Annotated in this window: 51 protein-coding genes (1 of these 51 cut by a window edge); 15 read left to right on the forward strand and 36 right to left on the reverse strand. The window is 67.9% G+C overall.

Features of this window, described 5'->3' with window-relative positions; translation table 11 throughout:
* Positions 1 to 172: 172 nt before the first annotated feature.
* Positions 173 to 2,044 carry an ABCB family ABC transporter ATP-binding protein/permease gene (locus VK92_RS32040; protein ID WP_048026141.1) on the reverse strand — a complete coding sequence of 624 codons (1,872 nt, stop codon included), beginning with the start codon at positions 2,042 to 2,044 and terminating at the stop codon, positions 173 to 175.
* 174 nt (positions 2,045 to 2,218) lie between these two features.
* Here VK92_RS32040 and VK92_RS32045 point away from each other — a divergent pair, with 174 nt between their 5' ends.
* On the forward strand, positions 2,219 to 2,614 hold the full coding sequence (locus VK92_RS32045) for an acyl-CoA thioesterase (protein ID WP_048026143.1): 396 nt from the start codon (positions 2,219 to 2,221) through the stop codon (positions 2,612 to 2,614).
* A 36-nt stretch (positions 2,615 to 2,650) separates the two neighbouring features.
* Here the strand turns inward: VK92_RS32045 and VK92_RS32050 are convergent, their stop codons facing one another.
* The gene (locus tag VK92_RS32050; protein WP_021158425.1) at positions 2,651 to 3,133 is read right to left on the reverse strand and encodes a nitrate reductase associated protein; all 483 of its coding nucleotides are present in this window, start codon (positions 3,131 to 3,133) and stop codon (positions 2,651 to 2,653) included.
* A gap of 115 nt (positions 3,134 to 3,248) precedes the next feature.
* Here VK92_RS32050 and fdhD point away from each other — a divergent pair, with 115 nt between their 5' ends.
* Entirely contained in the window at positions 3,249 to 4,091 is an 843-nt protein-coding gene (gene fdhD / locus VK92_RS32055) for a formate dehydrogenase accessory sulfurtransferase FdhD (RefSeq protein ID WP_375141169.1), read from the forward strand.
* Between the two features lie 51 nt (positions 4,092 to 4,142).
* Here fdhD and VK92_RS32060 read toward each other — a convergent pair whose 3' ends face one another.
* The 18 genes from VK92_RS32060 to VK92_RS32145 form a co-directional block, all read right to left on the reverse strand.
* Complete coding sequence (locus tag VK92_RS32060) at positions 4,143 to 4,910, reverse strand: enoyl-CoA hydratase (protein WP_021158423.1); 768 nt, start codon at positions 4,908 to 4,910, stop codon at positions 4,143 to 4,145.
* Between the two features lie 91 nt (positions 4,911 to 5,001).
* A complete protein-coding gene (locus tag VK92_RS32065; RefSeq protein WP_048026145.1) occupies positions 5,002 to 6,201 on the reverse strand; it encodes an acetyl-CoA C-acyltransferase in 1,200 nt (399 codons plus the stop codon).
* A gap of 26 nt (positions 6,202 to 6,227) precedes the next feature.
* Positions 6,228 to 8,663, reverse strand: a complete 2,436-nt coding sequence (locus tag VK92_RS32070; protein ID WP_021158421.1) for a 3-hydroxyacyl-CoA dehydrogenase/enoyl-CoA hydratase family protein — start codon at positions 8,661 to 8,663, stop codon at positions 6,228 to 6,230.
* Between the two features lie 112 nt (positions 8,664 to 8,775).
* Entirely contained in the window at positions 8,776 to 10,563 is a 1,788-nt protein-coding gene (locus tag VK92_RS32075) for an acyl-CoA dehydrogenase C-terminal domain-containing protein (protein WP_021158420.1), read from the reverse strand.
* A 58-nt stretch (positions 10,564 to 10,621) separates the two neighbouring features.
* The gene (locus tag VK92_RS32080; protein ID WP_006751498.1) at positions 10,622 to 11,221 is read right to left on the reverse strand and encodes a TetR/AcrR family transcriptional regulator; all 600 of its coding nucleotides are present in this window, start codon (positions 11,219 to 11,221) and stop codon (positions 10,622 to 10,624) included.
* A gap of 200 nt (positions 11,222 to 11,421) precedes the next feature.
* The gene (clsB, locus tag VK92_RS32085) at positions 11,422 to 12,696 is read right to left on the reverse strand and encodes a cardiolipin synthase ClsB (RefSeq protein ID WP_048026147.1); all 1,275 of its coding nucleotides are present in this window, start codon (positions 12,694 to 12,696) and stop codon (positions 11,422 to 11,424) included.
* Entirely contained in the window at positions 12,693 to 13,187 is a 495-nt protein-coding gene (gene nudB, locus VK92_RS32090; protein ID WP_021158417.1) for a dihydroneopterin triphosphate diphosphatase, read from the reverse strand. The genes clsB and nudB overlap by 4 nt, the downstream gene beginning before the upstream one ends.
* 159 nt (positions 13,188 to 13,346) lie before the next feature.
* On the reverse strand, positions 13,347 to 15,149 hold the full coding sequence (aspS, locus tag VK92_RS32095) for an aspartate--tRNA ligase (protein WP_021158416.1): 1,803 nt from the start codon (positions 15,147 to 15,149) through the stop codon (positions 13,347 to 13,349).
* 67 nt (positions 15,150 to 15,216) lie between these two features.
* Positions 15,217 to 15,867 (reverse strand): DUF502 domain-containing protein, encoded by a 651-nt coding sequence (locus tag VK92_RS32100; RefSeq protein WP_021158415.1) that lies wholly within the window; start codon positions 15,865 to 15,867, stop codon positions 15,217 to 15,219.
* A gap of 61 nt (positions 15,868 to 15,928) precedes the next feature.
* Positions 15,929 to 16,276 (reverse strand): FmdB family zinc ribbon protein, encoded by a 348-nt coding sequence (locus tag VK92_RS32105; protein WP_027789154.1) that lies wholly within the window; start codon positions 16,274 to 16,276, stop codon positions 15,929 to 15,931.
* Between the two features lie 95 nt (positions 16,277 to 16,371).
* A complete protein-coding gene (locus VK92_RS32110) occupies positions 16,372 to 16,998 on the reverse strand; it encodes a methyltransferase domain-containing protein (RefSeq protein WP_048026148.1) in 627 nt (208 codons plus the stop codon).
* Positions 16,999 to 17,015: 17 nt separating this feature from the next.
* Positions 17,016 to 18,593 (reverse strand): ubiquinone biosynthesis regulatory protein kinase UbiB, encoded by a 1,578-nt coding sequence (gene ubiB / locus VK92_RS32115; protein WP_048026149.1) that lies wholly within the window; start codon positions 18,591 to 18,593, stop codon positions 17,016 to 17,018.
* A 12-nt stretch (positions 18,594 to 18,605) separates the two neighbouring features.
* Complete coding sequence (locus tag VK92_RS32120; RefSeq protein WP_006487883.1) at positions 18,606 to 19,232, reverse strand: ubiquinone biosynthesis accessory factor UbiJ; 627 nt, start codon at positions 19,230 to 19,232, stop codon at positions 18,606 to 18,608.
* A 163-nt stretch (positions 19,233 to 19,395) separates the two neighbouring features.
* Complete coding sequence (locus VK92_RS32125) at positions 19,396 to 20,427, reverse strand: Tim44 domain-containing protein (RefSeq protein ID WP_021161321.1); 1,032 nt, start codon at positions 20,425 to 20,427, stop codon at positions 19,396 to 19,398.
* Between the two features lie 41 nt (positions 20,428 to 20,468).
* Entirely contained in the window at positions 20,469 to 21,200 is a 732-nt protein-coding gene (ubiE, locus tag VK92_RS32130) for a bifunctional demethylmenaquinone methyltransferase/2-methoxy-6-polyprenyl-1,4-benzoquinol methylase UbiE (RefSeq protein ID WP_048026150.1), read from the reverse strand.
* 53 nt (positions 21,201 to 21,253) lie between these two features.
* Positions 21,254 to 21,667, reverse strand: coding sequence for a gamma-butyrobetaine hydroxylase-like domain-containing protein (locus VK92_RS32135; RefSeq protein ID WP_021161323.1), 414 nt, complete (start codon positions 21,665 to 21,667; stop codon positions 21,254 to 21,256).
* On the reverse strand, positions 21,664 to 22,107 hold the full coding sequence (locus VK92_RS32140; protein WP_021161324.1) for an HIT family protein: 444 nt from the start codon (positions 22,105 to 22,107) through the stop codon (positions 21,664 to 21,666). Before VK92_RS32140 ends, VK92_RS32135 begins: the two co-directional genes overlap by 4 nt.
* A gap of 85 nt (positions 22,108 to 22,192) precedes the next feature.
* A complete protein-coding gene (locus tag VK92_RS32145; RefSeq protein ID WP_048026151.1) occupies positions 22,193 to 26,218 on the reverse strand; it encodes a DUF3683 domain-containing protein in 4,026 nt (1,341 codons plus the stop codon).
* Positions 26,219 to 26,794: 576 nt separating this feature from the next.
* On the opposite strand from VK92_RS32145, the gene ilvA reads away from it, so the two are divergent.
* Both ilvA and queF read left to right on the forward strand, forming a co-directional pair.
* Positions 26,795 to 28,318, forward strand: coding sequence for a threonine ammonia-lyase, biosynthetic (gene ilvA, locus VK92_RS32150; protein WP_048026152.1), 1,524 nt, complete (start codon positions 26,795 to 26,797; stop codon positions 28,316 to 28,318).
* A gap of 11 nt (positions 28,319 to 28,329) precedes the next feature.
* Entirely contained in the window at positions 28,330 to 29,154 is an 825-nt protein-coding gene (queF, locus tag VK92_RS32155) for an NADPH-dependent 7-cyano-7-deazaguanine reductase QueF (protein WP_048028989.1), read from the forward strand.
* A gap of 156 nt (positions 29,155 to 29,310) precedes the next feature.
* Here queF and VK92_RS32160 read toward each other — a convergent pair whose 3' ends face one another.
* The 4 genes from VK92_RS32160 to VK92_RS32175 form a co-directional block, all read right to left on the reverse strand.
* Positions 29,311 to 29,730: a bleomycin resistance protein gene (locus VK92_RS32160; protein ID WP_048023200.1), complete on the reverse strand. Its 420-nt coding sequence runs from the start codon at positions 29,728 to 29,730 to the stop codon at positions 29,311 to 29,313.
* 174 nt (positions 29,731 to 29,904) lie between these two features.
* Positions 29,905 to 30,291, reverse strand: a complete 387-nt coding sequence (locus tag VK92_RS32165; protein ID WP_006751946.1) for a RidA family protein — start codon at positions 30,289 to 30,291, stop codon at positions 29,905 to 29,907.
* Between the two features lie 124 nt (positions 30,292 to 30,415).
* Positions 30,416 to 31,897 carry an N-acyl-D-amino-acid deacylase family protein gene (locus VK92_RS32170; protein WP_048023198.1) on the reverse strand — a complete coding sequence of 494 codons (1,482 nt, stop codon included), beginning with the start codon at positions 31,895 to 31,897 and terminating at the stop codon, positions 30,416 to 30,418.
* Between the two features lie 2 nt (positions 31,898 to 31,899).
* Complete coding sequence (locus VK92_RS32175) at positions 31,900 to 32,838, reverse strand: MurR/RpiR family transcriptional regulator (protein WP_048023196.1); 939 nt, start codon at positions 32,836 to 32,838, stop codon at positions 31,900 to 31,902.
* A 119-nt stretch (positions 32,839 to 32,957) separates the two neighbouring features.
* Here VK92_RS32175 and VK92_RS32180 point away from each other — a divergent pair, with 119 nt between their 5' ends.
* Positions 32,958 to 34,238 carry an amino acid deaminase gene (locus tag VK92_RS32180; protein WP_048023194.1) on the forward strand — a complete coding sequence of 427 codons (1,281 nt, stop codon included), beginning with the start codon at positions 32,958 to 32,960 and terminating at the stop codon, positions 34,236 to 34,238.
* 156 nt (positions 34,239 to 34,394) lie between these two features.
* On the forward strand, positions 34,395 to 34,976 hold the full coding sequence (locus VK92_RS32185) for a DJ-1/PfpI family protein (protein WP_021161332.1): 582 nt from the start codon (positions 34,395 to 34,397) through the stop codon (positions 34,974 to 34,976).
* 63 nt (positions 34,977 to 35,039) lie between these two features.
* Here the strand turns inward: VK92_RS32185 and VK92_RS32190 are convergent, their stop codons facing one another.
* Both VK92_RS32190 and VK92_RS32195 read right to left on the reverse strand, forming a co-directional pair.
* Positions 35,040 to 35,486, reverse strand: a complete 447-nt coding sequence (locus VK92_RS32190; protein WP_021161333.1) for a MarR family winged helix-turn-helix transcriptional regulator — start codon at positions 35,484 to 35,486, stop codon at positions 35,040 to 35,042.
* Between the two features lie 26 nt (positions 35,487 to 35,512).
* Positions 35,513 to 37,108, reverse strand: coding sequence for an MDR family MFS transporter (locus VK92_RS32195; RefSeq protein WP_021161334.1), 1,596 nt, complete (start codon positions 37,106 to 37,108; stop codon positions 35,513 to 35,515).
* Between the two features lie 107 nt (positions 37,109 to 37,215).
* Here VK92_RS32195 and VK92_RS32200 point away from each other — a divergent pair, with 107 nt between their 5' ends.
* Entirely contained in the window at positions 37,216 to 38,058 is an 843-nt protein-coding gene (locus VK92_RS32200) for an EcsC family protein (protein WP_021161335.1), read from the forward strand.
* Here VK92_RS32200 and VK92_RS32205 read toward each other — a convergent pair.
* The 5 genes from VK92_RS32205 to VK92_RS32225 form a co-directional block, all read right to left on the reverse strand.
* Complete coding sequence (locus VK92_RS32205) at positions 38,028 to 38,990, reverse strand: alpha/beta hydrolase (RefSeq protein ID WP_048023193.1); 963 nt, start codon at positions 38,988 to 38,990, stop codon at positions 38,028 to 38,030. The two genes, VK92_RS32200 and VK92_RS32205, sit on opposite strands and share 31 nt — an antisense overlap.
* 89 nt (positions 38,991 to 39,079) lie before the next feature.
* The gene (locus VK92_RS32210) at positions 39,080 to 39,514 is read right to left on the reverse strand and encodes a CHRD domain-containing protein (protein WP_048023191.1); all 435 of its coding nucleotides are present in this window, start codon (positions 39,512 to 39,514) and stop codon (positions 39,080 to 39,082) included.
* 338 nt (positions 39,515 to 39,852) lie between these two features.
* Positions 39,853 to 40,626, reverse strand: coding sequence for a class II aldolase/adducin family protein (locus VK92_RS32215; RefSeq protein ID WP_021161338.1), 774 nt, complete (start codon positions 40,624 to 40,626; stop codon positions 39,853 to 39,855).
* 138 nt (positions 40,627 to 40,764) lie between these two features.
* Positions 40,765 to 42,387, reverse strand: a complete 1,623-nt coding sequence (locus VK92_RS32220) for a phospholipase D family protein (RefSeq protein WP_048023189.1) — start codon at positions 42,385 to 42,387, stop codon at positions 40,765 to 40,767.
* Between the two features lie 223 nt (positions 42,388 to 42,610).
* The gene (locus VK92_RS32225; RefSeq protein ID WP_027789137.1) at positions 42,611 to 43,327 is read right to left on the reverse strand and encodes a FadR/GntR family transcriptional regulator; all 717 of its coding nucleotides are present in this window, start codon (positions 43,325 to 43,327) and stop codon (positions 42,611 to 42,613) included.
* 134 nt (positions 43,328 to 43,461) lie between these two features.
* Between VK92_RS32225 and VK92_RS32230 the strand changes: the two genes are divergently transcribed.
* Genes VK92_RS32230 through VK92_RS32245 form a run of 4 tightly spaced genes read left to right on the forward strand, consistent with a single transcriptional unit; the run spans position 43,462 to position 48,202 of the window.
* Positions 43,462 to 44,262: a (Fe-S)-binding protein gene (locus VK92_RS32230; protein WP_048023188.1), complete on the forward strand. Its 801-nt coding sequence runs from the start codon at positions 43,462 to 43,464 to the stop codon at positions 44,260 to 44,262.
* Complete coding sequence (locus VK92_RS32235) at positions 44,259 to 44,990, forward strand: LutC/YkgG family protein (protein WP_048023204.1); 732 nt, start codon at positions 44,259 to 44,261, stop codon at positions 44,988 to 44,990. The genes VK92_RS32230 and VK92_RS32235 overlap by 4 nt, the downstream gene beginning before the upstream one ends.
* On the forward strand, positions 44,987 to 46,432 hold the full coding sequence (locus VK92_RS32240; RefSeq protein WP_048023186.1) for a LutB/LldF family L-lactate oxidation iron-sulfur protein: 1,446 nt from the start codon (positions 44,987 to 44,989) through the stop codon (positions 46,430 to 46,432). Before VK92_RS32235 ends, VK92_RS32240 begins: the two co-directional genes overlap by 4 nt.
* 57 nt (positions 46,433 to 46,489) lie before the next feature.
* Positions 46,490 to 48,202, forward strand: coding sequence for a lactate permease LctP family transporter (locus tag VK92_RS32245; RefSeq protein ID WP_048023184.1), 1,713 nt, complete (start codon positions 46,490 to 46,492; stop codon positions 48,200 to 48,202).
* Between the two features lie 110 nt (positions 48,203 to 48,312).
* Here the strand turns inward: VK92_RS32245 and VK92_RS32250 are convergent, their stop codons facing one another.
* From VK92_RS32250 to VK92_RS32270, 5 genes are all read right to left on the reverse strand, one after another.
* Positions 48,313 to 49,074, reverse strand: coding sequence for a M48 family metalloprotease (locus tag VK92_RS32250; RefSeq protein ID WP_021160648.1), 762 nt, complete (start codon positions 49,072 to 49,074; stop codon positions 48,313 to 48,315).
* Between the two features lie 195 nt (positions 49,075 to 49,269).
* Complete coding sequence (locus VK92_RS32255) at positions 49,270 to 50,052, reverse strand: glycosyltransferase family 2 protein (protein ID WP_042975723.1); 783 nt, start codon at positions 50,050 to 50,052, stop codon at positions 49,270 to 49,272.
* A gap of 128 nt (positions 50,053 to 50,180) precedes the next feature.
* Entirely contained in the window at positions 50,181 to 51,482 is a 1,302-nt protein-coding gene (locus VK92_RS32260) for a chorismate transformation enzyme, FkbO/Hyg5 family (protein WP_048023183.1), read from the reverse strand.
* Between the two features lie 107 nt (positions 51,483 to 51,589).
* Positions 51,590 to 52,306, reverse strand: coding sequence for a 3-oxoacyl-ACP reductase FabG (fabG, locus tag VK92_RS32265; protein WP_021160651.1), 717 nt, complete (start codon positions 52,304 to 52,306; stop codon positions 51,590 to 51,592).
* 110 nt (positions 52,307 to 52,416) lie between these two features.
* On the reverse strand, positions 52,417 to 52,677 hold the full coding sequence (locus VK92_RS32270; protein ID WP_042975727.1) for a phosphopantetheine-binding protein: 261 nt from the start codon (positions 52,675 to 52,677) through the stop codon (positions 52,417 to 52,419).
* A 569-nt stretch (positions 52,678 to 53,246) separates the two neighbouring features.
* Between VK92_RS32270 and VK92_RS32275 the strand changes: the two genes are divergently transcribed.
* From VK92_RS32275 to VK92_RS32290, 4 genes are all read left to right on the forward strand, one after another.
* The gene (locus tag VK92_RS32275) at positions 53,247 to 53,900 is read left to right on the forward strand and encodes a membrane protein (protein WP_048023182.1); all 654 of its coding nucleotides are present in this window, start codon (positions 53,247 to 53,249) and stop codon (positions 53,898 to 53,900) included.
* Between the two features lie 64 nt (positions 53,901 to 53,964).
* Positions 53,965 to 55,707, forward strand: a complete 1,743-nt coding sequence (locus tag VK92_RS32280; protein WP_048023180.1) for an acyl-CoA synthetase family protein — start codon at positions 53,965 to 53,967, stop codon at positions 55,705 to 55,707.
* Entirely contained in the window at positions 55,704 to 56,687 is a 984-nt protein-coding gene (locus VK92_RS32285; RefSeq protein ID WP_048023179.1) for an LpxL/LpxP family acyltransferase, read from the forward strand. Before VK92_RS32280 ends, VK92_RS32285 begins: the two co-directional genes overlap by 4 nt.
* A protein-coding gene (locus VK92_RS32290) for an outer membrane lipoprotein carrier protein LolA (RefSeq protein WP_048023177.1) crosses the window boundary here: on the forward strand, positions 56,684 to 57,271 show its 5' portion. 66 nt of this gene lie beyond the right edge of the window; only the first 588 of its 654 coding nucleotides appear in the window; the start codon lies at positions 56,684 to 56,686; the stop codon falls past the right edge of the window. The genes VK92_RS32285 and VK92_RS32290 overlap by 4 nt, the downstream gene beginning before the upstream one ends.

Below are 57,271 nucleotides of genomic sequence, written 5' to 3' on the forward strand. Positions count from 1 at the left end.
GGTTCGGCGGTTCGGCGGTTCGGCAGTCGATACCCCGACTTGTCACCGACTGCGCGACCGATCGGCACCGGACCAAGCTCCAGGATCCGATGTCGCCGACGCTCCGCCAAGTCCCCCGGCCCTGACGGCACCACACCGCCCGTTCCTGCCGCGCACCGCGCAATACCCGCGCCTACGCGGCCTCGGCCTCTTCCCCGCCCGCCGCCGCGCGCTGCTGCTGCAGCGCCCACATCTGCGCATACAACCCGTCGGCGCGCACGAGTTCGTCGTGCGTGCCGCGCTCGACGATCCGCCCGTGATCCATCACGAGGATCTGCTGCGCGTGCACGACCGTCGACAGCCGGTGTGCGATCACGAGCGTCGTGCGATGCCGCGCGATCTGGTCGAGCTCGTGCTGGATCGCCCGCTCCGAGCGCGAATCGAGCGCCGAAGTCGCCTCGTCGAACAGCAGCACCGGCGGATCCTTCAACAGCGTGCGCGCGATCGCGACGCGCTGCTTCTCGCCGCCCGACAGCTTCAGCCCGCGCTCGCCGACCGGCGTGTCATAACCCTTCGGCAAGCTTTCGATGAAATCGTGGATGTGCGCGGCGCGCGCGGCCGCGATCACCTCGTCGCGGGTCGCGCTCGGCCGGCCGTACGCGATGTTGTAGTAGATCGAGTCGTTGAACAGCACGGTGTCCTGCGGCACGATCCCGATCGACGCACGCAGCGAATCCTGCGTGACGTCGCGGATGTCCTGGCCGTCGATCCGGATCGCGCCGCCCGCCTGCCGGTCGAGATCGTAGAAACGGAACAGCAGCCGCGACAGCGTCGACTTCCCGGAGCCGCTGTGGCCGACCACCGCGGTCGTCGTGCCCGCATCGATCGTGAAGGAGACGTCGTGCAGGATCGGCCGCGCCGGCTCGTACGCGAAATTCACGTGCTCGAAGCGCACCTGCGCGCCGGCGACCGCGAGCGGCCGCGCATCGGGCAGGTCGGCCACTTCCTTCGCGGCCGACAGCAACCCGAACATCCGGTCCATGTCGGTGAGGCTCTGCTTCAGCTCGCGATAGACGACGCCGAGAAAGTTCAGCGGAATGTACAGCTGCAGCATGAACGTGTTGATCAGCACGAGATCGCCGAGCGTCAGCTTGCCCGCGAGCACGCCCTGCGTCGCACGCCACAGGATGAACACGAGCCCCGTGCCGATGATCGCCTGCTGGCCGAAGTTCAGCACCGACAGCGAATTCTGCGAACGGATCGCGGCCTTCCGGTAGCGCTTCAGGTTCTCGTCGTAGCGCTGCGCTTCCCACTCCTCGTTGCCGAAGTACTTCACCGTCTCGTAGTTGATCAGCGAATCGATCGCCCGTGAGTTCGCGCGCGAATCGAGTTCGTTCATCGTGCGGCGGAAATGCGTGCGCCAGTTGGTGACTTTCACCGTGAACACGATGTACGTGACCAGCGCCGCGAACGTGACGTACGCGTAATAGGCCTCGTACTTGACCACGAAGAAGCCGAGCACGAGCCCGACTTCGACGAGCGTCGGCAGGATGCTGTACAGCGAATACGAGATCAGTTGCTGGATGCCGCGCGTGCCGCGCTCGATGTCGCGCGACATGCCGCCCGTCTGGCGTTCGAGATGGAACCGCAGCGACAGCCCGTGCAGGTGCCGGAACACCTGCAGCGCGAGCTGGCGCACCGCGCTTTCGGTGACCTTCGAGAACAGGATTTCGCGCAGCTCGGTGAACAGCGAGGTCGACAGCCGCACGAACGCATACGCGACGACCAGCAGCCCGACGCCGCCCGCGAGCACGATGCCGGCCGATTGCTCCGCGCGGCCGATCGCGGTGATCTGCTGCACGTAGGACAGGTGGTCGACGATGCGCTTCATCACGACCGGCACGCCGAGGTTCGCGACTTTCGCGCCGATCAGGCAGGCGAGCGCGAGCGCGACGCGCCATTTGTAGGTGGTCAGGTACGGCAGCAGCGACCGGATGGTCTGCCAGTCGTTACGGGGCCCGGTCGAAGCCGGCGCGGGCTCGCCGGAAGCAGGAAATCGGCGCATGGGGGAAGTCTCGGTGGCGGGGCACGACGCGTGTATCGACGGCCGGCTCGCGCGCTTTCTCGTACAATTTGCGAACGTTGTATTGTCGCAGAAGCCGCTTCGCGCCGCTGCCGGCGGCCTCGCCGGCCAGCCTGCGCGCGGCGGCCCATTTATTACAGGATGAAAGCCCCCGCCATGACCGATTCGACCCTCGAACTCCCGCAGATGCAGCCCGCGCTGCGCGTCGTCCCGCAGCCGCACGACGCGAACGTCCACGGCGACGTGTTCGGCGGCTGGATCATGTCGCAGGTCGACATCGCCGGCTCGATCCCCGCGAGCCAGCGCGCGAACGGCCGCGTCGCGACGGTCGCGGTCAACTCGTTCGTGTTCAAGCAGCCGGTATTCGTCGGCGATCTGCTGAGCTTCTACGCGACCATCACGCGCACCGGCAACACGTCGATCACGGTCGACGTCGTGGTGTATGCGCAGCGCATGCGCCTGATGGGCGAAATCGTGAAGGTCACCGAAGCGACGCTCACCTATGTCGCAACCGGCCCCGACCGCAAGCCGCGGCAACTGCCGCCGCTCTGACCGGCGAGCGCCGCGACCGTGCGGCGCACGGCCACCTCAGTGCGTGGCCGTCAGCCCGAACTCCCGCATCGCGGGCAGGAAATCATGGTTCAGCTTCGGCTTGCGCGACAGCTTCACCAGCACGTAGCGCTGGAACGGCGCAAGCTGCTGCCACTGCGCGAGCCCGGGCGCCGTCAGCCCGGCCAGCGCGCTCTGCTGCACGAGCGACTCCGGCACGATGTCGGTGGCACGCCAGGCCGGCTGCTCGTCCGGCTGGAACCACGAGGGTTCCAGATCCGCGTGCGTGCGCAGCATTTCGAACAGCGCGTGATCGAAGTTGGGCTCGATCGCGGTGTCGTCGTCGGCCGGAAAGCGTGCGAGCAGCTTGCGGTCCTCGAGCGGCAGCAGTTGCCACTGCTCCAGCGAAATCCGCAGACCGAAACGGTCGAGATTGAAACGCACGATCATCGGAATGTACGTGAAGTTTTCCGACGATTCGTGTTCGAAGGCGAATAACAGTGGAGCGTCGCTGAGTCCCATGGTCGTTACCTGATGTGGCGGATGCCGGCGCGGCCGGCTTGCCTGGGGTATTTTAGAACCTCTGCGCGCGGGCGGCGGATACGAATGCCGCCGCCCGCGCACCGAATCAACGGGAGTGCTCGTGAATCCGACCGAATCCGGTGAAATGCGCGACGAACCGCGCGGCGCGATCGAACTGTCCGTGCGCCGCACGCGCGGCGGCGCCGTCGAAACCGCGCACGACTACGTGGGCCAGGAATGGCCCGTCGCACTCGTCTTCAACGGCATCTCGCACGCGGTGATGATGTGTACGCCGTGCGACCTCGAAGCGTTCGCGGTCGGTTTCGCGATCTCGGAAGGGATCGTCGCGCGCGGCAGCGACATCAAGGACATCGAGGTGATCCTGCACGCCGACGCCCCGCTGCCGCATGCGGAGGTCCACCTGGAGGTCGTCCAGCAGGCGTTCGCCGCGCTGAAGGACCGGCGCCGCGCGCTCGCGGGGCGTACCGGCTGCGGCGTATGCGGGATCGAAAGCATCGACCTGCTCGACCTCGCGCCCGAGCGCGTGCCCGATACGGGCTTTCTCGCGCGCCTCGCCCCCGACGCGCTGACGCGCGCGGCGCAGGCGCTGCCGGCGCATCAGGCGCTCACGCAGCTCACGGGCGGCCTGCACGCGGCCGCGTGGTGCGACGCAACAGGCGCGATCCGGATGGCGTTCGAGGACGTCGGCCGCCACAACGCGCTCGACAAGCTGATCGGCTCGCTCGTGCTGTCGCGCGCCGACCCGGCCGATGGCTTCGTGTTCCTGTCGAGCCGCGCGAGCTACGAGCTCGTACGCAAGGCCGCCCGCGTCGGCATTCCGATGGTCGCGACGATCTCCGCGCCGTCGTCGCTCGCGATCGAAATCGCGAAAGCGGCCGGCCTGCGGCTCGTCAGCTTCTGCCGCGAAACCGGCCACGTCGACTACGGCACGGCCTGATCGCGTTCGCGGCGGCGCGCCGGCGAGCCATCGCCGGCGCGGCCTGCTCCGTCAGTCGAACTGACGGAAATCCGGCTTGCGCTTCTCGAAGAACGCCGTCATTGCCTCGCGCGCTTCGGGCGCGCGCAGCATCGCGGCGAAGTGGCCCGCCTCCTCGGCCATCCGCGCGGACGTCGCCACACCGCCCGTATCCTTCAGCAGCGCCTTCGTCACGCGCAGCGATGCCGCCGGCAGCGCCGCGAGCTTCGCCGCCTGCTTCGCCGCGAACGCGTCGAGCTCGGCCGCCGGCAGCACGCGGTTGACGATGCCGATCCGGTGCGCTTCCAGCGCATCGAACGCCTCGCCGAGCAGCAGCTTCTCGGCGGCGACCTGATGACCGGCCAGGCGCGGCAGCAGCACGCTCGACGCGGCTTCCGGGCACAGGCCGAGCTGCGCGAACGGCAGCGAGAACGTCGCGGTGTCGGCTGCGTACACCAGATCGCAGTGCAGCAGCATCGTCACGCCGACGCCGATCGCCAGACCCGGCACGGCGGCCACGATCGGCTTGCTCGCGGTGCTGATCCGTGCAAGGAACTGGAACACCGGAGCGGTGTCGTCCTTCGGCGGCGCCTTCAGGAAATCCTCGAGATCGTTCCCCGCGGTGAAATTGCCGTCGCTGCCGCGCAGCAGGATCACGCGGATCGCCTTGTCTTCCTGCGCGTCGGCGAGTGCATCGGCCATCGTCTGGTACATCGCCGCCGTCAGCGCGTTCTTCTTCGCCGGGCGTGCGATCGTGATCGTCATCACGCCTTCGGCGCGTTCCACTTGAATTTCGGCCACAACCGTCTCCTTGACTTTCCTCTATCGGAATGAAAAAACGGTGCGCGAGCTTGTGGCCCGCGCACCGTCGTCGCTTTGCGTCGCGTCCTGCTTACAGGCGTTCGATGATGCCCGCGGCACCCATGCCGGTGCCGACGCACATCGTGACCATCCCGTACTTCAGGTTACGGCGGCGCAGGCCGTGCACGACGGTCGCCGCGCGGATCGCGCCGGTCGCGCCGAGCGGGTGGCCGAGTGCGATCGCGCCGCCCATCGGGTTGACCTTCGACGGGTCGAGGCCGAGGTCGCGCATCACCGCCAGCGATTGCGCGGCGAACGCTTCGTTCAGCTCGATCCAGTCGAGATCGTCCTGCTTCAGGCCAGCGGCCTTCAACGCGGCCGGAATCGCTTCCTTCGGGCCGATGCCCATGATTTCCGGCGGCACGCCGCGCACCGCGAAGCTCACGAAGCGCGCGAGCGGCGTCAGGTTGAATTCCTTCAGCACCTTCTCCGACACGACGAGCAGCGCGCCCGCGCCGTCCGACGTCTGCGAGCTGTTGCCGGCCGTGACCGAGCCCTTGTTCGCGAACACCGTGCGCAGCTTCGCGAGGCCTTCGATCGACGTATCCGCGCGCGGACCTTCGTCGAGCTTGATCTCGCGCGTCTTCACGTCGACTTCGCCGGTCGCGAGGTTCGGGAAACGCTCGGTGATCGTGTACGCGGCGATCTCGTCGTTGAACTCGCCGGCCTGCTGCGCGGCAAGCGCCTTGCGGTGCGACTCGACCGAGAACGCGTCCTGGTCTTCGCGGCTCACCTTCCACTGCTCGGCGACGCGCTCGGCCGTCAGGCCCATCCCGTACGCGATGCCGAAGTCTTCATTGCGATCGAAGATGTGCGGCGACATCGACGGCTTGTTGCCCATCATCGGCACCATGCTCATCGATTCGCAGCCGCCCGCGAAAATCGCGTCCGATTCGCCGACGCGGATGCGGTCGGCCGCCATCGCGAGCGCCGTGATGCCCGACGCGCAGAAGCGGTTGACCGTCACGCCGCCGACCGTCTGCGGCAGGCCCGCGAGCAGCGCGCCCATCCGCGCGACGTTCAGGCCCTGTTCGGCTTCCGGAATCGCGCAGCCGATGATCGCGTCCTCGATCAGCTTCGTGTCGAAGCCCGGCACCTGCGCAACCGCCGACTTGATCGCGTGGACCAGCAGCTCGTCCGGGCGCGTGTTCTTGAAGACACCGCGCGGGGCCTTGCCGATCGGCGTGCGGCTGGCGGCGACGATGTATGCGTCTTGCAATTGTTTGCTCATTTGAGACTCCTTGCCTTATCGCTCGCTCAGTTACGCACCGGCTTGCCGGTCTGCAACATACCCATGATCCGTTCCTGCGTCTTCTGCGTGCCGAGCAGCTCGACGAACGCACGGCGCTCGAGTGCGAGCAGCCACTGCTCGTCGACGAGGCTGCCGGCTTCGACGTCGCCGCCGCACACGGCTTCGGCGATGCGGCTCGCGATCAGGTAGTCGTGGTCGCTGATGAAGCGGCCGTCACGCATGTTGACGAGCGATGCCTTGATCGTCGCGATCGCCGAGCGGCCCGCGACCGGCACGTCCTTCGCACGCAGCGGTGCGCGGTAGCCGGTGGCGGCCAGCGCACGCGCTTCCTTCTTCGCGGTGTCGAGCAGTTCGAACACGTTGAAGACGATCGTGTCGGACGGCTTCACGTAGCCCATCGCACGTGCATCGTGCGCGGACGCCGAGACCTTCGCCATCGCCGCGTTCTCGAACGACTTCGTGACGAACTTCAGGATGTCAGTGGTCGCGTTCGCGGCCGTCGCGGCGTCCGCTGCGCGCAGCGCCGCTTCCTTCAGGCCGCCGCCCGCCGGCACGAGGCCGACACCCACTTCGACGAGGCCGATGTAGCTCTCGACGTGCACGACGCGCTTCGCGCTGTGCAGCATCAGCTCGCACCCGCCGCCGAGCGCGATGCCCGACACGGCCGCGACGACCGGCACGTTCGCGTACTTCACGCGCAGCATGCCTTCCTGGAACTTCTTCACGAACGGCTCGATGCCCTTCGCGCCGCCCATCATGAACGCGGGCATCGCCTCTTCGAGGTTCGCGCCGGCCGAGAACGGGCCGCCCGGCGTGCCGAGCTTCAGCGACGTCGGCTGCCAGATCACCACGCCCTTGTAGTCCTTCTCCGCGAGTTCGATCGCCTGCACGAGGCCGTCGATCACGCTCGGTCCGATCGTGTTCATCTTCGACTTGAACGACACGATCACGACGTCGTCTTCACCCGCACGATCGTCGACCCATGCGCGCACCGCGTCGGTCTCGAACAGCGTCTTGCCGTACGTCTTCGGATCGGCGCCCGCTTCGCCGAGCAGCGGCGCGCGGAATACCTGCTTGTCGTAGACCGCGAGGTCCGAACGCGGCACGAAGCGCTTCGCAGCCGGTGCCCACGAGCCTTCGGCCGTGTGCACGCCGCCCTTCTCGGCAACCGCGCCTTCGAGCACCCACGACGGCAGCGGCACGTTCGCGAGCGCCTTGCCGGCCGCGATGTCTTCCTGCACCCACTCGGCGACCTGCTTCCAGCCGGCGGCCTGCCAGCCTTCGAACGGGCCTTCGTTCCAGCCGAAGCCCCAGCGGATCGCGAGGTCGACGTCGCGCGCGTTGTCGGCGATCGACTCGAGATGCACGCCGATGTAGTGGAACACGTCGCGGAAGATCGACCACAGGAACTGCGCGTGCGGATGGTCCGTCTCGCGCAGCAGCTTCAGGCGTTCCGCCGGCGGGCGCTTCAGGATGCGGCCGACCGTTTCGTCAGCCTTCGCGCCCGAGTCGACGTAGGTGCCCGTCTTCGCGTCGAGCACCTTGATCGCCTTGCCTTCCTTCTTGTAGAAACCGCCGCCCGTCTTCTGGCCGAGCGCGCCCTGCTTCACCAGTTCGGCGAGCACGGCGGGCGTCTGGTAGACCGGGAAGAACGGATCGTCGGCGAGGTTGTCCTGCATCGTCTTGATCACGTGCGCCATCGTGTCGAGGCCGACCACGTCCGCGGTGCGGAACGTCGCCGACTTCGCGCGGCCGAGGCGGCTGCCCGTCAGGTCGTCGACTTCGTCGAAGCGCAGGCCGAACTTCGCGGCCTCGGTGATCACCGCGAGGATCGAGAAGATGCCGACGCGGTTCGCGATGAAGTTCGGCGTGTCCTTTGCGCGCACGACGCCCTTGCCGACGATGCTCGTCAGGAAGGTTTCGAGCTGGTCGAGGATCTCCGGGCGCGTATGCGCGGTCGGAATCAGCTCGACGAGGTGCATGTAGCGCGGCGGGTTGAAGAAGTGCACGCCGCAGAAGCGCGACTTCAGCTCGTCCGAGAAACCTTCGGACAGCTTCGTGATCGACAGGCCCGACGTGTTGGTCGCGAAGATCGCGTTCGGCGCGATGTGCGGCGCGACCTTCTTGTACAGGTCGTGCTTCCAGTCCATCCGCTCGGCGATCGCTTCGATCACGACGTCGCACTCGGCGAGTTTCGCGATGTCGTCTTCGTAGTTCGCGGCTTCGAGGTATTTCGCGTCGTCCTTCACGCCGAACGGCGCGGGCGACAGCTTCTTCAGGTTCTCGATCGCCTTCAGCGCGATCGCGTTTTTCGGGCCTTCCTTGGCCGGCAGGTCGAACAGCAGCACCGGCACGCGCGCGTTGATGAGGTGCGCGGCGATCTGCGCGCCCATCACGCCGGCGCCCAGCACGGCGACCTTGCGAATCAGGAAATTGCTCACGGGATGTCTCCGGATAGTGTCGTGCAGCGCGGAGGTTGGGGCTGCACGGAGAAGTGAGTACCAGGAACCGATGCATCCGGGCGGCGCGCCTCGCGCCCCGCCCGGACTCGCGTCAGAACAGCGATTCGTCGACTTCCATCATCGTCTTCGAACCGGCGCGCGCGGCGCGGATCGTCGACGCCGTCTCGGGCAGCAGGCGCGCGAAGTAGAAGCGTGCCGTCGCGAGCTTCGACTTGTAGAACGGATCGCCCGACGCTTCCTTGTCGAGGGCGAGGCGTGCCATGCGCGCCCAGAAGTACGAGAACACCAGATGGCCGACGGTGCGCAGGTACGGCACGGCGGCGGCACCGACTTCGTCGGGGTTCTGCATCGCCTTCATGCCGATTTCCATCGTCAGCTTCTGCACCTTGTCGCCGATGTCGGCGAGCGGGTTGATGAACTCGGCCATCTCCGGCTTCACGCCTTCGGCTTCCGCGAATTCCGTCACGAGCTTGCCGAACTTCTTCAGCTTCGCGCCCATGTCGCCGAGCACCTTGCGGCCCAGCAGGTCGAGCGACTGGATCGAGTTCGTGCCTTCGTAGATCATGTTGATCCGCGCGTCGCGCACGTACTGCTCCATGCCCCACTCGGAGATGAAGCCGTGGCCGCCGTAGATCTGCATCGCGTGGTTGGTCGACTCGAACGCGTTGTCGGTCAGGAACGCCTTGATGATCGGCGTGAGCAGCGCGACGAGATCGGCCGCTTCCTTGCGCACCGCTTCGTCGGCGTGCGACAGCTCCTTGTCGATCTGCAGCGCGGACCAGTACGTGAACGCGCGCGCGCCTTCGGCATAGGCCTTCTGCGTGAGCAGCATGCGACGCACGTCCGGGTGCACGATGATCGGGTCGGCCGGCTTGTCCGGTGCCTTCGGTCCCGTCAGCGAACGCATCTGCAGGCGTTCCTTCGCGTACGTGAGCGAGTTCTGGTACGCGACTTCCGTGAGGCCGAGGCCCTGCATGCCGACGCCGAGACGCGCGGCATTCATCATCACGAACATCGCGTTCAAGCCCTTGTTCGGCTCGCCGACCATCCAGCCCTTCGCGCCGTCGAGGTTCATCACGCACGTCGAGTTGCCGTGGATGCCCATCTTGTGTTCGATCGAGCCGCACTTGATGCCGTTGCGCTCGCCCGGCTCGCCCGACGCGTCCGGAATGAACTTCGGCACGATGAACAGCGAGATCCCCTTCGTGCCCTGCGGCGCGTCCGGCAGGCGCGCGAGCACGAGGTGGATGATGTTCTTCGACATGTCGTGCTCGCCGCTCGAGATGAAGATCTTCGTGCCGCTGATCGAGTACGAGCCGTCACCGTTCGGTTCGGCCTTGGTGCGCAGGATGCCGAGGTCGGTGCCGCAGTGCGGCTCGGTCAGGCACATCGTGCCCGTCCATTCGCCCGACACGAGCTTCGGCAGGTATTGCTTCTGGAGTTCCGGCGCGCCGTGCGCGTGCAGGCATTCGTACGCGCCGTGCGACAGGCCCGGATACATCGTCCATGCCTGGTTCGCCGAGTTCAGCATTTCGTAGAGCGCGTTGTTCACGAACGCGGGCAGGCCCTGGCCGCCGTAGTCCGGATCGCAGCCGAGCGCCGGCCAGCCGGCCTCGACGTATTGCTGGTAGGCCTCCTTGAAGCCGGTCGGGGTCTTCACGACGCCGTCGCCTTCATACGTGCAGCCTTCGCGGTCGCCGACCTGGTTCAGCGGGAACAGTACCTCGGAGCAGAACTTGCCCGCTTCCTCGAGGACCTGGTTGATCGTGTCGGCGTCGAGGTCCGCATGCTTGGGCATTTGCTTGACTTCGGCTTCGACGTTCAGAAGCTCGTGCAACACGAATTGCATGTCGCGCAGCGGCGCGGCGTACTGTCCCATGACTCTCTCCAAAGGTGGGCAAAACGGCTCGAGCTCCTGGCGGGCGGATCACGCGCCGCTAACGGCTCTCGCTCTGATACGAAACAATCGTCTTTTCCAGCGCGGCCCACGTGAGCCGCACGGCATCCGGCGAATGCAGGAAACGTGCGTCGTGATGCAGGCCGAGCGTGAAGCTGTACAACTCGAAGAGCATCAGGTCCGGATCGGTATCCGCACGCAGATGGCCTTCTTCCTTCGCCTGCGAAATGGCCCGCAGCATCGCGGCACGCCAGGCCGTCACGCTCGCAATCAACTGCTCACGCACGGGACTGTCAGGCCGGTCGTCGTACTCGACGGCCCCGCTGATGTAGATGCATCCGGTCGTCACCTCCTGGATGCGCTTCTCCGTCCAGCGGGCTAGCATCGCCCGAAGGCGCGGCAAGCCGCGCGGCTCGCGCAGGCTCGGAAAGAACACCTCGTTTTCGAAACGATGGTGATACTCGCGGACGACCTCGACCTGCAGGTCCTCGCGCGATCCGAAGTGCGCGAACACGCCGCTCTTGCTCATCTGCATGCGCTCGGCCAGCAGGCCGATCGTCAGCCCCTCCAGCCCGTCACGGCTGGCGAGGTCCAAAGCAGCTTCAAGTATCGCGGCACGCGTCTGTTCGCCTTTTCGCATAGCTATTTCTGTAACCGTTCGGGGGTTCGAATAAAATCGAACGGCCGTACTATTATTGAGTGCGGCCGCTCGCGAAACAAGGAAATTATTAGAAACCGGTGTCTAACCGAGCCGCTATTTTGCGCGATTCCGGCGGGACCGGAGCGGCTTTTCCGCACGAACGTGCGGACAGATATTTTGAAGCGAATACTGAGTCTGTGTCAGTCGTAACCGCCGACCGTCAGCGCCTTCATCACGACGCGATACGCCGTATAGGCGAGCCAGTTCAGCATGCGCTCGATGCGCGGGCGCGCAGCGAATCGGGCGGGGTCGATTTCGCGACCGTCGGCGAACGCGGCCGCGATCGCGTCGCGCAGTTCGTTCGTGACAGCATCGTAGCGCACCAGCACGACATTCGCCTCATTGTTCAACATCAGGCTCAGCGCGTCCAGATTCGACGAACCGACCGTCGCCCAGTTGTCGTCGATCACGGCCACCTTGCCGTGCAGCATCGTCCTGTCGTACTCGGCCACGCGCACGCCCGCGCGCAGCAGCGCGTGATACAGGAACGGCACGGCCGTATCGAGTGCCGCGAATTCCTTGCGGCCGATCAGGATCCGCACATCGACGCCGCGCCGCGCGGCGCCCGTCAGCGCTCGGCGCAGCTTGCGCCCCGGCATGAAATACGGATTGGCCAGCAGGATCCGCTGGCGCGCCTGGCCGATCGCCGCGAGGTACGCCTTCTCGATCGCGCGACGGTTCACGACGTTGTCACGCGCGACGAACGCGACGCTCGGCTCAGTCACGACCCGCAGCGCGCCGGCCTTGATCCAGCGATGGCTGCGCATCCAGCGCCGGAACATGTCGGGGAACGCTTCCCCGCCATGCAGCCCGGCTGCGTATTGCGCATAGGGCTTGTGGCCGAACATGATCCGGTGCCACTGCAATTCGAAAGCGGCGCGCACGTCGGACACCGCGGGCCCCGCCATCTCGACCGCGAAATCCCAGCGCGGAAACGGCAGCGTCGTGCCGCCCTGCGCGTAGTCGTCGACGATATTGATGCCGCCGCAGAATGCAACCGCGTGATCGATCACCGCGAGCTTGCGATGCGTGCGCGAGAAACCGAAGCGGCCGAACAGGAAACGGTTGTAGATGCAGTGCTCGACGCCGGCCGCCACCCACGTGTCGAACAGCGGCAGGCGCGCGGTGCCGATGCCGTCGGTGATCACGCGCACGCGCACGCCGCGCTGCGCCGCGCGGATCAGCGCGTCCGACACCGGCCGGCCGGCCGCGTCGTCGCAGAAGATGTAGGTTTCGAGCATCACCTGCTCGCGGGCGGCATCGATCCGCTCGATCAGTGCCCGGAAGAACGCGCCGCCGCTCTCGCACAGCCGCACGGTGTTGCCCGACGTAAAGGCGAGCCGCGACGCGGAACCGCGTTCCTGCAGGAACATCTGCCGCAATTGCGCGAAGCGCTTGCGGGCTTCCGCCGTCATGCGGACGAGCCGTGCGGCGCGCGCGACAGTGCCACGCGCGCGGGCAATTGCAGGATCGCCTCGGCATTCGACGGCGAGAAGCAGCGCGCGGCCGCCTCGCGGAACGGGAGCCACGCATGGTCGACGTGCTCGCGCGGCGACAGCGTCACGTCGACGCGATGCGGCACGCACAGGCCGAACCAGTGCTCGGTGTTGCGCGTGACGCCCGGTGCATAGCGGTGCAGGTATTGCGGATAGATCGTGTACTCGATCCGGTGGCGCCAGTCGACGAGCGCGCTGGCCGGCACATCCGCGGTGCCGATCGCGATGCCGGTTTCCTCGGCCACTTCGCGCGCGGCGGTGACCGCGAGCGGCTCGTCGAGCGCGTCCTTCGAGCCGGTCACCGATTGCCAGAAATCGGGCTGGTCGGCACGCTTGATCACGAGCACATCGAGGTCGGGCGTGTAGATCACGACAAGAACGGATTCGGGGATTTTCGGCGGCTTCGTCATCTTTGTTTCATGCAGCACGGGGCCGCGCGCCGGGCACAGGCTCCGAACGGGCGGCAAGTGCTGCGACTGTACCGCAAAAAACGAAAAAGGCGCATCGCTGCGCCTTTTTCATGAGCGTCGTGTGCGCGCGAACGCACACACGACCGGATGCGAAGCGCGTTACGCCTTCGGCTGTTCCGGCTGACGCAGGCGGATGTGCAGTTCGCGCAGTTGACGCTCGTCGACCGGGCTCGGTGCCTGCGTGAGCAGATCCTGCGCACGTTGCGTCTTCGGGAACGCGATCACGTCGCGGATCGAATCGGCGCCGGCCATCATCGTGACGATGCGGTCGAGACCGAACGCGATACCGCCGTGCGGCGGCGCGCCGTACTGCAGTGCATCCAGCAGGAAGCCGAACTTGAGCTGAGCCTCTTCCGCACCGATCTTCAGCGCACGGAACACCTTGCTCTGCACTTCCTCCTGATAGATACGCACCGAGCCGCCGCCGATTTCCCAGCCGTTCAGCACCATGTCGTAGGCCTTCGCGAGGCAGCGGCCCGGGTCGGTCTCGAGGTACTCGAGGTGCTCGTCCTTCGGGCTCGTGAACGGGTGGTGCGCAGCGACGTAGCGCGCATCTTCGTCGTCGTATTCGAACATCGGGAAGTCGACGACCCACAGCGGCTTCCAGCCGGCCTGGACCAGACCGTTCGCCTTGCCGAATTCCGAATGGCCGATCTTCAGGCGCAGCGCGCCGAGGCTGTCGTTGACGACCTTCGCGCGGTCGGCCGCGAAGAAGATGATGTCGCCGTCTTCGGCGCCGGTGCGCTCGAGGATCGCCGCGATCGACGCGTCGTGCAGGTTCTTGACGATCGGGCTCTGCAGGCCGTCACGGCCCTTCGCCTTCTCGTTGACCTTGATCCATGCGAGGCCCTTCGCGCCGTAGATGCGCACGAATTCGGTGTAGCCGTCGATGTCGCCGCGCGACAGCTCGCCACCCTTCGGCACGCGCAGCGCCGCGACTCGACCGTCCTTCGCGTTGGCCGGCGTGCTGAACACCTTGAAGTCGACGTCCTTCATCGCGTCGGTCAGCTCGGTGAATTCGAGCTGCACACGCAGGTCCGGCTTGTCCGAACCGAAACGCGCCATCGCTTCCGAGTACGGCATCACCGGGAATTTCGCGTCGAGCTCGACGTCGATCGTCGTCTTGAAGATGTGACGGATCATGTCTTCGAACAGGTCACGGATTTCCTGCTCGCCGAGGAACGACGTTTCGCAGTCGATCTGCGTGAATTCCGGCTGACGGTCGGCACGGAGGTCTTCGTCGCGGAAGCACTTGGTGATCTGGTAGTAACGGTCGAAGTTCGCGACCATCAGCAGCTGCTTGAACAGCTGCGGCGACTGCGGCAGCGCAAAGAACTGGCCCGCGTTCACGCGCGACGGCACGAGGTAGTCGCGCGCGCCTTCCGGCGTGCTCTTCGTCAGCATCGGCGTTTCGATGTCGATGAAGCCCTGCTCGTCGAGGTACTTGCGCGCTTCGATCGCGACGCGGTAGCGCAGGCGCAGGTTGTGCTGCATCTGCGGGCGGCGCAGGTCGAGCACGCGGTGCGTGAGGCGCGTCGTTTCCGACAGGTTGTCGTCGTCGAGCTGGAACGGCGGCGTGACCGACGCATTCAGCACGTTCAGTTCGTGACACAGCACTTCGATCTTGCCGCTCTTCAGGCCGGCGTTGACCGTGCCATCCGGACGGTTGCGCACGAGGCCCTTGATCTGCACGCAGAACTCGTTGCGCACGCCTTCGGCGGTCGCGAACATTTCCGCGCGATCCGGGTCGCACACCACCTGCACGAGGCCTTCACGATCGCGCAGGTCGATGAAGATCACACCGCCGTGATCGCGGCGGCGCTGCACCCAGCCGCACAGCGACACGGTTTGGCCCAGCAGGTGTTCGGTCACGAGACCGCAGTATTCAGTACGCATCGACATGATGTTTGCTTTCGTTCGGTTTGATCAACGGGCGCCGCAACGCGCGGCCCGGGCGATGATTCTTTACTTACAGCGGCGGCTCGACGGGGCGGCGCGCAGGCGCCGGAACCGGCGCCGGGGGCGCCACCACGCCCATCGAGACGATGTACTTGAGCGCGGCATCGACCGACATGTCGAGTTCGATGACTTCGCTCTTCGGCAGCATCAGGAAGAAGCCCGACGTCGGGTTCGGCGTCGTCGGAATATAGACGCTCACGTATTCTTCCGTCAGATGATTGAGCACGTCGCCGCCCGGCGTGCCGGTCAGAAACGCGATCGTATACGAGCCGCGACGCGGGTATTCGATCAGCAGCGCCTTGCGGAACGCATTGCCGCTGCTCGACAGCAGCGTGTCCGACACCTGCTTGACGCTCGTGTAGATCGGCCCGACGACCGGGATGTGACGCACCACGGCGTTCCACCACGTGACGAGCTTCTGGCCGATGAAGTTCTGCGTGGCCAGCCCGACGACGAAGATGAACGCGAGCGTCAGCACCGCGCCGATCCCCGGCAAGTGGAAGCCGAGCATCCGCTCGGGTTGCCACGATTCGGGCAGCAGCAGCAGTGTCTGGTCCATCGTGCCGATGATGAGACCGAGCACCCACAGCGTGATCGCGAGCGGGACGAGAACCAGCAGGCCGGTCAGAAACACCGATTTCAGGGTCGTCTTTTTCATCATCTGCCGTCAATGAACCGCGCCGGCGGCGCGGGTTGGTCGCAGCCCGGCCGGGCCGCGACGGTCAACTGCTGGCGGCGGGCGCGGCTGCCGGGGCAGGCGCAGCGCTCGTCGTCGTGCTTTCGGAACTGCTCGATGCAGCCGGCGCGGCCGCGGCGGGCGCGGCTTCCGCCGGTGCGGCCGGCGCTGCGTCGCCCGACGCCGTCGCCGGCGCGCTGGTGCCGCCCGAACCGCCGCGGAAATCGGTGACATACCAACCCGAACCCTTCAGCTGGAAGCCCGCCGCAGTGACCTGCTTGCGGAATGCATCCTTCCCGCATTCAGGGCACTGCGACAGCGGCGCATCGCTCATCTTCTGGAGCACGTCCTTCGCGAAACCACACGCTTCGCATCGATAGGCGTAGATCGGCATGATATTTTTCCCGCGGAAACTGGAAACAGCTTGCAAAACCTTGAATTATAGCCGAAACCCTGCCGCGCTCCGGCAATGGCCGCGACACCTGCGCATCAGCGACGGCGCCACGTAAGCCAGCGCTCGTGACCTTCGAACACGGGCAGCGAATCGGTCACCGGCAAATCCTCGATCAGTTCGAAGTGCGGCGTGAGCAGCGCATCGAGTTCGGCACGCTCGATCCCGAACGGCGGCCCCTTCGGTTTCGCCATCAGGAAAAAATAGCCGGCCAGCAATCCGTCCACGGGCAGCAGCTCGGCCATGCGTGCCGCGTAGCCGGCGCGCATGGCCGGCGGCAGCGCGCACAGGAACGCGCGCTCGTACACCCACTGCACGTCGAACGGCGGCCGGTACGAAAAGAAATCGGCCTGCTCGACGACTTCCGCGTGCACGCCGAGCTGCGCTTTCGCAACGGCCACTGCCTGCGCAGAGAAATCGATCGCACGCACGGGCCAGCCGGCCTGCGCGAGCCACCCGGCCTCCTGCGCACTGCCACAGCCGGGAATCAGCACCGCGCACGGCTCGAGCCGGTGCGCGAACACGCGAAACCCGTCGGGCACGCCACCGAATTCCCACGGCGTCACGCCACGCTCGAAACGTTCGTCCCAGAACGATGCGTTACCGGGATCGCGCGTCGCGAAATCGGCGGCTGCCGGTGTGGACGGTTGCTTCGGATCGGACATCGCCCTGCTCCTTTCGGTCATGTGCCGTACGCGAGCGCGAGCAGCACGCGCGCAACGAGCGCCCCGACGCCGACGGCGAGACCGAAGATCAGCAGCGCCTGCAGCAGCCGGTTCGTCCGCTTCTGCTCGACGAGAATCTGGCGCATCAGGTCCTCGCTCGCCGCGCGCGGCGCGTCGTGGCGCGCCGCCATCGCATGATGGATCAGGCGCGGCAGTTGCGGCAGCGTCTTGCTCCACTGCGGCGCCTCGACCTTGAAGCGCTCGTACCAGCCGCGCAGGCCGATCTGCTCGGTCATCCAGCGCTCGAGGTACGGCTTCGCGGTCTTCCACAGGTCGAGCTCGGGGTCGAGCGATCGGCCGAGCCCCTCGACGTTCAGCATCGTCTTCTGCAGCAGCACGAGCTGCGGCTGGATCTCGACGTTGAAGCGGCGCGACGTCGAGAACAGGCGCATCAGCACCTGGCCGAGCGAGATGTCCTTCAGCGCACGATCGAAATACGGCTCGCACACCGCTCGGATCGCGCTTTCGAGCTCCTCGACGCGCGTCTCGGGCGGCACCCAGCCCGATTCGAGGTGGAGCGTCGCGACGCGGTGGTAGTCGCGCTTGAAGAACGCGAGGAAGTTCTGCGCGAGGTAGTTCTTGTCGAAATCGGACAGCGCGCCGACGATCCCGAAATCGAGCGCGATATAGCGTCCGAACGTGCTCGGATCGAGGCTCACCTGGATGTTGCCCGGGTGCATGTCCGCGTGGAAGAAGCCGTCGCGGAACACCTGCGTGAAGAAGATCTCGACGCCTTCGCGCGCGAGCTTCTTGATGTCGACACCGGCCGAGCGCAGCGTCTCGACCTGGCTGATCGGCACGCCGGTCATGCGCTCCATCACGAGCACCTGCGACGTCGAGAAATCCCAGAACATCTCGGGCACGAGCAGCAGGTCGAGGCCCGCGAAGTTGCGGCGCAGCTGGCTGCCGTTGGCGGCCTCGCGCATCAGGTCGAGCTCGTCGTGCAGGTACTTGTCGAACTCGGCGACGACTTCGCGCGGCTTCAGGCGCCGGCCGTCGGCCCACATGCGCTCGGTCCAGATCGCGATGTCGCGCATCAGCGCGAGGTCGGAATCGATCACGGACAGCATGTTCGGGCGCAGCACCTTGACGGCGACGGCCTTGCCCGCGTGCTGGCCCTGCTTGAGCTTCGCGAAATGCACCTGTGCGATCGACGCGCTCGCGACCGGCTCTCGCTCGAATTCGTCGAACAGCTCGTCGACCGGCGCACCGAGCGACTTCTCGATGATCCCGATCGCGACCGCGGAATCGAACGGCGGCACCTGGTCCTGCAGCTTCGCGAGTTCGTTCGCGAAATCGACCGACAGCAGGTCGCGGCGCGTCGACAGCACCTGGCCGAACTTGACGAAGATCGGGCCGAGGCTTTCGAGCGCATGGCGCAGCCGCACCGCAGGCGGATCGGAATAACGGCGGCCGATCGTCGTGATCCGCAGCAGCAGCTTCACGCGCCGGTCGTCGATCCGGGACAGCATCACTTCGTCGAGACCAAAGCGGATGACGGTGTAGACAATCTTGATGAAACGGAAAATGCGCATGCCCTGCGGCCCTCAGTGCGCGCCGCGCGGGCCGGAACCCGTGCGCGCGCCGATTTTTTGTTCGAGTCGCTCGACCCGCTTTTCGACCCGCGCGAGCGCATCGCGTGCGCGCGCCAGTTCGGCGTCGAAGCCGCCGAGCGACGCGCGGCGGACGACTTGCGGGTTCTCGTCGAGCCAGTATTCGGCGACGGAATCGAGCACGTTGCGGCCGGTACGTCGCGCGCGCGCGCCGGCGTCGCGCACGACCGTCGCGATCCGGTAGGCCGCCGCGTCGCCGACCAGCTTCGCGAGATCTTCTTCAGGTTCCCAGCGCAGGTGCTCGGCCAGCTTCGCGATCTGCGTCGCGAACTCCGCATCGCCCTCGATCTTCACGTGCTTCATCACGGCCGCCTGGCCGCCCTGCAGGAACGCGGCGACCGTGTCACCCGCGAGCGCGATCGACACGTCGACCTGTTGCGCATCGTGCGCGTCGACGGCCGACAGATAGCCGTCGGGCTGCACCAGCAGCGTGAGCGTAACGGGAGGCACGTCGATCCGGGCAGTCTTGCCCGCATACGGAATCAGGCGGTCGCGCGCCCACGATTCGCGGGCGAGCAGGTGATTGACGGCAGCAGCAAAAGGCTTGGCGGCAAAGGTCATCGGGCTGGGAAAGAAAAAACCCGCGCAGGCCGGGCGCCCACGCGGGTTTCTATTGTAACGTCGGATCGTCGGCAGGCCGTGCCTGACCGCACACCCGGGCGGCAAGCGGTCGCAGTGCGACGGCCGTTGCCCGGATGTCCGGCGGCGTGGCCGCCGGACACGCTCAGTGCGTGTTGATCTGCTGGATGCCCGCGAGCAGCCAGCCCTGACTGCCCGACTTCGACAGGTTCCACACCTCGTCGAACGGCGCGGCCGACGCATTCGCCGATTCGCGGATCAGGCCGTGGAAACGCACGCTCGCCGACTGCTCGATGCCGCGATCCTCGATCGCGACCAGTTCCGCGTCGAGCTGCACGACGTCGGTCTGGTTCGACTCGTTGCCGCGCGAATCGAGGTCGATCTTGATCTCGGCGAACATTTCGGGCGTCGTGAACTCGCGGATGTCGGCCAGGTTGCCCTGGTCCCACGCAGCCTGCAGGCGCACGAAATAAACCTTCGAGCTGCGCAGGAACGCTTCGGTGTCGAAGCCGGCCGGCACCTGGAGCGGTGCTGCCGCCGCCGCTGCCGCGCCTGTGGCCGCGGCACCGCCGCCGAACACGCCTTGCGCTTCGTTCGCGTAGCTGCTGCCGCTACCTGCATAGTTGCTGCCGGTACCGCCCTGCTGGAACGACGGGCTCTGCGAGTAGCCACCCGACGACGACGCCGAGCCGCCGACCGAGTATGCCGGCTCCTGCGGACGACGGCGGTTCATGAACTTGCGGATCAGCCAGATGCCGACCATCGCGAGCAGCGCGATCACGATGACGTTCGCCATCATGCTCGCGAATGCGCCGCCCAGGCCGAAGTGCGACAGCAGCGCCGCGATACCGAGACCGGCCGCGAGGCCGGCGATCGGCCCGAGCCAGCGCGAGCGGTTGGGCTGCGCGGCCGGCGCGGGCGCGGCCGGGTTCGCACGCTGCGCCTGCGACGGCGCGGCCTGCTGCATCGGCTGCTGCGCCGGCGGCGTGGCCTGACGCTGCGTGACGGTGGAATTCTGGCGGCCGATGCTGCGCCCGCCGCCCATGCGCTTGGCTTCAGCGTCGAGCGATGCGAACGTGCCGGCCGTGAGCAGGCCGACCATCAGCAGCGTGCCGACTCGTCGAGCCCACGGCTTCGACGGCTTGCTACGGTTGAACAACGAACGCGTTTCGGACATCAGCTTCTCCAGATGTAAGACAAATGTATGGAAAGAGCCCCTTAGTACTTGGCTCCCATGTGTAAAGCTACCACGCCACCTGACAAATTGTAATATTTGACGGCATCGAGGCCCGCTTGTTCCATCATCGTCTTCAGCGTGTCCTGATCGGGGTGCATCCGGATAGATTCAGCAAGATACCGGTAACTTTCAGCATCTTTCGCGAACTTGTCGCCAAGCCACGGTAATACTTTGAAAGAATACAGATCGTACGCCTTTTTCAGCGGATCCCAGACTTTCGAGAATTCCAGCACCATCACGCGGCCGCCGGGCTTCGTCACGCGGCGCATCTCCGCCAGCGCGGCATCCTTGTGCGTCATGTTGCGCAGCCCGAACGCGACCGTGACCAGATCGAAGTGGTTGTCCGGAAAGGGAATTTTCTCCGCGTCGCACAGCAGCGACGGCGTCACGATGCCCTTGTCGAGCAGCCGGTCGCGACCGACGCGCAGCATCGATTCGTTGATGTCCGTGTGCCAGACCTCGCCCGTCGGCCCGGCTGCCTTCGCGAACGCCTTGGTCAGGTCGCCGGTGCCGGCCGCGATGTCGAGCACCTTGAAGCCGGGACGTACGTTCGCCTGCGCGATCGTGAACGCCTTCCACGCGCGGTGCATGCCCGCCGACATCAGGTCGTTCATCAGATCGTAGTTGCTCGCGACCGAATGGAACACACCCGCCACTTTCTTCGCTTTTTCGTTTTCCTCGACGCTTTCGAAGCCGAAGTGGGTTTTGCTCATCGCGTTGATCCTCAGTAAATGGCAAGACGGCGCCGAGCGGGCGCCGTCGAATTTCAGTGGCAGTGGCCGTGCGACGCGGAGGCCGCCTGCATCGGGGCGTCGCGCTCGACGCCCGCCGCCTTCAGTTTGTCGAAATAGTCGCGCCACAGCGCGTCCTGCTGCGTGGCCAGCTCGTACAGCAGGTCCCACGAGTAGATGCCGGTCGAATGGCCGTCGGAAAACGTCGGCTGCAGCGCGTAGTTGCCGACGCCCTCGAGCGCGGTGATCGTCACCTCGCGCTTGCCGGTCTGCAGCGTCTCCTGGCCGGGCCCGTGGCCGCGCACCTCGGCGGACGGCGAATACACGCGCATCAGCTCGAACGGAATCCGGTAGCTTTCACCGTTCGGGTACTGCAATTCGAGCACGCGCGATACCGCGTGCACGACGACGCCGGACGGAATCGGCGTCGTGGAAGTCAAACCGCTCATGGCTGCCTCGAATCGGTCATGCGTTGAATTTCCTCGCGCACCGCATTGTGCAGCAGCGAGGCCTGCGCCGCGCGCGTGCGCAGCAGCGCCTCGGACACGCTGCGCTGGCGCGGCGCCCAGACGGGCTGCGGAAAATGGGCATCGTTGGAAAAGCGCGGGATCACGTGCCAGTGCACGTGCGGCACCATGTTGCCAAGGCTCGCGAGATTCACCTTGTTCGGCTGCATCACGCGGCGCACGGCCCGCTCGACCGCGTAGACCACGCGCATCAGGTGGGCCCGCTCGGGCTCGCCGAGATCGGAGAACTCGGCCACGTGCGTGCCCCAGATCACCCGGCAGAAGCCCGGATACTCGTGCTCGCCCGTCGCGAGGACGACGCGCAGCGCATCGTCCTGCCAGAGCACCTCGCCGCCGTCTTCACGGCAAAACACGCATTCCATCGTCGCTCCCATGTGGACGGGCGCCGGCATTGCCGCGCCGGCGCCCGCTCATCCCCAGCCCGGTCGGGCGGTCGTCATGCCCGCATTAGACCAGCACGCGCTCGATCCCGCCATTGTTCGCACGTGCGACATAATCGGCCATCCAGTTCTCGCCGAGCACCTGGCGCGCGATTTCGACCACGATGTAGTCGGCTTCGAGGTTCGCGTCCTCGCTGTAGCGCGACAGGCCCTGCAGGCACGACGGGCAACTCGTCAGGATCTTCACGTCCGGGCCGTTCGCGGCCGCAGCGGCCGGCGTCGGCGCGTTGCCGGCCACGACCGGGATGCTGCGCAGCTTCGCGGCGCCCTTGCGGATCTCCTCTTCCTTGCGGAAGCGGACCTGCGTGGACACATCCGGGCGCGTGACCGCGAGCGTGCCCGATTCGCCGCAGCAGCGGTCGTTCTTCTCGATCCGGTAGCCGTCCTTCTCCGAACCCATCAGCTCATTGACGAGCTTCACCGGATCGATCGTCTTGATCGGCGTGTGGCATGGGTCGTGATACATGTAGCGCGTGCCCGTCACGCCGTCGAGCTTCATCCCCTTCTCGAGCAGGAACTCGTGGATGTCGATGATCCGGCAGCCCGGGAAGATCTTGTCGAATTCGTAACCGGCGAGCTGGTCGTAGCAGGTGCCGCACGACACGACCACCGTCTTGATATCGAGGTAGTTCAGCGTGTTCGCGACCCGGTGGAACAACACGCGGTTGTCGGTGACGATCTTCTCGGCCTTGTCGTACTGGCCCGAGCCGCGCTGCGGATAACCGCAGCACAGGTAGCCCGGCGGCAGCACGGTCTGCACGCCCGCCTCCCACAGCATCGCCTGCGTCGCGAGGCCGACCTGCGAGAACAAACGCTCGGAGCCGCAGCCCGGGAAGTAGAACACCGCTTCCGAATCGACGGTCGTCGACTTCGGGTTGCGGATGATCGGCACGATCTTGTTGTCCTCGATGTCGAGCAGCGCGCGTGCCGTCTTCTTCGGCAGGTTGCCCGGCATCTTCTTGTTGACGAAGTGGATCACCTGCTCGACGACGGGCGGCTTGCCGACCGTCGCCGGCGGGTGCTGCGTCTGCTTCTTCACGACGTTCTTCAGCATGTCGTTCGCGAAGCGCTGCACCTTGTAGCCGACGCCCATCATCACGCTGCGCGCGGCGTTGATCGTCTGCGGGTTGGTCGCGTTCAGGAAGAACATGCCCGCCGCATTGCCGGCGTTGAATTTCTTCTTGCCCATCTTGCGCAACAGGTTGCGCATGTTCATCGTGACGTCGCCGAAATCGATCTTCACCGGGCACGGGGTCGCACACTTGTGGCACACCGTGCAGTGGTCGGCCACGTCGTTGAACTCGTCCCAGTGCTTGATCGACACGCCGCGGCGCGTCTGTTCCTCATACAGGAACGCCTCGACCAGCAACGACGTTGCGAGGATCTTGTTGCGCGGGCTGTACAGCAGGTTCGCGCGCGGCACGTGCGTCGCACACACCGGCTTGCACTTGCCGCAGCGCAGGCAGTCCTTCACCGAATCGGCGATCGCGCCGATGTCGGACTGCTTCATGATCAGCGACTCGTATCCCATCAGCCCGAAGCTCGGCGTATAGGCGTTGCGCAGATCGGCGCCTTCGAGCAGCTTGCCCTTGTTGAAGCGGCCGTTCGGGTCGACACGCTGCTTGTACGCGCGGAATTCGGCGATCTCGTCGTCGGTCAGGAACTCGAGCTTCGTGATGCCGATGCCGTGCTCGCCGGAAATCACGCCGTCGAGCGAACGCGCGAGCGTCATGATGCGCGCGACCGCCGCGTGGGCGTCCTGCAGCATCTCGTAGTTGTCGGAGTTGACCGGCAGGTTGGTGTGGACGTTGCCGTCGCCCGCGTGCATGTGCAGCGCGACGAACACGCGGCCGCGCAGCACCTGCTTGTGGATCGCCTGCGCTTCGTCGAGGATCTGCTTGAACGCGCCGCCGTTGAAGATCGCGCGCAGCTCCGCGCGGATCTCCTGCTTCCACGAGATGCGCACCGTGCGGTCCTGCGTGACGTGGAACACGGTCGCGCCCGGCTGCTCGTCCGCGCGATCGGCGAACTTCTCGGCGAGCGCCTCGTAACCGAGCTGCACGAGGTAGTGCTGCGCCTCGCGCAGCGGCTGGTCGAGCCGGTCGCGCACGAATTCCCAGCGCGCGCGCACGCGCTTGAGCAGCTCCAGTGCCTGCTGGACGCGATCCTCGAGCAGTTCGGCGCTCGGGATCTCGTTCGCGTCGTCGGTCTTGCCGAGCGGCAGGTTGCCGGCGCGGAAAAACGCTTCCAGCGCGTCGACCAGCTGCAGCTTGTTCTTCAGCGACAGCTCGATGTTGATCCGCTCGATGCCGTCGGTGTACTCGCCCATCCGGTTCAGCGGGATCACGACGTCTTCGTTGATCTTGAACGCGTTCGTGTGCTTCGCGATCGCGGCCGTGCGGCTGCGGTCGAGCCAGAAGCGCTTGCGCGCCTCCGCGCTGATCGCGACGAAGCCTTCGCCGCTCTTGCCGTTCGCCATCCGGATCACTTCGGACGTCGCGTGCGCGACCGCGTCGGCGTCATCGCCGACGATGTCGCCGATCAGCACCATCTTGGGGAATGCGTTGCGCTTGCTCTTGGTCGCGTAGCCGACCGCACGCAGGTAGCGCTCGTCGAGGTGCTCGAGGCCCGCGAGGATCGCGCCGCCCTGCTTCGACGTCTCGAACAGGTAATCCTTGATCTCGACGATGCTCGGGATCGCCTCGCGCGCCTGGCCGAAGAATTCCAGGCAGACGGTGCGCGTGTGCGCGGGCATCTTGTGCAGCACCCAGCGCGCGGACGTGATGAGCCCGTCGCAACCTTCCTTCTGCACGCCCGGCAGGCCGGCGAGGAACTTGTCGGTCACGTCCTTGCCGAGACCTTCCTTGCGGAACCGGCGGCCCTCGATCTCGAGCATCTCGCTCTTCAGCAGCTTCTCGCCCGGCGCATATGCGCCGTCGAACCACTTCAGCTCGAAACGCGCGACCGCGATGTCGTGGATCTTGCCCTGGTTGTGCTCGTGGCGCGTGACTTCGAGCCAGTTGCCGTCCGGGTCGACCATCCGCCACCAGGCCAGGTTGTCGAGCGCGGTGCCCCACAGCACGGCCTTCTTGCCGCCCGCGTTCATCGCGACGTTGCCGCCGATGCACGATGCGTCGAGTGAGGTCGGATCGACCGCGAACACGTAGCCGGCCGCTTCCGCGGCTTCCGTCACGCGGCGCGTGACGACGCCCGCGCCGGAGAAGATCGTCGGCACCTTGTGCGCGACGCCCGGCAGCTCGGTCAGCTCGACCGCGCCGAGCTGTTCGAGCTTCTCGGTGTTGATCACCGCGGAGAACGGCGTGAGCGGCACCGCGCCGCCCGTGTAGCCGGTGCCGCCGCCGCGCGGGATCACGGTCAGGCCGAGCTCGAAGCAGGCCTTGATGAGGCCGGCGATCTCGGCTTCGGTATCGGGGGTGAGCACGACGAACGGGTATTCGACCCGCCAGTCGGTCGCGTCGGTCACGTGCGACACGCGCGACAGCCCGTCGAAGCGGATGTTGTCCTTCTGCGTGCAGCGGCCGAGCGCCTTGGTCGCGCGGCGGCGCAGGTCGGCCATCTTCTCGAATTCGTCGGCGAACTCGTCGACCGCGCGCTGCGCGGCGGTTTCGAGCATCTCGACGCGCGATGCGCGTTCGCGGCCCGCGTCGTCGCGGTGCTCGGTGAGATCCGCGCTGCGGCGCTTGCCGATTTCGGTCAGCCGGTGGTTCAGCGCCTCGATCAGCAGCGCGCGGCGCTTCGGGTTGTCGAGCAGGTCGTCCTGCAGGTACGGGTTGCGGCGCACGACCCAGATGTCGCCGAGCACCTCATACAGCATCCGTGCCGAGCGGCCCGTACGGCGCTCGGCACGCAGCTCGTCGAGCACCGACCACGCCTCTTCGCCGAGCAGGCGGATCACGATCTCGCGATCCGAGAAGGACGTGTAGTTGTAGGGAATCTCGCGCAACCGGGGCGCGGGGTCGGCGGCGACGGCGGCGGCCGCGCCATGCGGATCGAAAACTTGTGGTGCGTTCATGTTCGGACGACTCGGAGGGCCGATACACCGTGCACGGGCGTCGGCAAGCGCGTGGGCGCAATCTTGGGGAAATCTGTTCTGTTACCAGGCGCGCGGCTGTCCTTCATGGGGCCGGAGCGGGCGGCGATTCGCCCCTCCTGGCCGGCGACAGGGCCTGGCGGCACTCGATCATCGGCACGATCGCGCGCGGCGCGCATGCCGTTCCGCCGCGGGGCTGGCTGCGCGCGGCGTCGGCTTCAACGGTGCGATCCGAGGGTGCCTCTGCATCTTCCGAATCCTTGATTCAAAACGGAATTCTAACCCATGATCGGGCCACGCGTGACACGTCGGACAGGTCGTGGGGCTATCGCCGCGAGCCGCGCCAGGCCTGGCTCGGCGCGATTTCACGCGGCCATTCGCCGTCCGTCCGGTCGGTAACCACGCGGTTAAGCCGGCAAAAGAGGCCGCGCAACGTCGCCGATGCACCGCCTGCACGGCCCCGCGAGCGTGCACCCGGCATGCCGCTTGCATACGGGCGGACCCTTGGCGCTATCATTGACCTTTTACCGTCTGCTACCGCACTGCACGCGAGCGCCCATGGCATCCCACGATTACCTGAAGAAAATCCTCACCGCGCGCGTCTACGACGTCGCGATCGAGACGGAACTCGAATCCGCCCGCAACCTGTCCGCCCGGCTGCGCAACGCCGTCTACCTCAAGCGCGAGGACAACCAGCCGGTGTTCTCGTTCAAGCTGCGCGGCGCGTACAACAAGATGGCGCACATTCCGGCGGACGCGCTCGCGCGCGGCGTGATTACGGCATCGGCCGGCAACCACGCACAGGGTGTCGCGTTCTCGGCGGCCCGGATGGGCGTCAAGGCGGTGATCGTCGTGCCCGTCACGACGCCGCAGGTGAAGGTCGATGCGGTGCGCGCGCACGGCGGCCCGAGCGTCGAGGTGATCCAGGCCGGGGAGTCGTACAGCGACGCGTATGCACACGCGGTCAAGGTGCAGGAGGAGCGCGGCCTCACGTTCGTCCATCCGTTCGACGATCCGTACGTGATCGCCGGCCAGGGCACGATCGCGATGGAGATCCTGCGCCAGCACCAGGGCCCGATCCACGCGATCTTCGTGCCGATCGGCGGCGGCGGGCTCGCGTCCGGCGTCGCGGCCTACGTGAAGGCGGTGCGACCGGAGATCAAGGTGATCGGCGTGCAGGCCGAGGATTCGTGCGCGATGGCGCAGTCGCTCGACGCAGGCAAGCGCGTCGAGCTGAGCGAGGTCGGCCTGTTCGCGGACGGTACCGCCGTGAAGCTGGTCGGCGAGGAAACCTTCCGGCTCTGCAGCGAATACCTCGACGGCGTCCTGACGGTGAACACCGACGCGCTGTGCGCGGCGATCAAGGACGTCTTCCAGGACACGCGCAGCGTGCTCGAGCCGTCCGGCGCGCTCGCGGTCGCGGGTGCGAAGCTCTACGCGGAACGCGAAGCCATCGAGAACCAGACGCTCGTCGCGGTCACGTCCGGCGCGAACATGAACTTCGACCGGATGCGCTTCGTCGCCGAGCGCGCGGAAGTGGGTGAAGCGCGCGAAGCCGTGTTCGCGGTCACGATCCCCGAGGAACGCGGCAGCTTCAAGCGGTTCTGCTCGCTCGTCGGCGACCGCAACGTCACCGAGTTCAACTACCGGATCGCCGATGCGCAGGCCGCGCACATCTTCGTCGGTGTGCAGATCAAGCGCCGCGGCGAATCGGCCGAGATCGCCGCGAACTTCGAATCGCACGGCTTCAAGTCCGTCGACCTGACGCACGACGAGCTGTCGAAGGAACACATCCGCTACATGGTGGGCGGCCGTTCGCCGCTCGCGCTCGACGAACGCCTGTTCCGCTTCGAATTCCCGGAACGGCCGGGCGCGCTGATGAAGTTCCTGTCGTCGATGGCGCCGGACTGGAACATCAGCCTGTTCCATTACCGCAACCAGGGCGCGGACTACAGCTCGATCCTCGTCGGGCTGCAGGTGCCGCAGGCCGATCGCGCCGAATTCGAACGCTTCCTCGCGGCACTCGGCTACCCGTATGTCGAGGAGAGCGCCAACCCGGCTTACCGCCTCTTCCTGTCGTAAAGGCGTCACGCATGAATCCCGAACATTCCCCGCTCGGCAAGGCCACCGTCTACGCGGCCCAGTACGACGCGTCGCTGCTGTTCCCGATCCCGCGCGCCGGCGCGCGCGAGCAGCTCGGCATCGCGTCGGCGCTACCGTTCTTCGGCACCGACATCTGGAACGCCTACGAGCTGTCCTGGCTCAACGCGCGCGGCAAGCCGCAGATCGCGGTTGCGACCTTCTACGTGCCGGCCGAATCGCCGAACATCGTCGAATCGAAGTCGTTCAAGCTGTATCTCGGCTCGTTCGCGCAGACGAAATTCGACTCGATCGACGCGGTGCGCGACACGCTGAAGCACGACGTGTCGGCCGCGTGCGGTGCGAGCGTCGCCGTGCAGCTCGTGTCGCCGCACGATTTCGGCAAGCTCGAAATGGACGAACTCGACGGGCTGTCGCTCGACCGGCTCGACCTCGACACCGACGTGTACGAACCCGATCCGTCGCTGCTGTCGGCGGCCGTCGACGAAGCGCCGGTCGAGGAGACGCTCGTGTCCGACCTGCTGCGCTCGAACTGCCCGGTCACCGGCCAGCCCGACTGGGGCAGCGTGCAGATTCACTACGTCGGGCCGCAGATCGACCACGCGGGCCTGCTGCGCTACATCATCTCGTTCCGCAACCACACGGGGTTTCACGAGCAGTGCGTCGAGCGGATCTTCCTCGACATCCTGCACGCATGCAAACCGGTGAAGCTCGCGGTGTATGCACGCTATACGCGCCGCGGCGGGCTCGACATCAACCCGTTCCGCACGAACTACAACCAGCCGATGCCGGACAACGCGCGCAACGCGCGACAGTGACGGCGGCGGGTGGCTGCCGCGGTTTTTCGTTTGCCGTCTGCCTTTTGCCTCTTGCCGTCGGCGACGCGCGGCCGCCACCCCAAATACAACAGCCCGACCGGAATCAACCGGCCGGGCTGTTTTTCATTGTGCGGGAAAGGCGCGGACGACCGACGATCACCCGCTCACCGGCCGCTCCGGCAGGATCTCCACCAGGCGCAACAGGTATCCGTCGGGATCCTGCACCAGCATCTCGATCTGGCCATGCTCGATCTCGCCCTCCCGATACCAGGACGTGCGCGGCTCGACGAACAGCGGCACGCCCGCAGCGCGGATCCTGTCGAGAATGGGGTCGAGCGCATCGACCTCGATCTGAAAATTGATTCCGCGCCCGAACGGCGGCTCCAGCGGGCCGGTCAGCCAGCCCTCCGCGCCATACTGCTCGAGCATCAGCTGAGCCCGCCCGATTTCCAGATAGGCGAAACCGTCTTCCGGACGTTCGAAGCGAATCCGGAATCCCAGCACGTCACGATAGAAGCGCACGCTTCCGGCGAGGTCCGAGCAGATCAGCTCCGGCACCAGCGCAGCCCATTCCATGTATTTCCCCTCCGTACGATCACGCGGCACATTACATGAACGGGCGGGTGGCGTTGCGGCGGTTGCCGCCGTGGCGCACCGTGCAACAATCGAACCGTGCGCGACACACGCCAAAACGGGCCCGGCGCACGTGAATGCGCCGGGCCCGTTCTGGAGCGGCTCGCCGTTGCGGCGTTACTTCGCCGGCGCCTTGTACGCGATGCAGTCGACCTCGACCTTGCAGTCGATGACCATGCTCGACTGCACGCACGCGCGTGCCGGCGGATGCTCGCCGAAGTACGACACGAACACCTTGTTGAACGACGCGAAATCGCGTGCGTCGTCGAGCCACACGCCGCAGCGCACGACGTGCTCGAGGCCGTAGCCGGCTTCCTTCAGGATCGCGATCACGTTCTCGATCGTCTGCTTCGACTGCGTGACGATCCCGCCTTCGACGACCTCGCCGTTCACCATCGGCGTCTGGCCCGACACGTACAGCCAGCCGTCGGCCTCGACCGCGCGTGCGAACGGCATCACCTGGCCGCCCGTCCCCTTCGCTTCGCCTACGCCATATCGCTTCATCGTTTCACTCCTTGTTTGTCGACCGCCTCGACGCTTCAGCGCCGGCGCCGGTCCCATGCAACGCACGGTTGCGGATGCGCGCGCCGACGATGGCGCGCGCGGCAGATCGGAACAACAACCGCGTTCAGAACGCGGTGTCGGCACTCGCCGGCACGCGCTCGCCGCGTGCGACGAAGCCGCCGGCGCGCTCGCCGGTCGCCTGGCCGTTTTCGTAGGTCAGCACGCCGTTCACCCACACGGCGTCGATTCCGTGCGCGGGCTGCTGCGGTTTCTCGAACGTCGCGGCGTCGATCACGCGCGCCGGGTCGAACAGCACGAGGTCGGCGTGGTAGCCCACATGCACCTCGCCGCGCCGCGCGATGCCGTAGCGGCGCGCGGACAGCGACGTCATCTTGCGGATCGCCTCCTCGAGCGGCAGCAGGTTCGTGTCGCGCACGTAATGGCCGAGCACGCGCGGGAACGCGCCCCACAGCCGCGGGTGCGGCAGCGGATCGTTCGGCAGGCCGTCGGAGCCCACCATCGTCGCCGGGTGCGACAGGATCCGGCGCACGTCCTCCTCGGACATGTTGTGGTACACGGCGCCCGCCGGGCGGATGCGCTGCGCGGCTTCCTGCTCGGTCACGCCCCAGTCGGCCGCGATCGCCTTCAGCAGCTTGCCCGCCACTTCCGGGTGCGGCTCCGACCAGGTGATCGTGATGTCGATGTCGCCCGTCACCTGCTTCAGGTCGAGCGTCGACGAGCTGCGGCTGTACGGATAGCAGTCGCAGCCGACCGGCTGGTAGCGGCGCGCGCCTTCGAGCGACGCGAGCACTTCGGTGCTACGCCCCCAGTTCGACGGGCCCGCGCACTTCAGGTGCGAGATCACGACCGGCACGCGCGCATGACGGCCGACCTGGTACGCCTCTTCCATCGCATCGAGGATCGCGTCGAATTCGGTGCGCATGTGCGTCGTGTACAACGCGCCGGCGTTCGCGAGCGGCTCGGCGAGCGCCATCACCTCTTCGGTCGGCGCCGCGAACGCGGAGCCGTATGCGAGGCCCGACGACAGGCCGAGCGCGCCGTTCGCGAGCGCCTCCTCGAGCTGCGCGCGCATCCCGGCGATCTCGCCGTCGGTCGCCGCGCGGTCGAGGCGGTCCATCTGGTTGTTGCGCAGCGCCGTGTGACCGACGAGCGCCGCGACGTTCACGGCCGGACGCGCATCGTTCACGGCCGCGACGTAGTCGGCGAAGGTCGGGTACTGGAACGCGCCGCGCTCGCCGAGCAGGTTCATCGGATCGGGCGGATCGCCCGCGAGCGTCACCGGCGACGCGCTGATCCCGCAGTTGCCGACGATCACGGTCGTCACGCCCTGCGAGATCTTCGGCACCATCTGCGGCGCGCGGATCACGTGCGTGTCGTCGTGCGTATGCACGTCGACGAAACCCGGCGCGAGCGCGCGGCCGTTCGCATCGACGACGGTTTCGGCGAGCCAGTTCGACAGGTTGCCGATCGCCGCGATCACGCCGTTGCGGATCGCGACGTCGCGCGTGACGGGCGGCGCGCCGGTACCGTCGTAAAGCTGCGCGCCGACGATCAGCGTATCGGCGGCTTCGGGATGCGAATGCATGGTCAGTCTCCTACCGGTTGACGGTCTCCGCCGCCGCGGTGCGCATCGAGCGCGTGCTTGATGCGACGCAGCGATTCCCGGCCCGCATCGCCGAGCCGCAACGCGACTCCGGTGACGAGCACGTCGATCGCCATCATCATCGCGTAGCGCGATGTCGACGGCTTGTAAATGAAATCGGTTTCGAACGCGACGACCGGGATCAGGTGGTCGGCCAGCTTCGCGAGCGGCGAGGCCGGCGCGGTGATCGCGATCAGCTTCGCGCCGTAGCGCTTCGCGAGCCGGCAGCTCTCGAGCAGCTCGGGCACGCGCCCGCTCACCGACAGCGCGACGACGACGGTGTCGCGCGACAGCGTCGCGGCCACCATCCGCTGCAGCACGCTGTCCTGGTAGCTCGCGACCGGCCGGCCGAAGCGCACGAGCCGGAAACGCAGCTCGTCGGCGAGCGCGGTCGAGCCGCCGCCCTGCCCGTACACATAGGTCATCTTCGCGCCGGCGAGCAGGTCGGCGGCTTCCTCGAACGACGTATTGCGCAGCAACTGGTGGTTGTGCGCGAGCGCCACGCGGATCTCGTCGTAGACCATCGACGCGGGGCTCGTATCGTCGGCGGGCGCGTCGTCGGACGGCACGAGAAAGCGCTGGCCGACCGCCGCCGCCTGCGCGACCAGCACCTTCAGTTCGCGCACGTCGCGGCAGCCGACGGCCTTCGCGAAACGCGTGACCGTCGCGACACTGACCTCCGCGTCGCGCGCGAGCGCGCCGATGCTCGCATGTGCGGCGCGCGCGAGATCGGCGAGGATGAACGCGGCGACCTTGCGCTCGGCCTCGCGCAGCTCGGGCGCGCATTCGGCGATCCGCGCGACGATGTCGAGGACCGGCGGGGCGGCCGGTGCCGGATAGGGCTCGGCCGCGTGCGAAGCGGACGGGTTGGCGGGCGTATTCATCTGCGGAAAAGGGTGCGAAGCTCGATGTTACTAAATAACATCACCGCGCAGATGCTACTTTCTGTACCATCTGCGTGTCAACTTCAGTGCAATGCATAGTGATGATGGAGCGGGATGACATGAAAGTTACAAACTATCAGGAAGCGACGATCGATCCGTTCGGCAAGGGCCTCGGCAATCTGCCGAGCGCGAGCGTGCCGCTCGGCGACGCGGGCCGCCTCGAGTGGAACCTGCTCGCGGAAGACGTCAGCCTGCCGGCCGCCGTGCTTTACGAGGATCGCATCGAACACAACCTGAACTGGATGCAGGCATTCGTCCAGAAGTACGGCGTCAAGTTTGCGCCGCACGGCAAGACGACGATGGCGCCGCAACTGTTCCGCCGCCAGCTCGACGCCGGCGCGTGGGGCATCACGCTCGCGACCGCGCACCAGACGCAGGCCGCGTATCACGGCGGCGTGCGGCGCGTGCTGCTCGCGAACCAGCTGGTCGGCCGTCAGAACATGACGATCATCGCGGGGCTGCTGTCCGATCCCGACTTCGAATTCTTCTGCCTCGTCGATTCCGCGGAGAGCGTCGACCAGCTCGGCCGCTTCTTCGGCGCACTGAAGAAGCCGCTGAACGTGCTGCTCGAGCTCGGCGTGCCGGGCGGCCGCGCGGGCGTGCGCGATGCCGCGCAGCGCGAGGCCGTGCTCGCCGCGATCGCGCGCTATCCGGACACGCTGAAGCTGGCCGGCATCGAACTCTACGAAGGCGTGCTGAAGGAGGAAGGCGAGATCCGCACGTTCCTGCAGGAAGCGGTCGCGCTCACGCGCGAACTGGCCGAGGCCGGCCGCTTCGCGCGTACGCCGGCGATCCTGTCCGGCGCCGGTTCGGCGTGGTACGACGTGGTCGCGGAAGAATTCGCGAAGGCGTCCGACGCGGGCTTCGCGGAAGTCGTGCTGCGTCCGGGCTGCTACCTGACGCACGATGTCGGCATCTACAAGAAGGCGCAGACCGACGTGTTCGCGCGCAACCCGATCGCACGCACGATGGGCGAAGGGCTGCTGCCCGCGCTGCAGTTGTGGGCCTACGTGCAGTCGGTGCCCGAGGCCGACCGGGCGATCGTCGCGCTCGGCAAGCGCGACGCGGCGTTCGACGCGGGGCTGCCGGAGCCGGCGCGCCACTTCCGCCCGGGCCGCGACACCGCCCCGCGCGACGTCGCGGCCGCTGAAGGCTGGGCCGTCACCGGGATGATGGACCAGCACGCGTACCTGCAGATCCCGCCGGGCGCGGACGTGAAGGTCGGCGACATGGTCGCGTTCGACATCTCGCACCCGTGCCTGACGTTCGACAAGTGGCGCCAGGTGCTCGTGCTCGATCCGCAGTTCCGCGTGACGGAAGTCGTCGAAACCTTCTTCTGACGCACGTCGCGCGTACCGCCCCGCCGCCGCGCGGGGTGGCCGTCACGCGCGCTTCAAGCGGCCGGAGTATACTGCGCTTTCGTCCTCGGGGCCCCGGGCGGGCATGGCAATCGTCTGCCGCGGCGGGCCCTCAACGCAGCTCCACTGGAGAAAGCCATGGCCGCGAAGAAGATCCTGTTCCTGACCGGCGATTTCGCCGAAGACTACGAAACGATGGTGCCGTTCCAGGCGCTGCAGGCGGTCGGCCACCACGTCGATGCAGTCTGCCCGGGCAAACGCGCGGGCGACAAGATCAAGACCGCGATCCACGATTTCGAAGGCGACCAGACCTACACCGAGAAGCCCGGCCACCAGTTCACGCTGAACGCGGCATTCGACGACGTCGACGCCTCGCGCTACGACGCGCTCGCGATCGCGGGCGGCCGTGCCCCCGAATACCTGCGACTCGATCCGAAGGTGATCTCGCTCGTGCGCGAGTTCGCCGAAGCCGGCAAGCCGATCGCCGCGATCTGCCACGCGGCGCAACTGCTCGCGGCCGCCGACGTGATCCGCGGCAAGCGCATCTCGGCCTACCCGGCCTGCGCGCCCGAGGTGAAGCTCGCGGGCGGCGAATATGCGGACATTCCGGTCGACGCGGCCGTGACCGACGCGCCGTTCGTCACCGCGCCCGCGTGGCCCGCGCATCCGGCCTGGCTCGCGCAGTTCCTCGCGCTGCTGGGCACGCGCATCGAGCTGTAAATCCGCATCAGAATGAAATGAAGCGATGGCCGGCGGCGCTGACGTGCCGCCCGGCCCCGCGTATCAACGCGCGGCCGGCGTCGAGCCGACGTCCGCGATCCGCGATTCCAGCATCGCCAGCGCGCCCGACAGCGCATTCAGCACGTCGTCCGGCAATTGCGCCATCGTCTGTTCGAGAAACGCCTTGCGGCGCGGCAGGCATGCGTCGAACGCGGCGCGGCCGGCGTCCGTCAGCGTCACGTTGGTCACGCGATTGTCGCGTGCGTCGGATTCGCGCTCGATCCAGCCGAGCGCGTCGAGCGACTTCAACTGGCGCGTGAGCGCGCCCGGATCGATGCGCAGCACTTCGACGAGCTTCTTCTGCGACGAATGGCCGCCCATCGTGTGCAACGCGACCATGATGCGCCAGCGCGGCATCGGTTGCCCGACGTGCGTCTCGAATGCGGTCATGAACGCGCGATACGTCCGTCCGAATTGCTGCAAGATCGCGACGCGGTCCTGTTCTTCCATGCGCTCAGTTCTACTCGTTCAATCGTTCAATCGGCCGCGACATGCGGTTCGATCTTGCGCCGCAGCGCGATCGGCGGCACGCGGCGGCACTGCCACACCGACACCACGGCGACGACGGCCGCCATCGCGACGCCAACGTGAATCGCGCCGACGAGCGATTCGCGGGCCGCTTCCAGCAGCAGCGCGCCATTATGCCCGGCACGGGTCAGCTCCGCGACAAGGCCGCCCTGCGCAGCGCGATCGATCAGGATCTGCGGATCGGCGAGCTGCGCGTGCCACTGCATCGCGTGATCGGCCGACAGCGCATCGCGCACGCCGCCCGAGTACATCTGGTTGACGAGCGTGCCGGTCAGCGCGGTGCCGATCATCCCGCCGACCATCCGCAGCGACTGCAGCAGCGCCGTGGCGATGCCGAGGTGCTCGCGGCCGGCCGTCTGCTGCGCGAATACGGTGAGGTTCGGCAGCACGAAGCCGAGCCCGATGCCGCCCGCGACCATCAGCGCCATCAGCAGCCATTTCGGCGTCGTGTGGGTCGACACGACGACGCCCGCGCAGGTGATCGCGAACAGCACGAAGCCGACGTGCAGCATCGCATTCGGGTTGCGGATGCGCGTGACGACACGGCCGTTCATGATGCTGCCGATCGTGATGAACACGACGAGCGGCGTGATCACGAGCCCCGCCTCCTTCGGCGACATCCCGAAGCCGCCCTGGAACAGCAGCGGTGCGTAGAACAGCAGCGAGAACATCGAGAAGCCGGCGAGGATCGCCAGCACGAAGAGCGCCGACAGCGCGCGGTTGCCGAACATGTCGAACGGCAGGATCGGCTGCGCGCAGCGCTTCTCCCAGTGCCACAGGCCGAAACCGGCCGCGACCGCGACGACGAGCAGGAGCGACGCCCAGCTCGCGACGCCGTACTTCGGCAGCCATTCGACGAACAGTTGCAGCGCGCCGAGCGACAGCGCGATCAGCAGCGCGCCCGGCCAGTCGAGCCGCATCTTGCGATCGTGCTCGACGTGGCGCAGGTGCGGCAGGTAACGCCACACGAACAGCAGCGACAGCAGGCCGATCGGCAGGTTCACGTAGAACACCGAGCGCCAGCCGAACGACTGGGTCAGCACGCCGCCGAGCGACGGACCGACCGCGTTCGCGATGCCGAACGCGGAGCTCATCAGCACCTGCCAGCGCAACCGCACGACGGAATCGGGGAACAGGTCGGGGATGCACGCGAACGCGGTGCCGACCAGCATCCCGCCGCCGATCCCCTGCAGCCCGCGCGCGAGCACGAGCATCAGCATGTCGTTCGCCATCCCGCACAGCACGGACGCGCCGGTGAACACGACGATCGACACGATGACGAACGGCTTGCGCCCGTAATAGTCGCCGAGCCGGCCAAAGATCGGCACCGTGATCACGGAACTGAGCAGGTACGAGGTCGCGACCCACGCGTACAGGTCGAACCCCCGAAGCTCGGCGACGATGGTCGGCAACGCGGTGCCGACGACGGTCTGGTCGAGCGCGACGAGCATGGTGACGAACGAGATCCCGATCATCGCCAGCAGCGATTCGCGGAACGGCAGGACTTGCCCGCTCGAATGGTGGGCGGCTGTATGGACGGCCATTTTTTGTTGGCGCAACTTTTGACGAGTCAAACAATCTCGAAATTCTAGCATGCGGGAGTAATCTAGGCTGGCGACGGTCAAACCGTTCCAGACCGCCAAGGAGAAAGATGGAACCGATTTCAATCCCCCCCGCCACCACGCTGTCGCAGGACGATCGGGACGCGCTGTGGCGCGCGAAGCAGGTGCTGGAAAGCCCGTCGCTGACGATGAAGCTGACGGGCATGCTGGGCGCACCGGTCGAGAAAATGATCGCCCGGCTGCCGGATTTCGCGACCGGCAAGATCAACGACGCGACGCAGCTCGCGCTGCGCAAGTGCCTGAACATCGCGCTGCGCACGCTCGGCAAGCCGCCCGCGCCGGACGCCGAGCCCGACAAGCCGAGCAACCTGCTGCACAAGCTCGCGGTCGCGACGACCGGCGCGGCGGGCGGCGCGTTCGGCTTTCTCGCGCTGCCGGTCGAGCTGCCGGTGACGACGACGCTGATCTTCCGCTCCGTGTGCGACATCGCGCGCAGCGAGGGTGAAGACCTGGGCTCGGTCGATACGCAGCTGCAATGCCTGGCCGTGCTCGGCATGGGCGGCAACCCGGACAAGCAGGAAGAGGACGCCGATCTCGGTTATTTCGTGCTGCGCGGCGCGCTCGCGCAGGCGATCTCGAAGGCGTCGTCCGACATCACGACGAAGGGCATCGCCGCGCACAGCTCGGCGGCCGTGTTCAAGCTCGTGCAGACGGTGGCGTCGCGCTTCTCGGTGCAGGTGACCGAGCAGATGGCCGCGAAGTCGATTCCGGCGATCGGCGCCGTGCTCGGCGCGACCGTCAATACGCTGTTCATCGACCACTTCCAGCAGATGGCGCACGGCCACTTCACCGTGCGCCGACTCGAGCGCAAGTACGGCCCGGCGGCCGTCAAGGCCGCCTATCAGGCAATCGACGTCTCGCCGGCGCGCTGAACCGCGCGCTCGACCGCGACGCGACGCAGGAACGCGGCCGCGCGGTCGAGCGCGTCGCGTGCTTCCGGCACCATCGGCGCGTACAGCTGCCACACGTGCGGCATGTCCGGCCACACCTCGATCTCCACCGCCACCCCGGCGGCCTTCGCCTTCTCGGCGACGCGGCGCGAATCGTCGAGCAGCACCTCGGTGCTGCCGACCTGGATATACAGCGGCGGCAGGCCCGCGAAATCCGCATAGAGCGGCGACGCGTACGGATTCGTCCCCGGCTCGTCGCCGAGGTACAGCTTCGCGGCCTTCGGCAGCGCCGCGCCCGCGAACATCGGATCGGCGCCGTCGTTCGTGCGCAGCGTGGCGCCGGTAGCGGCCAGGTCGGTCCATGGCGAGAACAGGATCGCGCCGGCCGGCAGCGGCTCGCCGCGATCGCGCAGCGCGACGAGCGTCGCGAGCGCGAGGCCGCCGCCCGCCGAATCGCCGCCGAACACGATCGACTCGGGCGGCGTGCCGAGCGCCAGCAGCTGCCGGTACGCGGCCAGCGCGTCGTCGAGCGCGGCCGGGAAACGGTTTTCGGGCGCAAGCCGGTAGTCGAGCGAGAACGAGCGCACGCCCGCGCGCTTCGTCAGGCCGAACACCAGCGGCCGATGGGTCTTCGTCGAACAGAAGTAATAGCCGCCGCCATGGAAGTACAGCAGCGTGCGGCCCGGCCCGCGCCCCGCAGCCGCGTCGGTGCGTTCGAGCCATTCGCCGCGCAGCGGCGCGTCGCCCGCGCCGTAGCACTGGCGCAACCGGTAGCCCGACGGCGCGCGGCGCGGCACCATCATCCGCAAGTCGGTAAAGCGCCGTGCGCGGGCGGGATCGAGCACCTCGCGCGTGGTCTCGGGACGGAACTGCCTGCGCAGCAGCCAGCAGGCGAACTTGCTTTGCCAACTCATCGGACGCACTCCGTATTCGCAGTGTGACGATGGTACGTGCGATCGTTCCCGCACCGCTCGACAGGTGCCTCCATATCAAACGCCTGCGCTCAGTTCGCCGGCATCACCTGGCCGCGGATCTCGCCGGCCGGGTGCTCCTTCGTATGGACGTTGAAATACCACTTGCCGCCCATCAGGTCGGTGACCTGCGCGTCGGTGAGTGCCTTCGAACCCTTGATCGGGCTCGCCAGCTCGTCCTTTGGAATCGGCACCTGCACGCCCGCGTTCTGGCCGACCGGCGCGGGCCCGTGGAAATGCGCGGCGGTGGCCGGGCCGGTGAGGTGTTCGTAACGGACCGTCCACTGCAGCATGTGCGTTACCGTGTCGTAGGTGGCCTCGACATCGCCCGAGCCCTTGGTCGCCGTCGGCGGCACCTCGCTCGACGGCTGGAGATTGGCGGACAGGCGCACCGTTTCGGCGGCGGCGGTGCCGGCGGCCAGCACACCCGCGAGTAACGCGACCTGGAGCAAACGCAGCTTGAGCATGGACTCTCCTTGTACGACGTTGTACGCCGACCGAACGGCGGCGCCACACATGATGGTAGTCGATCGCCGCCGATCCGGGAGCCCGCCGAACGGCCATGCCGCAAAACGCCGCAGCGCGCTCGGCAGGCCAGTCTGCCTCCGGCTGGAAGGGACCTTTGCAGCCTGATGGCTGAATCCGCGTGCGGCCTTTCGCTACACTTCATCTCACAGTTGCTTGTTTCCTTCGTCCGAAGGAGTCTGCGAGTATTCACGCGGCCACCCGGCCGCGTTTTTTTTGCCCGCCGCCGGATTCGGGACCTGCCGCATCGAGCCTCACGAAGCGATCACGCCGCCCCGCGTCACGCCCGATAGCCGGGATCGATGCGATCGACGATACGCTGCAGTGCGTCGAACGCATCCTGCCCCGCGCCATGCTTCGGATCGAAATTCAGCGAATCGCGCACGCACCCTTCGAGCACGGGCGGCGCGATCGCCAGTGCGTCGCCGATCGCATGCGTGGCGACCTGCACCTCGCACGCGCGATTGAGCAGCCACATCAGCGAGAACGTCTGCGCGAGCGTCGCGCCGATCGTCACGGGCCCGTGGTTTCGCAACAGCAGCACGGGCCGCCCGCCCGCGCTCTCGACGATGCGCCGCCCCTCCTCCAGATGCACGGTGATGCCCTCGAAGTCGTGATACGCGATCTTCCCGTACAGTTGCGCCGAATAGAAATTCGAGAACGACAGCCCGTCGCGCGAACAGCACACGGCCATCGTCGGCGTCGTGTGCACGTGCATCACGCAGTGCGCATCGGGCAGCGCCGCATGGATCGCACTGTGGAACGTGAAGCCGGCCGGATTGATCGGCCAGTCGGAATGACCGATCACGTTGCCGTCGATGTCGATCTTCACGAGGTTCGACGCGCACACCTCGCGGTAATGGAGTCCGAACGGGTTGATCAGGAAGTGCCCGTCCTCGCCCGGCACGCGCAGCGAGATATGGTTGTAGATCAGCTCGGTCCAGCCGAGATGGTCGAAGATGCGGTAAGCCGCCGCGAGCTGCACGCGCGCCTGCCATTCGGCTTCGGAGAAACGGGCGGGACGCGTGAACGGCTGGTTCGGGACACGTTGCATGGGGAACTCCGGTTGCGGATGTGCGCGGCACGGGCCGCCCGGCGGCGCCGGCCGGCGCGCCACACTCGTTGCGCGCACAACCATATCACCTTTGCCCGCGCACCGGAAACGCGGGTTTAGCCGGAGCGCTTCCGTCCCCTAAAGCTGGTCGTCGACCGGCAGCAGCATGAAGACGCCGGTCATCAGGTTGCGCAGCAGCCCCGCGTGCGGATCGACGTGATAGACGGCCGGCTGGCCGTCGTCCGTGCCCGTCCATTCGAGTTCGGGCGTGCCGCCGCCCGCCGGCGTCACGAGGCTCACGCGGTAGCTTTCGTCCGGCTGCGCCGCGCGCGCGAAGATCTGCGCGACCTGCTCGGCGAGCGCCGGGCTATGGATCACCAGCGCCAGTTCGGTGTTCAGGTGCGCAGAACGCGGATCGAGGTTCATCGAGCCGATCACGAGGATCTTCCGGTCGATCACGTACGCCTTCGCGTGCAGGCTCGCGCGCGAACGCGACCCGAACAGGCGCGGACGCTGGCGACCCGGCTGCGCCTTGAACTCGTACAGCTCGACGCCGTGCTGCAGCAGCGGCACCCGGTACGGCCCGTAGCCGGCCTGCACGGCGACCGCGTCGGTCGCGGCGAGCGAATTGGTCAGGATCGCGACGCGCACGCCGCGCGCGGTCGTATCGCCGAGGATCTTCACGCCCGCGTCGTGCGGCACGAAATACGGCGAGAACGCGAGGAATTCCCGCTGCGCGCCGCGCGTCAGCTCGACGAGGCGCTGCATCGGCGGGCTCACGTACGCGTCGGTCGGCTGCGCGACCTTGTCGGGCGCGTCGACCTTGAACTCCGCCGGCGCCCACACGAGCCCGAGCTCGTCGCGCGCGATCTGCTGCGCGAGCGGCGTCGCGTTCAGCGGCTTCGCGTTGTACGGATCGGCATTCTTGCGCCAGTGGTCACGCAGCTCGTCGCGCATCGCGTCGAGCTCCTTCGGATCGAACGACTGATGATTCAGCACGCGCAGCGGGTAGCTGCTCGCGCTCGACCAGTAGGTGTCGAAGCTCGCCGAGACGTCGTTCGTCACGGGCCCCGCGGCGAGCACGTCGAGATCGCGGAACTGCAGCGTCGGGCTCGCACTGAAGTATTCGTCGCCGAGGTTGCGGCCGCCGACGATCGCGATCCGGTTGTCCGCGATCATCGCCTTGTTGTGCATCCGGCGCGTGAAGCTGTCGATGCGCGTGAAGAAGTTGGCCGTGCGCTCGACCATCCCCTGCGATGCGCCGAACGGGTTGAACACGCGGATCTCGATGTTCGGGTGCGTGTTCAGCGCGGCCATCACGCGATCGATGTCGCGGAAATTCAGGTCGTCGACCAGCATCCGCACGCGCACGCCGCGATCGGCCGCGTAGAGCGCCGCGGCGAGCAGCAGCTTGCCGGTCGTGTCCTCGGTCGCGATGTAGTACTGCATGTCGAGCGTCTTCGTCGCGGCGCGCGCGAGCGCGATGCGCATCTGCAACGCCTGCGCGCCGTCGGCCAGCAGCCGGAAACCCGACTGGCCCGGATGCGCGGCCTCGGGCGCGGCCAGCGCATCGCGCAACGGCGTCGCGGTATCGGGCGGCAACGCATGGGAGACCGGGCGATCGAGCGTGGTGGCGGGCGGATGCGTCGCGCACGCGGCGACGAGCGACAGGAGTACGCCGGCGGCCAGCGCGCGGGCCGGGCGGCATGCGGCGCGCCACGACAGCGCGGCCGGTGCGCGCCGGATCAGGGACGTGAACACGAAGACTTCCTCGACTGGCGGAACACAGGGCCCGCATGCGCCGCGGCGCGCGGCTGGCGCGCGGTTCCGGCCGATTCTAGTAGGCGCCCGATGCGCCGGTCAATCGCGCGGGCGGCACCGACGGCCTCGAACCGCGGGCGTGCGCGCGCGTGCCGGGCATCGAGGCCCGCCGCACCGAAGGTGCCCGCCGGGCGGGCCTCGCACCGAAGTAGTCCGACCAATCTCAGGCCTCGTCGCCGCTGCGCTCGAAATGGCTGCGCACGTAGTCGATATGGGTCTGCATCGCAGTGCGCGCCTCTTCGGGCCGTTGCGCGCAGATCGCGTCGCACACGACGCGGTGCTGCAGCAGCAGGAGTTCGGACGCGTGTTCGTCGTGCGTCGTCATGCCCGCCACGTTGATCGAGATGTGCTCACGCAGCATCCCGATCACGCTCGTATGCAGGTGCAGGAACATCGTGTTGTGCGACGCGAGCGCGATTGCCTCGTGCAGCTTCGCGTCGGTCGCGGCTTCGACGGCTGCCGCGCCGTTCGCGTGCGCGGTTTCGAGCTCGCGCAGCAGCGCACGGATCCGGCGCCGGTCGTGCGCGTCGGCGCGCAGCGCGGCGAAATACGCGGTCGCGCCTTCGAGCACGCGCCGGAATTCGAGGATGTCGTCGCGCAGCGCGGGGTGATCGGCGACCAGTTGCCCCCACGGCGACGCGATGCCGGCGCGCAACTGGTCCGTCACGTAGACGCCCGCGCCGCGCCGGCTCTGCAGCAGCCCGCGCGCGACGAGCCGCTGGGTCGCCTCGCGCACCGTATTGCGCGCAACCCCGTACTGCTGCGCGAGCACGCGCTCGGCCGGCAGGCGTGCGCCGGCCGGCCACGTGCCGTCGAGCAGTGCCGTCTCGATCTTGCGCATCACCCCTTCGGTCCGGCCCCGTGCCGTCATCGCTGCCATCGTCGCGTCTCCCCGCTCAATGCGTGCCGCGCCGATTGGCCCAACCAATTTGAGCCGCAGCGCCGTCGCGGGAATTATGCAGCGAAATCGTCGTCCCGCATCCGCATGCCGGGCCGTCGCCACTGGAGCGAGACATGAACGAAAGGCAATACCCCGCCGCCGCCCCCGCGCACGTCTATCTGTTCGCGACCTGCCTGGTCGACCTGTTCGTCCCCGAAGCCGGGCTCGACGCGGTCCGACTGCTGGAACGCGAAGGCCTGACCGTCCACTATCCGCGCGGCCAGAGCTGCTGCGGGCAGCCGGCCTACAGCAGCGGCAATCCCGACGAAGCGCGCCGCGTCGCGGCCGCGCAGCTCGACCTGTTCGCGCAAGCGTGGCCCGTGATCGTGCCCTCCGGCTCGTGCGCGGGGATGATCCGCCACCATTGGCCGGCGCTGTTCGCCGACGATCCCGTGTACGGCCCGCGAGCCCGCGCGATCGCGGAGCGGACCTATGAACTCGCCGAATTCCTCGTCCACGTGCTCGACGTGCGGCTCGACGCGGCGACGGCCGGCGCCGGGCCCGACGAACGCGTCGTGCTGCACACGTCGTGCGCGGCGCGGCGCGAGATGGGCACGCGCGGGCACGGCGTCGCGCTCGTCGACGCACTGCCGGGCGTGACGCGCGTCGAACACGAACGCGAATCCGAATGCTGCGGCTTCGGCGGCACGTTCTCGCTGAAGCATCCCGACATCTCCGGCGCGATGGTGCGCGACAAGGTCGCGTCGGCCTGCGCGACGGGCTGCGACCGGCTCGTGTCCGCCGACTGCGGCTGCCTGCTGAACATCGGCCACGCGGCGGCCAAGGCCGGCGCGGCGCTGCCGGTCGAGCACCTCGCCAGCTTCCTGTGGCGGCGCACGGCAAGCGCCGCGTCGCTGCGCGGAGACCAGCCGTGAGCGCGCGCGACGCGATCCTCGCGCGGCTGCGCGCCGCCGCGCCGGGCGTCGCCGCCACGTCCGGCCGCGCGCTCGACGCACACATCGACACGCATTACGACACGCGCCGCTCGCAGGCCGGGACGGCGCACGATCCGCACACGCTCGCCCGCACGATGCAGGCCGCGCTCACCGCGTCGCACGCGGACGTCTGGTGCGCGACCGGCGACGCATGGCCCGCGCAACTCGCCGCGCGGCTCGCCGAAGCCGGCGTGCGCCGGCTGCTGCTCGATCCGACCCGCGCCGAATCCGCTGCACTCGCCCGCGCGCTGCCCGACACGGTTGCGCCTGTGCCGTTCGACCGGCCGATCGACGCGTGGAAGGCCGAGCTGTTCGACACGATCGACGCGGGCTTCACCGTCGCGCGTTCGGGCATCGCCGCCACCGGCACCGTCGTGCTCGCCCCCGATGCCGGCACGCCGCGCACGGTGTCGCTGGTGCCGCCGCTGCATGTCGCGCTCGTCCACGCGAGCACGCTGCATCCCGACCTGCACGCGGCCGTCCACGCGGAGCGCTGGCACGCCGGCATGCCGACCAACCTGGTGCTGGTGTCGGGCCCGTCGAAGACGTCCGACATCCAGCAGACGCTCGCCTATGGCGCACACGGCCCGCGCCGCCTGTGGGTCGTGATCGTCACCGATTCCGCCGCCCGGCCGGCTGCAACCGCCCGCGAGGACCTCCCGCAATGAGCGACCACACGCTGCAATTCGTCGCACCCGGCGACTTCAAGGCCCGCGCGCGCGCGGCGCTCGACGATCCCGCATTGCGCCGGAGCTTTCGCGGCGCGATGGACTTCCTGCAGGGCAAGCGCGCGACGCAGTTCCCCGACGACGCCGAGCTGCAGCAGCTGCGCGACTTCGGCGAAGCGGTGCGGCAACACGCGCTCGCGCAGTTGCCCGCGCTGCTCGAACGGCTGGAGACGAAGCTCACCGAAGCCGGCGTGCACGTGCACTGGGCCGAGACGGCCGCCGACGCGAACGCGATCGTGCTCGGCATCGCGCAGGCGAAGAAGGCGCGCCGCGTGATCAAGGGCAAGTCGATGGCGAGCGAGGAAATCGAGCTGAACCATTACCTCGCGGAGCACGGCGTCGACTGCATCGAATCCGACATGGGCGAATTCATCGTGCAGCTCGCGGGCGAGAAACCGTCGCATATCGTGATGCCGGCGATCCACAAGACACGCGGCGACATCGCCGAACTGTTCGAGGCGCACATCCCCGGCACGCGCTACACGGAAGACGTCGACGAGCTGATCCAGACCGGCCGGCGCGCCCTGCGGCGCGCGTTCGCCGAGGCGGACATCGGCCTGTCCGGCGTGAACTTCGCGGCGGCCGACACGGGCACGCTGTGGCTCGTCGAGAACGAAGGCAACGGCCGCCTGTCGACGACTGTGCCCGACACGCACGTCGCGATCATGGGGATCGAGAAGGTCGTCGAGAAACTCGAGCACATCGTGCCCTTGTCGAGCCTGCTCACGCGCTCGGCCACCGGCCAGGCGATCACGACCTACTTCAACCTGATCTCGGGCCCGCGCCGCGACGGCGAACGCGACGGCCCGCGCGAGCTGCATCTCGTGCTGCTCGACAACGGCCGCACGCAGGCCTATGCGGACGAACAGCTGCGCGCGACGCTGCAGTGCATCCGCTGCGGCGCGTGCATGAACCACTGCCCCGTCTACACGCGCATCGGCGGCCACGCGTACGGCACGACCTACCCGGGCCCGATCGGCAAGATCATCTCGCCGCACCTGCTCGGCCTCGACGCGACGGCCGACCTGCCGACCGCGTCGACGCTGTGCGGCGCATGCGGCGAGGTGTGCCCGGTGCGGATCCCGATCCCGCAACTGCTCGTGCGGCTGCGTACCGAGGCGAACCGCAAGCCCGACGAACCCGTCGCGCATCCGCTGCGCGGCCAGGGCGCGAACTACACCCGCGCGGAAGACCTCGTGTGGCGCTTCTGGTCGGGCGCGTTCGCGCATCCGCGCGCGTACCGCGCGTTCCGCTGGACCGCGACGCGCCTGCGTGCGCTGACACCCGCGAAACAGATGGGCTGGACGCAGCACCGCACGCCGCTCGAACCGGCACCGCGCAGCCTGTCCGACCTGCTGCGCGCACGCGGCCAGCCCGAGTAGCCCCCGCTTTACCCACCCATACCCATAGATAGACAGACACAGATGGAGGAGACACCCATGCAGGTTTGGCACCAGATCTATACGCCGCTCGGCAGCCTCGGGCTGTCGGCGTTCGTCGCCGCAATCCCGATCATTTTCTTTTTCGTCGCACTGGCCGCGCTGCGGCTCAAGGGCCACGTCGCCGCGGCGATCACGCTGCTGCTGTCGCTCGGCGTCGCGATCCTCGCTTACGGGATGCCCGTGCCGCAGGCGCTCGCGGCGGCCGGTTTCGGCTTCGCATACGGCCTGTGGCCGATCGCGTGGATCATCGTCGCGGCCGTGTTCCTGTACAAGATCGTCGTGAAGACCGGCCAGTTCGACATCATCCGCGCGTCCGTGCTGTCGATTACCGACGACCAGCGCCTGCAGATGCTGCTGATCGGCTTCTCGTTCGGCGCGTTCCTCGAAGGCGCGGCCGGCTTCGGCGCGCCCGTCGCGATCACGGCCGCACTGCTCGTCGGGCTCGGCTTCAAGCCGCTGCACGCGGCAGGACTGTGTCTGATTGCAAACACCGCGCCGGTCGCGTTCGGCGCGATGGGGATCCCGATCATCGTCGCCGGACAGGTGACGGGCATCGACCCGTTCCATATCGGCGCGATGGCCGGCCGCCAGTTGCCGCTGCTGTCGCTCGCGGTGCCGTTCTGGCTCGTGTTCATGATGGACGGGCTGCGCGGCGTGCGGCAGACGTGGCCGGCCGCGCTCGTCGCGGGCGGCAGCTTCGCGGTGACGCAATACTTCACGTCGAACCACATCGGGCCCGAGCTGCCGGACATCACGTCGTCGCTCGTCAGCCTCGTCGCGCTCGCCGCGTTCCTGAAGGTCTGGCAGCCGCGCACCGCGAAGCAGGCGGCCGGCAGCGTCGTTGCGTCGGGCGGCGGCGCCGCGCTCGCGGGCTTCGGCGGCGCGGGCTCGCGCAACGGCTTCGGCGCGGGCACCAGCCGGCAGGCATCGCCGTACACGCTCGCGCAGACCGTGCGCGCATGGTCGCCGTTCCTGATCCTGACGGCCGTCGTCACCGTGTGGAGCATCGCGCCGTTCAAGGCGCTGTTCGCCGCCCACGGCGCGCTCGCGTCGACCGTGCTGAAATTCCACGTGGCGGGGCTCGACCAGCTCGTCGTGAAGACCGCACCGATCGCCGCGACGCCGAAGGCGCTCGACGCCGTGCTGAAGATCGATCTCGTGTCGGCAGTGGGCAGCGCGATCCTCGTGACCGCGCTGATCTCGATGGTGCTGCTGCGGATGAAGCCGCGCGACGCGCTCGTCACGTTCGGCGAGACGCTGAAGGAACTGACCCGCCCGATCCTGTCGATCGGCCTCGTGCTCGCATTCGCGTTCGTCGCGAACTATTCGGGGATGTCGTCGACGCTCGCGCTGATGCTGGCCGCGACCGGCGCCGCGTTCCCGTTCTTCTCGCCGTTCCTCGGCTGGCTCGGGGTGTTCCTGACGGGCTCGGACACGTCGTCGAATGCGCTGTTCTGCTCGCTGCAGCAGGCCACGGCCCATCAGCTCGGCGTACCCGAGACGCTCGCGGTGGCCGCGAACACGACGGGCGGCGTGACCGCGAAAATGATCTCGCCGCAGTCGATCGCGGTGGCATGCGCGGCAACGGGCCTCGTCGGCAAGGAGTCGGAGCTGTTCCGCTTCACCGTGCGCCACAGCCTGCTGTTCGCGATGATCGTCGGCCTGATCACGCTCGTGCAGGCGTACGTGTTGCCGGGGATGGTGCCGTAAGCAAGCGGCCCGCCGTTTTCCGGTTCCCCGAGAAACAAAAACCCCACGCCGCGAAGCGTGGGGTTCCGTTCATCCAGGGCGCCGGACGGAGCCGGCGCATCGGGCGGCGATCAGCTGCCCTTCGCGATGCGATCCTGGATGTGCTGCGCCCGGCTCGACGACGACGGGTGCGAGCTCATCATCGAGCTCTTGCCGCCATCGAGCTGCGCGAGTTTCTGGAATGCGGTGACGAGGCCCTTCTGGTTCATGTTCTTCTGCTTCATCAGGTCGAACGAGTAGTCGTCGGCCGCGCTTTCCTGCGTCTGCGAGAACTGCGCGTTGATGAACTTCTCGGTGATGTCGCCGAGCTGCGAGCTCGTCAGCGCCGCCACGCCCGGCGATGCCGCGCCGGCCGCGGTGCGCGCCGCGCTGACCGCGTAGGCCGTCTGCATCGCCTTCTTCGAGTGACCCAGCGCGACGTGGCCCATTTCATGGCCGATCACGCCGCGCAGCTCGTCGTCGTTCATCATGTCCATCAGGCCGCTGTACACGCGCACGCAGCCGTTGCCCATCGCCCACGCGTTGACGTCCTTGGTCATGTAGACCTTGTAGTTGATCTTCTGGCCGTTCAGCGTCATGTCGCCGAAGCCCTTCATCACTTTCGTCAGACGCTTCGAGTACGCGCTGTTCGCCGGCGCGACCTTCGATTCCGCATCGCTCGACTTGCACGAATCGTTCGACAGCGCGGCGATGTCGGCATCCGACAACGTCGCTGCCTTGTACAGGCTCGTCCCCGCCGACGTCAGGCTGTTCGCGTCAAGGCTCTGTACCCCGCCGCACGCGCTCAACAGAAACGCCACGCCACACGCTGCCACCGCTTTCTTGAGTTGCATCCCGGATCCCTCGATAGTTTTATTTGGGAGCGGCGATTTTGCATAATCCGGCAGAAAATTACCAGATGTTTACATCGGATGACACGTTCATTACTCGGCAAACTGGAATGAAGCGGTGCACCGGCGCGGGATTGACGACAAAAAACGGGGCAATCGCCGCGGCCGGGCGACGATCGGCATGGAAATCGGGCGTGCTCAGGCGGTCTGATCGTGGCGTCGCGCCAACCGCCGCGCGACCAGCATCGGCAGCCGCGCCACGAAGCCGGTGAAAAGGCGCAGGTGCATCCACGCGAGCAGCGCGTTGTCGCGGCCGTAGTGGAAGTGCGAGACGCCGCCCTCGTGACGGCCGAAATAGCGCACCGGCGCGTCGATGCGGATCGGACGCACGCCGGCCCAGCACAGCCGCACGGCCGCCTCGGGATCGAAGTCGAAGCCGCGCATCCACGGCTGGCGGCGCATGATCGCGGCCAGCGGCGCGACCGGATACACGCGAAACCCGTACAGCGAATCGCCGATTCCCGCCCACAGCGTCTCGAGGTCGGCCCACGCGTTCGACAGCCGACGCCCCTGCACGCGCAACTGCGGCGCGCTCGCGTCGAACTTCGGCACGCCCAGCACCATTGCGTCGGGTGCGGCCTGCGACGCGGCCATGAACGCGGGAATCAGGTCGGCCGGATGCTGGCCGTCCGAATCCATCGTCAATACATGCGTGAAGCCGCTCGCGGCTGCCGCGTCGAGCCCGGCGAGCACCGCGGCGCCCTTGCCGCGGTTCTCGGGCAGCACGATCACGCGCAACCCCGGGTCGCGTTCGGCCATGGCCTGCAGCCGTTCGGCGCTGCCGTCGGTGCTGCCGTCGACGACGACCCACACCGGATTCCACTGTGCTCGCGCATTGCGCACGGTCGTGTCGACCTTGGTGCCCGGGTTGTAGCTCGGAATCAGGACGAGATGGGTGGACGAGGCGTGCTGCTTGGACATGGAAACGGCCGATTGCGAAGACGGGGATCCTGACAAAAGTTTATGACTTGCCGGCGAACGCAGGCAGGCTTCGTCGACGCCGCCCGAATGCGGAGCCGGTTGCCGGATCGTGAGGCTCTCGCGCTTCATTACAGCCACGCCTCCTCATGACCCGTGCTGGCCTCGATCTCGACCAGCAGGTCGTCGCGGCACACGTCCGCATGGACGACGAGCGGCCGCACGCCGGGGCCGGCCGCGTCGCGCAGCACCTGCCCGATCGCGGCCAGCGCCGCGGCATCGCCGGCGTCGCGCACGTAGACGCGATAGCTCAGGTCGGCGAGCGTGAACGGGCCGTGCCCCTGGCGCGCGGCCTGCTCGAGCACGGCCGCGAGGTTCGCGACCGTCTCGCGCGTTTGCGCGACGACGTCGCCGAGATGCACGGTGCGATGCCCGACGATGCTCGCGGTGCCCGACACGAACAGCACCGGTGCGGCATCGCCCGCCGGCCATGCGGCCGCGCGCGCGAACGTCGGTGCCCGCGGGCCGTACTGCGCCGGATAGTGATACGCGCTGACCTGGCGCGGGTTCTCAATCGGATCGGCCGGCGTGCGGCTCGCGAGGAAATGGATCGCGAGCGGCGCGGCCGGCGATGCATCGCCCGCGACCGGCACGACCGAACCGAGCGCGCACGCGGCCGGCACGCCGCCCGTCAGCGCGCGGCGGCACGCGTCGAACGCATGCTGGCGGCCGATATTGAACTGACGATAGCGCTCGATCCCGAACTGCACCGCATTGATCGCCGGCACCGTATTCCAGATGCGCAGCGGATGCGGCATGCCGAGCGAATCGAGCACGTCGAACAGCGTGCGGTACGCATCGTGCGTCGCGCGTTCGAGCGGCGTGCCGCCGTCGCGATGCGTGTCGGGCGTGTCGCACTCGTGCACGACGATGCTGCCGAACACGAGACCCGCCGCCTCGCTGTAGCGATAGTGCAGCGCGCCGTGTCGTTCGCTGCGCAGGTCGCGCGCATGGCATTGCCAGATTTCGCAGACGGCGTCGTCCGCCGCGATGCCCGCGCCGAGCAGCGCCATCGGCACCGGCGCGACCGGCAGGTCGGGCACGACGTCGGCCAGCATCCGCGCCGCCGCGTCCGCGTGCGATCCGGTTCGGGATGCGCGCTGCAGGTCGCCCGCGCCGATGCACACCACGCCCAGTGCGCCGGGCAACACGTGGTCGAATCCGTCGCCACGGCTGCGTGCATCGTGCAGCAACGCGGCGAGCCGGGCATCGCTCATCCGGACGAGCCGCAGCGCGCGGCCCTCGTCGTGCGCGAGCGGCACGCCCGGTCGCGATGCGGCCGGCCCGGCCGCCGCCTGCCCGCGCGCGAGCGGCGCAGCGGAGGACGACAGGGAACACGGGCGCCGTTCGGCGTCGACTGGATGCACGGACACTTCGATTTCCTCACTATGCGGCGCTGGCCGCGCAACCTCGCGGCATGCGCTGCGCTGCGTTGCGCTATGCCGCGTTGCGTTTCGTCACGCCGACGCCGCGCCCTTCGTCACGCGAGCCCGCCGTTGACGGACAGCACCTGTCCCGTCACATAGGCCGCGGCGTCGGACACCAGGTACGCGACCATCGCCGCGACTTCGTCGGGCCGGCCCGCGCGCTGCGCGGGCACGAGCTGCTTGATGCGTTCGGCGGGAAACGCCTGTTCGGCCATCGGCGATTCGATGATGCCGGGCGCGACCGCGTTCACGGTGATGCCGCGCGACGCGAGCTCCAGCGACAGCGACTTCGTCGCGCCGATCAGCCCCGCCTTCGCGGCCGCGTAGTTGACCTGCCCGCGATTGCCGGTCACGCCGGCCACCGACGCGATGTTGACGATCCGTCCGCGCCGCGTGCGGATCATCGGCAGCAACAGCGGCTGCGTGACGTTGAAGAAGCCGTTGAGCGTCACGTCGATCACGCTGTGCCACTGCCGGCGCGACATGCCGGCCATCGGCGCATCGTCGTGAATGCCTGCGTTGTTGACGAGGATCTGCACCGGCGCATCGTCGGCCAGCGGCGCCAGCGCGGCGAGCGTCGCATCGGCGTCGGTCACGTCGAACGCGATCGCACGCGCGGTGCCGCCGGCCGCGACGATCTGCTGCGCGACCGCCTCCGCCTGCGCGAGATGGCGGTTCGCATGCACCCATACTTCATGGCCGGCCTGCGCGAGCGCCGTGCAGATCGCCTGCCCGAGTGCGCCGCTGCCGCCCGTCACGAGCGCCCGCATCGAATTGCTCCGTTCATCGCGTTCCACCTCGATCGACGCGGTCGCGTATCGTCTGCCGATCGCGGCCGCGTGCCGTCATCATCTGCGCGCCGCGCCCGTGCGCGACGCCGTCACTTCGTGCGGTGCGCGGCGACGTACGCAGCCAGTGCACCGAGCGTCGCGAAGATCTTCTGGTTGTCCGGATTGTCCGAACGCAGCTCGAAGCCGTATTTCTTCGAGATCAGCAGCGCGATTTCCAGGATGTCGATGGAGTCGAGCCCGAAACCCTCGCCGTACAGCGGGGTGTCGGCCGTCACTGTTTCGAGCGGGACGTCTTCGAGATTCAGTTCGCCGATGATCAGCGTGGCGAGCTCTTGTTCCAGTGCGTTCATCATGCGTGCGGGCAGGCGGCCCGTGGCAGCGGAAGGCGCCCGGAAACGGCAATCGCCATGCACGCCCGGCGCGTGCGTATCTCCGTCCCTCCGGCGTCTGCCGGCTTCCCCGCCTGCGTTTTTGGGGATCGTTTGTAAAAGTTACGCGGATTCTAGACGAACGGGTATCGGGCCGTATACCGCCAATGGTTACAGACTGGCGAGCCAGCGCCGCGCCCCGTTGCGGGCCCCGGATGCAGCAGATGCTTGAGCCGCTTTGGATGGAAATGGACCGACCCCGCGAAACCGTTCGTCCGGCGCCATACAATCGGTTACAAAACCCGTTCGCGCCCACTCCGAACACGCGGTGCCGCGGCCCTAAAATGAGCGTGCCCGACCACCGGCCCGGACCCGTCCCGGCCGCCTTTCATATGATGTTTGACGGCCCGACCCTCGCGTCCGGCCACGATCCGCCCGATGTCGCCAGTCATGCCGCGCCCGTCCTTCCGCTCCGTTCCGGTTCGCCCGTCCGTCCGCCGCCGCCCGGCCGCCGGTGACGGGTATTCGCGCCGTGCGCACGGAGGCCGTCGATGAGCCGGCTGCTGCCGGTCGCACGCGGCATCGCCGCGGTCGGCGCCGTCGCGGCATACCAGGCCGGTGCGCACTACGCGGCCGCGACGCCCGGCGCGCACGGCCTCGGCCTCGCGATGGCGCTCGTGCCGCCGCTGCTGCTCGCGCTCGGCGCGGCGCTGCGCTCGCCGCACCGCATCGGGTTCGTGTCCGCATGGCTGCTTGCCGCCGCCGCGCTGTGGGCCGCGCGCGTGCCGCTCGCGCGGCACTTCGAATGGGGCCTGTACCTGGAACACGCGAGTTTCAACCTCGCGATGGCGCTGCTGTTCGGCCGCACGCTCGCGGCCGGCAAGGTGCCGCTGTGCACGCATTTCGCGACGATGATCCACGGCGCGATCACGCCGGCCGTCGCGCAGTACACGCGGCAGATCACACTCGCGTGGACGCTGTTCTTCGTCGCGATCGCCGCCGTGTCGACGCTGCTGTTCGCGACCGCGCCGATCGTCACATGGTCGACGTTCGCGAACTACCTGTCGCTGCCGCTCGTCGCCGTGATGTTCGCGGCCGAGCATGCGTGCCGACGCTTCGCCCTGCCGCACGAACCGCGGCCGCGCATGGTCGACGCGGTGCGCGCGTATCGCGCGACGACACACGCGTCGCAGGCATCACGATGAATTCACGGCCGGCGCGGCGCCGCAACGCGGCCGCGCCGGCCTTCGCTCCTGTTTCGACCGATTTATGCCGACTCACCCGCTGGTTTTCCATTCGTCGCCCGACCAGACGATCGCCTGGCGCGACGGCGCGCCCGTCACCGTGCGCACGTTCGTCGCCGACGTCGCGCGCGTGGCCGCCGCGCTGCCCGCCGGCGCGCACGTGTTCAACGTGTGCCGCGACCGCTACCGCTTCGCGGTCAGCCTGTGCGCCGCGCTCGTTGCCGGCAAGGTCAGCCTGCTGCCGTCGACGCATACGCCGGAAATGGTCCGCCAGCTCGCGTCGTTCGCACCTGACGCGTTCTGCCTGCACGACGCGCCCGACTGCACGATCGACCTGCCGCGCTTCGCGTACCCCGATGCCGCCCCCGGCGCGCTCGCGGACGACGCGCCGTTCGCCGTGCCGCAGATCGATGCGGCGCGGATCATGGCCTACGTGTTCACGTCCGGCTCGACCGGCGCGCCGGTGCCGCACCGCAAGAGCTGGGGCTTCCTGGTCGGCTGCGTGCGCGCGGCGGCCGACCGCCTCGGGCTGCTCGACGGCCGCGCGGCCACGCTGATCGGCACGGTGCCCGCGCAGCACATGTACGGCTTCGAGTCGACGGTGCTGCTCGCGCTGATCGGCGGCCTCGCGTTCAGCAACCGCCAGCCGTTCTACCCGGTCGACATTCGCGACGAACTCGACGCGATCCCTCAGCCGCGCGTGCTCGTCACGTCGCCGATCCACCTGCGTGCGCTGCTCGCGGCCGGCCATGCGCTGCCGCGCGCGGCGCTCGTGCTGTCGGCCACCGCGCCACTGTCGGAAAAGCTCGCGTGCGAAGCCGAGGCCGCGCTCGACGCGCCGCTCGTCGAGATCTACGGCAGCACCGAGACCGGCCAGATCGCCACCCGCCGTACGTCGCAGGGCGCGGCATGGGAACTGTTCCCGGACATCCGTCTCGACGCGCGCGCCGAACCGGACGACGACGACAGCGGCCCGACCGTATGGGTGTCGGGCGGACATGTGGAGGCCCCCGTGCCGATGGGCGATGCACTCGAACTGCTCGGCGACGGCCGGTTCCTGCTGCACGGCCGCAAGGCCGACCTCGTCAACATCGCCGGCAAGCGCACGTCGCTCGCGTACCTGAACCATCAGCTCAACGCGATTCCGCAGGTGCTCGACGGCGTATTCTTCATGCCCGACGAAGCCGCGGCGGCACACGACGACACCCGCCTCGAGCCGGTCACGCGCCTCGTCGCGCTCGTCGTCGCGCCGACGCTCACCGCAGCCGGCCTGCAGCGCGCGCTGCGCGAACGGATCGATCCCGCGTTCATGCCGCGCCCGCTCGTGTTCGTCGACGCGCTGCCGCGCAACGAAACCGGCAAGCTGCCGCGCGACGTGCTCGCCGCACTCGTTGCGCAACATGCGCGCCCCGTGCCCGTGCCCGTGCCCGTGCCCGATCCGGCCGGCACGCCCGCACTCGGGTTCACGATCCCCGCCGATCACCCGGCACTGCCCGGCCACTTCCCCGGCCATCCGGTCGTGCCGGGCGTCGTGCTGCTCGATCACGCGATCCATGCGCTCGGCACCGCGCTGAACCGCCCGCTGCACGCGTGGCGGCTCGGGTCCGCGAAATTCCTGAGCCCGGTCACGCCCGGCGAGCCGCTCGATCTCGCGTACGACGCCGCGGCCAGCGGTGCGATCCGCTTCACGCTGCGCGCCGGGGCGCGCGACGTCGCGAGCGGCGTGCTGTCCGCGCCGCCGGCCGAGCAGGATGGTGCGCAGCCATGAAGCGCACCGCGTGGGCCGAACGCCAGGAGCGCAGCAATGCAAGCTTGCTGCGCGCGATGACGTGGATCTCGCTGCGCTTCGGCCGGCCGCGCGCGCGCGTCGTGCTGCACCTGATCGCGACGTATTTCGTGCTGTTTTCGCCGGTCGCGTGCGCGGCGTCGCGCGACTACCTGCGCCGCGTGCTCGGCCGCCCCGCGCGCTGGCGCGACGTGTACCGGCACGTGTTCACGTTCGCGGCGACGATCCACGACCGCATCTACCTGATGAACGGGCGCTTCGACCTGTTCGACATCCGGCTGCACGGCGAGACGCTGGTAGACGAAGCGCTCGCGGGCGGACGCGGCGCGTTCCTGATGGGCGCGCATCTCGGCAGCTTCGAGGTCGTGCGCGCGATCGGCCGCACGCACCCGGACCTGCGCGTCGTCGTGACGATGTACGAGAAGAACGCGCGCAAGATCAACGCGACGCTCGCCGCGGTGAATCCCGCCGCGCAGCCGGAAGTGATTCCGCTCGGGCAAGTCGACTCGATGCTGAAGGTGCGCGAGCGCCTCGACGCGAACTGCATGGTCGGCATGCTCGCCGACCGCACGCTGCTCGACGACGCGGCCGCGTCGCTGCGGCGGCTGCCGCTGCTCGGCGCGCCGGCCGCGTTCCCGCTCGGGCCGCTCTACATGGCCGCGATGCTGCGGCGCCCGGTGATCTTCATGACGGGCCTCTATCGCGACGGCAACCGCTACGACGTGCACTTCGAGACGCTCGCCGATTTCTCCGACGTGCGGCGCGATGCGCGCGCGGCGGCCGTCGACGCGGCACTCGCGCGCTACGTCGCGCTGCTCGACAGGTACTGTCGCTCGGCACCGTACAACTGGTTCAACTATTTCGACTTCTGGCACGGCGGCGATGCCGCGACCGCGGCCGCGCGCGGCGACGCCGCGTGCGCCGGTGCCGGCCTGTCCGCCACGAGGGATTCCGACGCATGACCGCCGTTCGCCGCCTGCCCACGCTCACGCCCGCCCTGCGTCGCGCCGTCCGCACGCTGGCCGCCGCGATCGCCGCAAGCACCGCCGCAATCGCGCTGGCCGCCGCGCCCGCGCGGGCGGCCGACGCGGCGCCCGCGTGGACCCTCGACCGGCTGATGTCGACGCTCGCGCAGCACAAGTCGGGGCGTGCGACGTTCACCGAGACGAAGTACCTGTCGATCGCGACGCAGCCGGTCGAATCGTCCGGCGAACTCGTGTTCGTCGCGCCCGACCATCTCGAGAAGCACACGCTGAGCCCGAAGCCCGAACACCTCGTCGTCGACGGCGACATGCTCACCGTCGAGCGCAACAACCGCAAGTACACGCTCGCGCTCGCGCGCTATCCGGAACTCGGCGCGTTCATCGACAGCATCCGCGCGACGCTCGCCGGCAACCGCTTCGCGCTCGAGCAGGTCTACAAGGTCGCACTCGCCGGGCGCGGCGACGACTGGACGCTGACGCTTACGCCGCTCGACTCGCGGATGCTGAAGGTCGTCAGCACCATCACGCTCGACGGCACGCGCGACCTGTTGCGCAGCGTCGCG

This window comes from Burkholderia sp. LK4 (assembly GCF_001043615.1).
Lineage (GTDB): Bacteria > Pseudomonadota > Gammaproteobacteria > Burkholderiales > Burkholderiaceae > Burkholderia > Burkholderia cepacia.

Coding starts and splice junctions, on each gene's coding strand:
- VK92_RS32040 (WP_048026141.1), bottom strand. CDS start 2,044: ATGCGCCGATTTCCTGCTTCCGGCGAGCCCGCGCCGGCTTCGACCGGG.
- VK92_RS32045 (WP_048026143.1), top strand. CDS start 2,219: ATGACCGATTCGACCCTCGAACTCCCGCAGATGCAGCCCGCGCTGCGC.
- VK92_RS32050 (WP_021158425.1), bottom strand. CDS start 3,133: ATGGGACTCAGCGACGCTCCACTGTTATTCGCCTTCGAACACGAATCG.
- VK92_RS32065 (WP_048026145.1), bottom strand. CDS start 6,201: ATGAGCAAACAATTGCAAGACGCATACATCGTCGCCGCCAGCCGCACG.
- VK92_RS32075 (WP_021158420.1), bottom strand. CDS start 10,563: ATGGGACAGTACGCCGCGCCGCTGCGCGACATGCAATTCGTGTTGCAC.
- VK92_RS32080 (WP_006751498.1), bottom strand. CDS start 11,221: ATGCGAAAAGGCGAACAGACGCGTGCCGCGATACTTGAAGCTGCTTTG.
- clsB (WP_048026147.1), bottom strand. CDS start 12,696: ATGACGGCGGAAGCCCGCAAGCGCTTCGCGCAATTGCGGCAGATGTTC.
- nudB (WP_021158417.1), bottom strand. CDS start 13,187: ATGACGAAGCCGCCGAAAATCCCCGAATCCGTTCTTGTCGTGATCTAC.
- aspS (WP_021158416.1), bottom strand. CDS start 15,149: ATGTCGATGCGTACTGAATACTGCGGTCTCGTGACCGAACACCTGCTG.
- VK92_RS32100 (WP_021158415.1), bottom strand. CDS start 15,867: ATGATGAAAAAGACGACCCTGAAATCGGTGTTTCTGACCGGCCTGCTG.
- VK92_RS32105 (WP_027789154.1), bottom strand. CDS start 16,276: ATGCCGATCTACGCCTATCGATGCGAAGCGTGTGGTTTCGCGAAGGAC.
- VK92_RS32110 (WP_048026148.1), bottom strand. CDS start 16,998: ATGTCCGATCCGAAGCAACCGTCCACACCGGCAGCCGCCGATTTCGCG.
- ubiB (WP_048026149.1), bottom strand. CDS start 18,593: ATGCGCATTTTCCGTTTCATCAAGATTGTCTACACCGTCATCCGCTTT.
- VK92_RS32120 (WP_006487883.1), bottom strand. CDS start 19,232: ATGACCTTTGCCGCCAAGCCTTTTGCTGCTGCCGTCAATCACCTGCTC.
- VK92_RS32125 (WP_021161321.1), bottom strand. CDS start 20,427: ATGTCCGAAACGCGTTCGTTGTTCAACCGTAGCAAGCCGTCGAAGCCG.
- ubiE (WP_048026150.1), bottom strand. CDS start 21,200: ATGAGCAAAACCCACTTCGGCTTCGAAAGCGTCGAGGAAAACGAAAAA.
- VK92_RS32135 (WP_021161323.1), bottom strand. CDS start 21,667: ATGAGCGGTTTGACTTCCACGACGCCGATTCCGTCCGGCGTCGTCGTG.
- VK92_RS32140 (WP_021161324.1), bottom strand. CDS start 22,107: ATGGAATGCGTGTTTTGCCGTGAAGACGGCGGCGAGGTGCTCTGGCAG.
- VK92_RS32145 (WP_048026151.1), bottom strand. CDS start 26,218: ATGAACGCACCACAAGTTTTCGATCCGCATGGCGCGGCCGCCGCCGTC.
- ilvA (WP_048026152.1), top strand. CDS start 26,795: ATGGCATCCCACGATTACCTGAAGAAAATCCTCACCGCGCGCGTCTAC.
- queF (WP_048028989.1), top strand. CDS start 28,330: ATGAATCCCGAACATTCCCCGCTCGGCAAGGCCACCGTCTACGCGGCC.
- VK92_RS32160 (WP_048023200.1), bottom strand. CDS start 29,730: ATGGAATGGGCTGCGCTGGTGCCGGAGCTGATCTGCTCGGACCTCGCC.
- VK92_RS32165 (WP_006751946.1), bottom strand. CDS start 30,291: ATGAAGCGATATGGCGTAGGCGAAGCGAAGGGGACGGGCGGCCAGGTG.
- VK92_RS32170 (WP_048023198.1), bottom strand. CDS start 31,897: ATGCATTCGCATCCCGAAGCCGCCGATACGCTGATCGTCGGCGCGCAG.
- VK92_RS32175 (WP_048023196.1), bottom strand. CDS start 32,838: ATGAATACGCCCGCCAACCCGTCCGCTTCGCACGCGGCCGAGCCCTAT.
- VK92_RS32180 (WP_048023194.1), top strand. CDS start 32,958: ATGAAAGTTACAAACTATCAGGAAGCGACGATCGATCCGTTCGGCAAG.
- VK92_RS32185 (WP_021161332.1), top strand. CDS start 34,395: ATGGCCGCGAAGAAGATCCTGTTCCTGACCGGCGATTTCGCCGAAGAC.
- VK92_RS32190 (WP_021161333.1), bottom strand. CDS start 35,486: ATGGAAGAACAGGACCGCGTCGCGATCTTGCAGCAATTCGGACGGACG.
- VK92_RS32195 (WP_021161334.1), bottom strand. CDS start 37,108: ATGGCCGTCCATACAGCCGCCCACCATTCGAGCGGGCAAGTCCTGCCG.
- VK92_RS32200 (WP_021161335.1), top strand. CDS start 37,216: ATGGAACCGATTTCAATCCCCCCCGCCACCACGCTGTCGCAGGACGAT.
- VK92_RS32205 (WP_048023193.1), bottom strand. CDS start 38,990: ATGAGTTGGCAAAGCAAGTTCGCCTGCTGGCTGCTGCGCAGGCAGTTC.
- VK92_RS32210 (WP_048023191.1), bottom strand. CDS start 39,514: ATGCTCAAGCTGCGTTTGCTCCAGGTCGCGTTACTCGCGGGTGTGCTG.
- VK92_RS32215 (WP_021161338.1), bottom strand. CDS start 40,626: ATGCAACGTGTCCCGAACCAGCCGTTCACGCGTCCCGCCCGTTTCTCC.
- VK92_RS32225 (WP_027789137.1), bottom strand. CDS start 43,327: ATGGCAGCGATGACGGCACGGGGCCGGACCGAAGGGGTGATGCGCAAG.
- VK92_RS32230 (WP_048023188.1), top strand. CDS start 43,462: ATGAACGAAAGGCAATACCCCGCCGCCGCCCCCGCGCACGTCTATCTG.
- VK92_RS32240 (WP_048023186.1), top strand. CDS start 44,987: ATGAGCGACCACACGCTGCAATTCGTCGCACCCGGCGACTTCAAGGCC.
- VK92_RS32245 (WP_048023184.1), top strand. CDS start 46,490: ATGCAGGTTTGGCACCAGATCTATACGCCGCTCGGCAGCCTCGGGCTG.
- VK92_RS32250 (WP_021160648.1), bottom strand. CDS start 49,074: ATGCAACTCAAGAAAGCGGTGGCAGCGTGTGGCGTGGCGTTTCTGTTG.
- VK92_RS32255 (WP_042975723.1), bottom strand. CDS start 50,052: ATGTCCAAGCAGCACGCCTCGTCCACCCATCTCGTCCTGATTCCGAGC.
- fabG (WP_021160651.1), bottom strand. CDS start 52,306: ATGCGGGCGCTCGTGACGGGCGGCAGCGGCGCACTCGGGCAGGCGATC.
- VK92_RS32270 (WP_042975727.1), bottom strand. CDS start 52,677: ATGAACGCACTGGAACAAGAGCTCGCCACGCTGATCATCGGCGAACTG.
- VK92_RS32275 (WP_048023182.1), top strand. CDS start 53,247: ATGAGCCGGCTGCTGCCGGTCGCACGCGGCATCGCCGCGGTCGGCGCC.
- VK92_RS32280 (WP_048023180.1), top strand. CDS start 53,965: ATGCCGACTCACCCGCTGGTTTTCCATTCGTCGCCCGACCAGACGATC.
- VK92_RS32285 (WP_048023179.1), top strand. CDS start 55,704: ATGAAGCGCACCGCGTGGGCCGAACGCCAGGAGCGCAGCAATGCAAGC.